The 57,671-nt window shown below is 36.0% G+C and carries 54 protein-coding genes and 3 pseudogenes (1 of these 57 running past the window's edge); 8 read left to right on the forward strand and 49 right to left on the reverse strand.

What is annotated here, in order from left to right; all coding sequences use genetic code 11:
* The 19 genes and pseudogenes from APF76_17800 to APF76_17890 all read right to left on the reverse strand — a co-directional run bounded on the left by APF76_17800 (position 1) and on the right by APF76_17890 (position 19,017).
* Positions 1 to 391, reverse strand: a pseudogene (locus tag APF76_17800).
* A gap of 88 nt (positions 392 to 479) precedes the next feature.
* Positions 480 to 761, reverse strand: a complete 282-nt coding sequence (locus APF76_17805) for a hypothetical protein (protein ID KUO48740.1) — start codon at positions 759 to 761, stop codon at positions 480 to 482.
* Between the two features lie 201 nt (positions 762 to 962).
* Positions 963 to 1,748, reverse strand: a complete 786-nt coding sequence (locus APF76_17810) for an IclR family transcriptional regulator (GenBank protein KUO48741.1) — start codon at positions 1,746 to 1,748, stop codon at positions 963 to 965.
* Between the two features lie 213 nt (positions 1,749 to 1,961).
* On the reverse strand, positions 1,962 to 2,747 hold the full coding sequence (locus APF76_17815) for a hypothetical protein (protein KUO48742.1): 786 nt from the start codon (positions 2,745 to 2,747) through the stop codon (positions 1,962 to 1,964).
* A 93-nt stretch (positions 2,748 to 2,840) separates the two neighbouring features.
* Positions 2,841 to 3,026: a hypothetical protein gene (locus APF76_17820; GenBank protein KUO48743.1), complete on the reverse strand. Its 186-nt coding sequence runs from the start codon at positions 3,024 to 3,026 to the stop codon at positions 2,841 to 2,843.
* Positions 3,027 to 3,130: 104 nt separating this feature from the next.
* Positions 3,131 to 4,846, reverse strand: coding sequence for a dihydroxy-acid dehydratase (locus tag APF76_17825; protein KUO48744.1), 1,716 nt, complete (start codon positions 4,844 to 4,846; stop codon positions 3,131 to 3,133).
* Positions 4,847 to 4,872: 26 nt separating this feature from the next.
* Positions 4,873 to 6,183 carry a hypothetical protein gene (locus APF76_17830; GenBank protein ID KUO48745.1) on the reverse strand — a complete coding sequence of 437 codons (1,311 nt, stop codon included), beginning with the start codon at positions 6,181 to 6,183 and terminating at the stop codon, positions 4,873 to 4,875.
* Positions 6,184 to 6,211: 28 nt separating this feature from the next.
* A complete protein-coding gene (locus APF76_17835; GenBank protein KUO48746.1) occupies positions 6,212 to 7,477 on the reverse strand; it encodes a hypothetical protein in 1,266 nt (421 codons plus the stop codon).
* 44 nt (positions 7,478 to 7,521) lie between these two features.
* Positions 7,522 to 8,517 (reverse strand): hypothetical protein, encoded by a 996-nt coding sequence (locus APF76_17840; GenBank protein KUO48747.1) that lies wholly within the window; start codon positions 8,515 to 8,517, stop codon positions 7,522 to 7,524.
* A 24-nt stretch (positions 8,518 to 8,541) separates the two neighbouring features.
* Positions 8,542 to 9,819, reverse strand: a complete 1,278-nt coding sequence (locus APF76_17845) for a hypothetical protein (GenBank protein KUO48748.1) — start codon at positions 9,817 to 9,819, stop codon at positions 8,542 to 8,544.
* Positions 9,810 to 10,340: a hypothetical protein gene (locus tag APF76_17850; protein ID KUO48749.1), complete on the reverse strand. Its 531-nt coding sequence runs from the start codon at positions 10,338 to 10,340 to the stop codon at positions 9,810 to 9,812. The genes APF76_17845 and APF76_17850 overlap by 10 nt, the downstream gene beginning before the upstream one ends.
* 43 nt (positions 10,341 to 10,383) lie before the next feature.
* The gene (locus tag APF76_17855; protein ID KUO48750.1) at positions 10,384 to 11,457 is read right to left on the reverse strand and encodes a hypothetical protein; all 1,074 of its coding nucleotides are present in this window, start codon (positions 11,455 to 11,457) and stop codon (positions 10,384 to 10,386) included.
* A gap of 296 nt (positions 11,458 to 11,753) precedes the next feature.
* The gene (locus APF76_17860) at positions 11,754 to 12,554 is read right to left on the reverse strand and encodes an IclR family transcriptional regulator (GenBank protein ID KUO48751.1); all 801 of its coding nucleotides are present in this window, start codon (positions 12,552 to 12,554) and stop codon (positions 11,754 to 11,756) included.
* A 135-nt stretch (positions 12,555 to 12,689) separates the two neighbouring features.
* Complete coding sequence (locus APF76_17865) at positions 12,690 to 13,628, reverse strand: hypothetical protein (protein ID KUO48752.1); 939 nt, start codon at positions 13,626 to 13,628, stop codon at positions 12,690 to 12,692.
* A 352-nt stretch (positions 13,629 to 13,980) separates the two neighbouring features.
* Positions 13,981 to 14,517, reverse strand: a complete 537-nt coding sequence (locus APF76_17870) for a MerR family transcriptional regulator (GenBank protein ID KUO48753.1) — start codon at positions 14,515 to 14,517, stop codon at positions 13,981 to 13,983.
* A gap of 119 nt (positions 14,518 to 14,636) precedes the next feature.
* Positions 14,637 to 15,464: a hypothetical protein gene (locus tag APF76_17875; GenBank protein ID KUO48754.1), complete on the reverse strand. Its 828-nt coding sequence runs from the start codon at positions 15,462 to 15,464 to the stop codon at positions 14,637 to 14,639.
* Between the two features lie 39 nt (positions 15,465 to 15,503).
* Entirely contained in the window at positions 15,504 to 16,262 is a 759-nt protein-coding gene (locus APF76_17880; GenBank protein KUO48755.1) for a hypothetical protein, read from the reverse strand.
* Between the two features lie 57 nt (positions 16,263 to 16,319).
* Positions 16,320 to 18,059 carry a hypothetical protein gene (locus APF76_17885; GenBank protein KUO48756.1) on the reverse strand — a complete coding sequence of 580 codons (1,740 nt, stop codon included), beginning with the start codon at positions 18,057 to 18,059 and terminating at the stop codon, positions 16,320 to 16,322.
* 322 nt (positions 18,060 to 18,381) lie between these two features.
* A complete protein-coding gene (locus APF76_17890; protein KUO48757.1) occupies positions 18,382 to 19,017 on the reverse strand; it encodes a hypothetical protein in 636 nt (211 codons plus the stop codon).
* 226 nt (positions 19,018 to 19,243) lie between these two features.
* Between APF76_17890 and APF76_17895 the strand changes: the two genes are divergently transcribed.
* On the forward strand, positions 19,244 to 19,429 hold the full coding sequence (locus APF76_17895; protein KUO48758.1) for a hypothetical protein: 186 nt from the start codon (positions 19,244 to 19,246) through the stop codon (positions 19,427 to 19,429).
* Positions 19,430 to 19,555: 126 nt separating this feature from the next.
* Complete coding sequence (locus APF76_17900) at positions 19,556 to 19,747, forward strand: ferredoxin (protein KUO48759.1); 192 nt, start codon at positions 19,556 to 19,558, stop codon at positions 19,745 to 19,747.
* A gap of 79 nt (positions 19,748 to 19,826) precedes the next feature.
* On the opposite strand, the gene APF76_17905 is transcribed toward APF76_17900, so the two are convergent.
* The 9 genes from APF76_17905 to APF76_17945 form a co-directional block, all read right to left on the reverse strand.
* Positions 19,827 to 20,156: a rubredoxin gene (locus APF76_17905; protein ID KUO48760.1), complete on the reverse strand. Its 330-nt coding sequence runs from the start codon at positions 20,154 to 20,156 to the stop codon at positions 19,827 to 19,829.
* Positions 20,157 to 20,818: 662 nt separating this feature from the next.
* Positions 20,819 to 21,316, reverse strand: a complete 498-nt coding sequence (locus APF76_17910; GenBank protein ID KUO48761.1) for an acetolactate synthase small subunit — start codon at positions 21,314 to 21,316, stop codon at positions 20,819 to 20,821.
* Positions 21,317 to 22,198: 882 nt separating this feature from the next.
* Positions 22,199 to 22,618, reverse strand: coding sequence for a hypothetical protein (locus tag APF76_17915; GenBank protein ID KUO48762.1), 420 nt, complete (start codon positions 22,616 to 22,618; stop codon positions 22,199 to 22,201).
* 274 nt (positions 22,619 to 22,892) lie between these two features.
* Positions 22,893 to 23,279, reverse strand: coding sequence for a hypothetical protein (locus APF76_17920; GenBank protein ID KUO48763.1), 387 nt, complete (start codon positions 23,277 to 23,279; stop codon positions 22,893 to 22,895).
* A 34-nt stretch (positions 23,280 to 23,313) separates the two neighbouring features.
* On the reverse strand, positions 23,314 to 24,477 hold the full coding sequence (locus APF76_17925; protein ID KUO48764.1) for a permease: 1,164 nt from the start codon (positions 24,475 to 24,477) through the stop codon (positions 23,314 to 23,316).
* A 72-nt stretch (positions 24,478 to 24,549) separates the two neighbouring features.
* Positions 24,550 to 24,795: a hypothetical protein gene (locus APF76_17930; GenBank protein ID KUO48765.1), complete on the reverse strand. Its 246-nt coding sequence runs from the start codon at positions 24,793 to 24,795 to the stop codon at positions 24,550 to 24,552.
* Between the two features lie 224 nt (positions 24,796 to 25,019).
* Positions 25,020 to 26,162, reverse strand: a complete 1,143-nt coding sequence (locus APF76_17935; protein ID KUO48766.1) for a hypothetical protein — start codon at positions 26,160 to 26,162, stop codon at positions 25,020 to 25,022.
* Between the two features lie 8 nt (positions 26,163 to 26,170).
* Positions 26,171 to 27,193, reverse strand: a complete 1,023-nt coding sequence (locus APF76_17940) for a molybdopterin-binding protein (protein KUO48767.1) — start codon at positions 27,191 to 27,193, stop codon at positions 26,171 to 26,173.
* An 11-nt stretch (positions 27,194 to 27,204) separates the two neighbouring features.
* Positions 27,205 to 28,359 (reverse strand): hypothetical protein, encoded by a 1,155-nt coding sequence (locus APF76_17945; protein ID KUO48768.1) that lies wholly within the window; start codon positions 28,357 to 28,359, stop codon positions 27,205 to 27,207.
* A gap of 193 nt (positions 28,360 to 28,552) precedes the next feature.
* Between APF76_17945 and APF76_17950 the strand changes: the two genes are divergently transcribed.
* Both APF76_17950 and APF76_17955 read left to right on the forward strand, forming a co-directional pair.
* Positions 28,553 to 29,473 carry a hypothetical protein gene (locus tag APF76_17950; protein ID KUO48769.1) on the forward strand — a complete coding sequence of 307 codons (921 nt, stop codon included), beginning with the start codon at positions 28,553 to 28,555 and terminating at the stop codon, positions 29,471 to 29,473.
* A 131-nt stretch (positions 29,474 to 29,604) separates the two neighbouring features.
* Positions 29,605 to 30,213: a hypothetical protein gene (locus tag APF76_17955; protein ID KUO48770.1), complete on the forward strand. Its 609-nt coding sequence runs from the start codon at positions 29,605 to 29,607 to the stop codon at positions 30,211 to 30,213.
* On the opposite strand, the gene APF76_17960 is transcribed toward APF76_17955, so the two are convergent.
* The 9 genes from APF76_17960 to APF76_18000 form a co-directional block, all read right to left on the reverse strand.
* The gene (locus APF76_17960; protein KUO48771.1) at positions 30,205 to 31,224 is read right to left on the reverse strand and encodes a hypothetical protein; all 1,020 of its coding nucleotides are present in this window, start codon (positions 31,222 to 31,224) and stop codon (positions 30,205 to 30,207) included. The two genes, APF76_17955 and APF76_17960, sit on opposite strands and share 9 nt — an antisense overlap.
* A 133-nt stretch (positions 31,225 to 31,357) precedes the next feature.
* Positions 31,358 to 31,555 (reverse strand): thiamine biosynthesis protein ThiS, encoded by a 198-nt coding sequence (locus APF76_17965; protein KUO48772.1) that lies wholly within the window; start codon positions 31,553 to 31,555, stop codon positions 31,358 to 31,360.
* A 72-nt stretch (positions 31,556 to 31,627) separates the two neighbouring features.
* The gene (locus tag APF76_17970) at positions 31,628 to 33,766 is read right to left on the reverse strand and encodes an aldehyde:ferredoxin oxidoreductase (protein ID KUO48843.1); all 2,139 of its coding nucleotides are present in this window, start codon (positions 33,764 to 33,766) and stop codon (positions 31,628 to 31,630) included.
* A gap of 43 nt (positions 33,767 to 33,809) precedes the next feature.
* Positions 33,810 to 34,193, reverse strand: a complete 384-nt coding sequence (locus APF76_17975; protein ID KUO48773.1) for an aldehyde:ferredoxin oxidoreductase — start codon at positions 34,191 to 34,193, stop codon at positions 33,810 to 33,812.
* Between the two features lie 182 nt (positions 34,194 to 34,375).
* Positions 34,376 to 36,799: a hypothetical protein gene (locus APF76_17980; protein ID KUO48774.1), complete on the reverse strand. Its 2,424-nt coding sequence runs from the start codon at positions 36,797 to 36,799 to the stop codon at positions 34,376 to 34,378.
* Between the two features lie 157 nt (positions 36,800 to 36,956).
* Entirely contained in the window at positions 36,957 to 37,643 is a 687-nt protein-coding gene (locus tag APF76_17985) for a hypothetical protein (protein KUO48775.1), read from the reverse strand.
* A gap of 190 nt (positions 37,644 to 37,833) precedes the next feature.
* The gene (locus APF76_17990; protein ID KUO48844.1) at positions 37,834 to 39,114 is read right to left on the reverse strand and encodes a hydroxylamine reductase; all 1,281 of its coding nucleotides are present in this window, start codon (positions 39,112 to 39,114) and stop codon (positions 37,834 to 37,836) included.
* A gap of 180 nt (positions 39,115 to 39,294) precedes the next feature.
* Positions 39,295 to 40,206 carry a radical SAM protein gene (locus tag APF76_17995; protein KUO48845.1) on the reverse strand — a complete coding sequence of 304 codons (912 nt, stop codon included), beginning with the start codon at positions 40,204 to 40,206 and terminating at the stop codon, positions 39,295 to 39,297.
* Between the two features lie 84 nt (positions 40,207 to 40,290).
* Positions 40,291 to 41,136 carry a pantoate--beta-alanine ligase gene (locus APF76_18000; GenBank protein ID KUO48776.1) on the reverse strand — a complete coding sequence of 282 codons (846 nt, stop codon included), beginning with the start codon at positions 41,134 to 41,136 and terminating at the stop codon, positions 40,291 to 40,293.
* Positions 41,137 to 41,477: 341 nt separating this feature from the next.
* Between APF76_18000 and APF76_18005 the strand changes: the two genes are divergently transcribed.
* Positions 41,478 to 42,179 (forward strand): hypothetical protein, encoded by a 702-nt coding sequence (locus tag APF76_18005; GenBank protein ID KUO48777.1) that lies wholly within the window; start codon positions 41,478 to 41,480, stop codon positions 42,177 to 42,179.
* A gap of 105 nt (positions 42,180 to 42,284) precedes the next feature.
* On the opposite strand, the gene APF76_18010 is transcribed toward APF76_18005, so the two are convergent.
* From APF76_18010 to APF76_18020, 3 genes are all read right to left on the reverse strand, one after another.
* Positions 42,285 to 43,388, reverse strand: coding sequence for a hypothetical protein (locus APF76_18010; protein ID KUO48778.1), 1,104 nt, complete (start codon positions 43,386 to 43,388; stop codon positions 42,285 to 42,287).
* Positions 43,389 to 43,628: 240 nt separating this feature from the next.
* Positions 43,629 to 44,321, reverse strand: coding sequence for a hypothetical protein (locus tag APF76_18015; protein KUO48779.1), 693 nt, complete (start codon positions 44,319 to 44,321; stop codon positions 43,629 to 43,631).
* Entirely contained in the window at positions 44,311 to 44,952 is a 642-nt protein-coding gene (locus APF76_18020) for a hypothetical protein (protein KUO48780.1), read from the reverse strand. The genes APF76_18015 and APF76_18020 overlap by 11 nt, the downstream gene beginning before the upstream one ends.
* 167 nt (positions 44,953 to 45,119) lie before the next feature.
* Here APF76_18020 and APF76_18025 point away from each other — a divergent pair, with 167 nt between their 5' ends.
* Entirely contained in the window at positions 45,120 to 46,484 is a 1,365-nt protein-coding gene (locus tag APF76_18025; protein ID KUO48781.1) for a hypothetical protein, read from the forward strand.
* A gap of 64 nt (positions 46,485 to 46,548) precedes the next feature.
* Here the strand turns inward: APF76_18025 and APF76_18030 are convergent, their stop codons facing one another.
* Complete coding sequence (locus tag APF76_18030; GenBank protein KUO48782.1) at positions 46,549 to 46,788, reverse strand: hypothetical protein; 240 nt, start codon at positions 46,786 to 46,788, stop codon at positions 46,549 to 46,551.
* 132 nt (positions 46,789 to 46,920) lie between these two features.
* Here APF76_18030 and APF76_18035 point away from each other — a divergent pair, with 132 nt between their 5' ends.
* Complete coding sequence (locus tag APF76_18035; protein ID KUO48783.1) at positions 46,921 to 48,108, forward strand: aspartate aminotransferase; 1,188 nt, start codon at positions 46,921 to 46,923, stop codon at positions 48,106 to 48,108.
* Positions 48,109 to 48,260: 152 nt separating this feature from the next.
* Here the strand turns inward: APF76_18035 and APF76_18040 are convergent.
* From APF76_18040 to APF76_18055, 4 genes and pseudogenes are all read right to left on the reverse strand, one after another.
* Positions 48,261 to 49,286, reverse strand: a pseudogene (locus APF76_18040).
* A gap of 149 nt (positions 49,287 to 49,435) precedes the next feature.
* A complete protein-coding gene (locus tag APF76_18045; protein KUO48784.1) occupies positions 49,436 to 49,762 on the reverse strand; it encodes a hypothetical protein in 327 nt (108 codons plus the stop codon).
* A 96-nt stretch (positions 49,763 to 49,858) separates the two neighbouring features.
* Complete coding sequence (locus APF76_18050; protein KUO48785.1) at positions 49,859 to 50,953, reverse strand: hypothetical protein; 1,095 nt, start codon at positions 50,951 to 50,953, stop codon at positions 49,859 to 49,861.
* Between the two features lie 180 nt (positions 50,954 to 51,133).
* Entirely contained in the window at positions 51,134 to 52,450 is a 1,317-nt protein-coding gene (locus APF76_18055) for a hypothetical protein (GenBank protein ID KUO48786.1), read from the reverse strand.
* A gap of 385 nt (positions 52,451 to 52,835) precedes the next feature.
* Here APF76_18055 and APF76_18060 point away from each other — a divergent pair, with 385 nt between their 5' ends.
* Positions 52,836 to 55,091: a hypothetical protein gene (locus tag APF76_18060; GenBank protein KUO48787.1), complete on the forward strand. Its 2,256-nt coding sequence runs from the start codon at positions 52,836 to 52,838 to the stop codon at positions 55,089 to 55,091.
* A 234-nt stretch (positions 55,092 to 55,325) separates the two neighbouring features.
* Here APF76_18060 and APF76_18065 read toward each other — a convergent pair whose 3' ends face one another.
* The 4 genes and pseudogenes from APF76_18065 to APF76_18080 form a co-directional block, all read right to left on the reverse strand.
* Positions 55,326 to 55,709: a hypothetical protein gene (locus APF76_18065; GenBank protein KUO48788.1), complete on the reverse strand. Its 384-nt coding sequence runs from the start codon at positions 55,707 to 55,709 to the stop codon at positions 55,326 to 55,328.
* Positions 55,710 to 55,890: 181 nt separating this feature from the next.
* Positions 55,891 to 56,427: a 2-oxoacid:ferredoxin oxidoreductase subunit gamma gene (locus APF76_18070; GenBank protein ID KUO48789.1), complete on the reverse strand. Its 537-nt coding sequence runs from the start codon at positions 56,425 to 56,427 to the stop codon at positions 55,891 to 55,893.
* On the reverse strand, positions 56,428 to 57,174 hold the full coding sequence (locus APF76_18075) for a 2-oxoglutarate oxidoreductase (protein KUO48790.1): 747 nt from the start codon (positions 57,172 to 57,174) through the stop codon (positions 56,428 to 56,430).
* A gap of 85 nt (positions 57,175 to 57,259) precedes the next feature.
* Positions 57,260 to 57,671, reverse strand: a pseudogene (locus tag APF76_18080); it runs 626 nt beyond the window's last position.

The following is a 57,671-nucleotide window of genomic DNA, read 5'->3' on the forward strand; positions in this document are numbered from 1 at the left end:
ATGGTAGGTCTGTTACTAGGAATGCATCTGAGAAACCAGCTAGTGGTGCTGTTGAAACTACAGCCATATCAATTGTTCCCATCTGAACGCCTTCAATGATTTCTCTTTCAGAACCTAATTGTGCACTAGGAAATATTTCTAAACTATATTTGCCATCAGTTCTTTCTTCAATCATCTTGCCATATTCAACAAGACCTAGATGATATGGGTGTGTCATATCAACACTATTTGCTGCTTTTAATACTATAGTTTCAACTTCCTCATTATTAGTACCATTTTCATTGTTACCATTTTCATTGTTACCATCAGTACCTCCACAACCAGCTACTAGTGCCATTGCAAATAAAGCTACAATTATTAGTATTAAAACCTTTGAATTTCTCTTCTTCACAAATACTCCTCCTTGTTTTTATAATCTGTAGTTTTGAGCAAACTTTCAAATACATTAGCTTACCCTACTTTTGCTTACTATCACCCCCTTAATTGCTTAAATCCCCTCTGCCTCTTTGGCTTAAAACATGTACATGCTCTCCTAAGGAAATGTTATTTGTGGTTAGTCCTATTTCCTCTCCATACTTATATACTGCACTACCACTTTGAATATCCATTATTGCAACCTTATGACCGAAACCAATGTCGCATTTTAATCTAATAAGTACAGAAGCATTACCAGCTTCAACTTTAATTTCTTGTCCTTTTTGTAAATCTGTTGTAGCAGTAGCTACATTGTCTTTTGGATTAATCACAATTAACTGTTGCATCTTTCTATCCCCCACTTTTATCCGATGACTATCACCGCTAAGACTCCCATCTTCTAGCCTTGTACTGGTATTTCTACGCATTGCAAAAATCACAATGCTAGAACTATGGCGTAAGTGGGAGATAAGCGGTGCTATGTCCCTGGATAACGGTTTCTAACCTTCAGACGGAGTAAAAACTCCACCTGAAGTCAAGAATCCTGTTTATATTAACCCTTTTTCTTTCAACAGTAACGTTTCTTTATAGCCTAGTTCTCTGGAAATAGTCATGGCAGTACCTGTTATTTCCTCAACTATCTCAGAATACTTTTCCCCCTTTATTTTACCCGATGGTCCTGAAACACTAATGGCTCCAATGACTTTACCATTATTATCATATATAGGTGCCGCTACGCAACTAACCCCACTTATTAATTCTTCATTATCTATAGCATATCCCTGTAATTTAATTACCTCTAAGTCTTCCATCAATCTATTTAGATCAGTTACTGTGTTCTTTGTAAAATGAGGCATACCTCTTTTTTCCACTATACCTTTAACTTCACTAGCTGGCATATATGCTAATAAAACTTTACCCACACCCGTACAATGAGCAGGCAATCTCATGCCAACCTGAGTTACTACCCGTAAAGATATATGATGCCATTCTCTTTTATCGACGTAAAGTACTTCATCATTATCCATCACAACAAGGTGTACAGTTTCACCTAGAAGCTCAAGTAATCTCTGAATGTGAGGAGAAGCTACAGTACGTATATCCCAATTATTAGATACGATTGTCCCAAGTTCAAAAAGACGTATCCCAAGCCTATATTTTCCGTTAAATCCAGACTGTTCTACAAGATTAAGTTTTCTTAACGTTGATAGCAAACCATGTACAGTACTCTTTGCCAATCCCAAGTGATTAGTTATTTCTACCAGAGCCATTTCCCTATTTGCAGTTGCTAATATATCCAGTATTTTTGCAGCTCTAGCTACTGATTGAATCATGAATTTAAACCAGTCCTCTCTTCTAATTAAATTGAGGAAATAACTCTTTTTATATATTCTAACTATTTTAACTCTTTATCATAGCAACTTTTTCATTCTGTCTTTTTTCCTACTTATAGACATATTTCGACAAATTATTACCTTTTCCTGCAGGATAAATTCGGCAATGTAGAATTCTGTTCGGTTATCCTGACAGAGATTTAGCTAGTTTCTTCATCTATCTGCAATCCATCCTAAACTTGAAGATATTCCATTGCCAGTTTCCTGAACGTTTTTAACTAGTTCCTGAATGTTTTCTACCGGGAACTGAGATGCAGATCCAGAAGCACTAACTGCAGCTATAATATTTCCAAAGTGATTATAGATAGGAACCGCAATACAATTAAGCCCTAACTCTAATTCTTCGAGATCAAGTGCATAACCAACCTCTTTAGCATTTTGCACTTGTTTTAATAATTCATATAAATTATCTATCGTGTTCGGTGTTAATTTCATGAATTCAATTTTTGATAGTGCTTTGATAATATCTTCCTCGGGTAACCCCCCTAAAAGTACTTTGCCTACGGCCGTGCAATATAAGGGAACTCTCTTACCAATACGTGAATATCTTATCATGCTTTTTGTAGGTTCTACTTTGTCAATATAAATTGCCTCCCAGCCATCTCTAATGACAAGGTGAACAGCTATCCCACAATTATCTGCAAGTTTTTCTAGGTATGTTCTAGCCCTATGTCTAATATCCATATTCGCCGCAACCATATTTCCTAATTCAAATAGCTTTAACCCTAATCTATATTTACCATTGGTTTCATTTCTCTCTATAAAACCTTCCTTTTCCAAAGTAAAAACTGATCTGTGTACAGTAGTCCTATGAATGCTTGTAATTTTACTGATTTCTTGTACTGATAACTCTTTCTTACCATAATCAAAAGCTGATAATACTTTTACACCCTTCGCAAGTGAGTGCACAAGGTAACCATCTGTATTTTTTGTGTTCAATGTAAAAAAACCTCCCCTGGTGCCAAGTTTCAAACTTTTTCATACATTTGCGAACATTAGGTTTAAAGTATCTTTACTATTCTATTTATTTCTCTAATCTCCTTTTTTTTGCCTCGAAAATAACAAATCTAGAAGCATATTAATATTGAATATCCAGGGGTATGTTTGGCTTAAACTTACTATTCTGATTATTTCTAAACAATTTATTGTAGTTACAAAAAAGTATAACATGTAACATGTTGCCAAGCAACCAATAAATATAAAAGATTCAGCAGGCATTTGTACCTGCTGAATCTATATGAGGAGGGAAGTTACTCTCTTAGTGAGTTTGCTAAGATTTCAATTGGGTGCATAAGTCTTGGTCTCTCTTAGTTGATATCTTCCTAATACATGGATGCACCTTTTGCAGTGGCACCAGCATTTTTAACGTATAATCCCAAAACCCCATTTTTCTTACGTTCGGGTTTGAACCATTTTTCGAAGCGTTCCTTAAGCATTATATCAACTTCTTCAGGAGATTTTTGCCCGTCAATGCATCCAATAATATCCAAAGACCTCTTTGGTATATCTATTCTGATAATGTCACCTTCTTTTATCAAAGCAATAGGTCCTCCATCAATGGCCTCTGGAGAAACATGTCCTATAGCTGGGCCCCTTGTAGCCCCAGAAAATCTACCATCAGTAATTAATGCAGTAGATGCTAAAAGCTCTGGACGATTGTAGATTGCCTCCGTAGTTTTTAACATTTCAGGCATCCCTGCACCTTTTGGCCCTTCATATCTAATTACAAGAATATCACCAGGCTTTATATCTTCATTATCTATTGCTTTGATTGCTTCTTCTTCGCAATCAAAGACGCGTGCAGGTCCAGTATGTTGATGCATGTCTAGATCGATAGCTGCTTGTTTTACTACTGCTCCATCTGGTGCTAGATTCCCTTTTAAAACAGCTATTCCTCCTACTGGCTTGTAAGGTGAACTTAAAGGTCTAATAACATCTTTTGGCTTTATACCAAAGCTTTCTAAATATAAATGATTATTATGAAAAAATCCCTCTTCACGCAAGTTTTCTAGATTTTCCCCAACTGTTTTGCCTGTTATGGTTAACGCGTCCAAATGAAGATGGTCCTTTAGCGCCATCATTATGCCTGGGACACCCCCAGCATACCAAAGTATTTGAGTCGGCCACGGTCCAGATGTTTTTAAGCCTGCTAGGACAGGAATATGCTTGTTAATGTAGTCAAAATCTTCAAGTTTAATTGATAGATTAGCTTCTTTAGCTATTGCTGGTAAATGGAGCAATATATTAGTTGAACCAGAAACTGCTGAATGAACCATCATTGCATTTTCAAATGCCTTTTGTGTTAGTATATATGAAGGAGTTAAATCACTTTTTACTAATTCCATTACTTGTTGCCCAGCTTTATTTGCTAAATGTTTAATTAGATTAGACCACGCAGGCATTAAAGCATTTCCTGGTAAAGACAGGCCTAAAGCTTCAGCCATAACTTGCATTGTACTAGCAGTTCCCATATATTGGCATGCGCCACAAGTAGGACAAGCATTTACTTGGAAATAAAGTTGCTTCTTTAATGTCATTTCACCTTTCTTTACTAATTCATTTGTCTCATAACACTTTTCAGCCGAAATAAAATTAGGGCCTGGCATCATAGATCCACCACAAAAATGTAAGCCAGGTATGTTGAGTCGTGTTAATGCCATTAAGTGAGCTGGAGTAGATTTATCACACGATGAAAAAGTTAATAAAGCATCAAAAGGCATCGCTTTAGCGTGTATTTCGACCATGGCTGCAATAATATCTCTAGACACCAAAGAATAATTCATGCCATCATGCCCAGTAGCTATTCCATCACATATATCAGTTACTGTATATACAGCAGGTTTTCCATTTGCTTTGTAAACTCCTATCTTAGCCTCTTCCACCAACTGATTGAGGTGTTTACTACCAGGATGACTATCTCCATATGTGCTTTCTAGTAATATTTGAGGTTTGTTTAAATCCTCAGGAAGCCATCCGCTTCCTAACAAAAGAGGGTCAACTTCTGGACCTATCTTCCTCAATTCTTGACTTCTAAGCATTGTCTCACCTCCATGTATATGGTTTTTTACTTTATTTCAAACTGCGAAGGTCTAACTAGTAGAGTACCTTCATTAGAAAATTCCATTGGTAAAGGATTCCCCCTAACCTCAATATTATTGTTTTCTACCAAATCTTTAGCCAAAGATTCGGTTACAAGTATGTGGTCCAATTCCGCAGTATTTTTAATAAACACTATTTTTGGTGCATTTAGATCAACTCTTTGAGATGTGATGATCGCTGCCATTATTGCGTGTTTTTCCATCTCCATGACTATGGGTATTTTAGCTGATTCAAGAATTGATGCTGTTAAAGAATTGGTATATAAATAATTAAAATTAATTTTATTAACTAACAATCTTGTAGTTATATCAGCTAATCCTATTCCACACGCATTCCCCTCGGTAGTATCTGTTAAATCAAAAACAACCAATCTTTGATAATTTAGATCTTCAAAACCAGGGAAATTTGATGCTGAACGACTTATAACATTTGTATCCATACCCGTACCACTTATATCTTTACCTATTTCCTCTACAAGCAATATATCAAACTCCTTAGGAATAATTCTTCCCATAATGGATTTTGCCCAACTTAACAACTGAGGTTCCCTTTGAAAAAAATTATCGGCTATAACTGTTTCTACATGAGCAATCTCTTTGTAAGCATTTTCTAAAATAGCTAGACCGAATAATATCTTAGTCTTCTTGATAATTTCCATACCAATTGTGGGAATTAAATCAACAAATTGGTCAACACCCCTAGCATGTGCCCAAGCTGCACCCTTATGTTTACCTAAACCTATTACAAGCATTTTCATTAATCCACTTTCAAATGGTCCTTTAAAGTCTGTATGTGCTTTTACTCTATTTATAAGTATAACACCATCGGCATTATACGCGTGTTTATCAAAATTTATACTTTCTCCAAACTTAGATTTTGGCAATTCAACGGTTTCCATGGAAGAAACAACGGGGGCTCCTACTAAACTCTCAGTAATACCATAGGATTTCAAAACTTTAGCCTGTCCTTTACTCGTTGCACCGCCGTGACTACCCATTGCAGGTACTATAAAGGGTCTTCCACCTAATTTCTTTATGTTTGCAATGGTAAGTGCTACTATCTCTTGCAAATGCACAATACCTCTGCTACCCACAGCTACAGCAATCCTCTGACCTGGTTTAATAGCATTCTTAATTTCTTCTTTTGCAAACTCTTGGCAAATTATTTGTTTTAAATCTTTTACCCTTTGCTCATCAAACTTTTGTTTTATGGGCACTAAATTAGGGAAACCCCATTTAAACCACTTTTCAAGCTCCATTTTATTGGTTTCAAACATTTTTCTCCCTCCACGAGCCCTAATAAAACTAGTGCTTTTCATATTCATTCCAATCTAAGATAATCTCTGCTAAGACTTTTGTATAATCCATAAGCACATCTATCTCTAGATACTCATCTGGACAATGTGCAACAGAACCAGGACCAAAAACAATTGTAGGCGTATTAGAAAACTCAGTTAATGACCTAGCATCTGTGCCAAATGGCGTACCTCCAAGTTCAGCATCTTTATTGAAATGTCTTTTATATGCTTTTTGGGCTGTTTTTACTATTTCATGATCATTTTCAATACAAGCAGAACCTAAAAAATTTTTTAACCACTGAACTTCTGGCCTATTATTTTTCAACCAAGAATCTTTATCTGCTGCTTCTGAAATCCAATTTTCAAGCATTTTTTTGCCGTTATCTAGTTTTTCTCCGGGAGCAACACCCATTCTCCCCTCAATAGCAACTAAATCAGGAACAGTTGACGGCCAAACTCCTCCATTTATAGTACCCACGTTTATTGTGAACGGAATTGGAACATCTTTATACAAAGGACTAGCGTATATTTCGCATCTATGCTTCTCCAAACTCTCAATTGCTAATAAAACTTTATAGGCTTTCTCAATGGCACTTACTCCCAAATATCTTTTACCACCATGAAATGATTGTCCGGGTATATTAATCTTAAAGTATAGGACACCCTGTTGAGCTGGGCATATTTTAAAACCAACAGGTTCAGGTATTATTGCAGCATCTGCTTTATATCCTCTAAGTGCACAAGCTAAGCTTCCAGCCCCGCCAGTTTCCTCTTCTATTACAGATTGAAATATCAAGTCACCCTTTAATTTTACACCTAATTTTTTGAATGCTTTTAATACACCAAATATTGCTGAATTAACTCCCTTCATATCAGAAACACCGCGGCCAATAATTTTATTATTAACAACGGTCCCTTCAAATGGAGAATATGACCATTCATTTAAATCACCTTCAGAGACTATATCAATATGACTATTTAGAATTAAAGATTTTCCATTTCCCGTACCCTTGAGAACCCCTACAACATTAGGGCTATTTATAAAACTATCACGAGAAGATACAAAGGCCTCATGTTTCTTCAATTCATTTATATCAGGTTCCCACATATCAATATAATCAAAATCTAAATCCTCCAAAACCTCTTTAACATATCGCTGTGCAAGAATTTCATTACCAGACTTCGTAGGAAATTTTATTAATTTTTTCGCATAGTCAATAATTTCTGTTTGTAAGGCATCTATTTCCTTTTTTACATCTTCATATATAGACACAGTATCGCCTCCAGTTTTAATCAATACTTACTAGCTCTTACTAACTATTGATCAATGTCCAATGGATATTTGCCATACTTCTTTACTGCTTCCGCCATTGCTAAAAGATTTTCTACTTTTACATAATTGGGAATACTATTGGCGCTAGATAAAATGTATCCGCCTCCAGTCCCAGCCTGATTAATTCGTAGTTTTACTTCCTCATCTACTTCATCAGGGGTACCCTGGGTCAACGTATAATGCAAATCTATGTTTCCCATTAGACAAATCTTATTGCCATAGGTTTTTTTTACTTGTTCGATATCCATTGCTCCTGGTTCAATTGGATGGAGGCAGCTCATTTTTAGCGATAGTAGGTCTTCAATTAATGGCATTAAATTACCATCACTATGAAAAATCCATGGTAGTTTTATGGCATCAGCTGCTCTTTTCATATAGGGCAAAAACACATCTCTAAATACCTGCGGTGAAAACATTGGTCCAGTTTTATATGCTAGATCATCACAGGACCAATAGAAGTCAATCCCAATTTCATTAAGATTTTCAATCACCCTTTTGCTCCAATTACTATATTTATCTAAAATTTCATGAACTAAATCAGGATTATCATATAGAGCATATGAAAAACCATCCAAGCCCATACTTAATAATGTAGGACTGGCACCTAACCTTATACGAGCATATATAGCGTATCCACTTTTCCCGTATTTATCTATAAAGCTTTCTGCTTCCGAATATAACTCTTTATTATCTGGATCAGGCAACTTCATCAAATGTAAATCCTCAGCCTTTTTAATTAATCCATCGACAACATGGTCAATTCCATCTATCTCTTTTCTCACACAAAACAGCGGTGGGAAAAAATCAAATCCAATCGCATCCATCCCTAACTTTTGAGCAAGATCAACACAAGTAAAATCCTTTTTACCCATAACTTGCATTTGTATGCTTTTATCAATAGCATCAAAAAAAGGTACCCGATCCGGTTGTCCCAGTCTCATTGCAGTTAATAATCTTTCTCGTGAATTCATTATAGTCATTTACTTTCCTCTCCTTGTTAGAAATTAATTTAGTAATAGATTTGGCAAAAATAGTGAAATTTGAGGTATAAACGTTATTAGTAATAGTGCTACAAGTAAGGCTATTAAAAATGGCCACAAATCCTTCATAAGTTCAACTATAGAGATTTTTGCAATGCTTGAAATGATATAACTAACTACACCCAATGGTGGTGTTAATGTACCAATCATTAAGTTTAACACAACCATAACACCAAAATGAACCAAATTTATATCCAAATTCATAGCCAGAGGTTTTAATATTGGAATCATAATAGTCAATACAGCAATACCTTCTAAAAACATACCTACAATTAATAAGGCTCCGTTTAATACTAATAAGATAACCCACTTAGCATCAGAAATAGAGGTAAGCCAGTGTGCCAAGGACTGAGGCACACCTTCCATTGTTAGTACATATCCGAGAGAAGATGCCGCACCAATGATTAACATTATACCCGCGTTGGATACAACAAGCTGACTAAAAATTAATGGAATATCCTTGAACTTTAATTCCTTATAAATAAAAGTTGAGACTATAAAGGAATATACTGCACAGATAGCCCCTGCTTCCGTAGGTGTAAAGTTTCCACTAAAAATTCCTCCAACTAGGATAACTGGAGCCAACAAAGCCCAAATTGCATCCTTAAAACTAGCTGTTAATTCCTTTAAAGATGCCCTTTTACCTACGGGATAATTACGTTTTTTGCTAATCATATAAACTACCATCATCATTAATGCTCCCATTAATAGACCTGGAATTATACCTGCCAAGAGTAAAGCCCCTATAGATACACCACCCATAGAACCATACACTACCATAGATATGCTAGGAGGAATAATAGGACCTATGGTTGATGATGCTGCTGTAACGGCTGCACTAAAACCAACATCATACCCTTCTTCTTTCATTCCTTCAATTTCAATTTGACCTAACCCTGCTGCATCTGCTTGGGCTGCACCTGACATACCAGAAAATATAATGCTGGCAACAATATTTACATGTCCTAATCCACCCCTAATATGACCTACCAATGCTTTCGCAAAACGAAATATTCTATGAGTAATACCTCCAGTATTCATAAGCAAACCTGTTAACAAAAAGAATGGAACTGTCAATAGAACGAAACTATTTGTTCCAGCAATTACTCTTTGAGACAAAATACTGGGATCATAACCACCGCCAAACAATATTGCACAGACAGCTGTAAACAATATTGCAAAAGCAACAGGGATATTAAAGGCGAATAAAATCATCATAAAGATTAAAAGTGTTATAACCATTTATTCGCCCTCCATATTAATTTGTAATTTCTTTTAAAAAATACTGGATAATATTTCTGAATTAACCTTAATATCATTACCACACAACCCACTGGTACACTGGCATAGAGATAGCCACGAGGAAGTCCACTCATTGCCATTAAATCACTCATATATTTCAACATTAAATTGTACCCAGTATATCCTAGTACAAACAGACCAATTGAAATACTTATAAATATAATAATGTCTAAAACTATTTTAAACCGATCTGGAATTTTTTGATATACAACATCAATACTGACTAACTGATTAGTTTTAATACCAGCACCTGCGCCTATCAAAATTGCCCATACAAATAAAACTCTAGAAACTTCTTCAACCCAAATGATAGATCTACCTAATAAGCTTCTTGATAGTATTTCACTACAAACCATAGTTAGAACCAAAATTAGCAAGATGCCTCCAATTATTTCCTCAAAGTTGTCAAAAAAGAATTTTAATTTTTTAGAGTACATTTTAAATTGGAGTGCTGAATACATAAGTATTCAGCACTCCTCCCTCCCTTTTACGAAAGTATCTTGCTTAGTAGTTTCTCCATTCCTCAGGGGTAAGAACATTGTAGTCCCTATCAATTACTCGCTGATGTGCTCCTTCTCCCCACTGACTTTCCCATTTACTCCACATGCTCTCTGTAGCCTCTCTGAATGCATCTAAATCCACATCTTCAATGATAACCATTCCATTAGCCTCTAGAACAGCTTTAGCAGCCTCATTTGCTTCAATGTACATATTTGTTACATCATCCGCTAAAATACTAACTTCTTCTAGTAAAATTTCCTTAATATCTTCAGGTAATGATTGGTAAAATTCCTCATTTATAATTACCATTTCATTTTGAATGAAATGATTAGTAAGCATAACATATTTCTGAACTTCCCAATACTTGTTATCCATCTGCCAGGATAGTGGACTTTCTTGCCCGTCAGCCAACCCAGTCTGCATTGAAAGATACATTTCAGCAGTCGGAGTAACTACAGGTGAAGCCCCCCAAGCCTCAATCATGTCAACCCTAGTTTGAGCTTCATGGACACGAATTTTTAAACCCTTCAAGTCTGCAGGCGTTTTTACAGGAGTATTCTTGGTACTTAAATGTCTAGGACCAAAAATCGGGGATGGATCTAGTATCCTAACACCTTTTTCATCAAGAAATTCTTTAGCCATTTCTTGAACCATATCAGAACGTGCAAATTCTCTTGCATGATCGATATCATCGAATACAAATGGAGCATCAACTACTGACCATTCCGGTTGGAAAGCAGCAAACGGAGAAGGAGTACTATACATCATTTGCAAACTACCACCCATCACTTGTTCTAGCTGTTCAGGAATAGAACCTAACTGACTAGCCGGAAAAGTATCTATTTGCACTCTTCCATCAGTACGGTCAGAAATTCTTTTAACCATTTTTTGTAAAGCTAATTCAAGTGGCTGATCAGGTGGTGCAAAGTGTCCCCATTTTATAACTATTTTTTCTTTTGAATCATCCTTCTCAACATTACCACTAGAGTCTGAATCATTACTAGAACCACAACCAGAAATAAGAACCACAGCAAACAGTAAAATCATAAATACTATTAACTTTTTATTAATTTTCACATTTAATTCCTCCTTTTTTAGTATTCAAAAATAATTTCTTTTCTTTAACCTTTTACTGTTTATCACCCCTTTCAATTAACGTTTGCTCAAAAGCCTAAATCTCATCTTAGATAATTCTATACTCTCTCTTTCTTGAGTTAAGTCATTTTTTCAAACACTTTGCCATGCATCTTGTCTCAACTGACGTATATATTCCCACTACTATTGGCAAACATTTCGGGATTGATGAGCTTTTTTGGACACTCCAAATTCGTAAAACTCTATGAAAATATTACAATTGCATAGTTGAAACGAATTCAACTGCGAGACTCTGCACCCATATAATCAGACAGCTCTCTGCTCACCTGCTGCAGTTTGATTTTTATATTTGTTAGTTTATTAAAATTCATCCTGAAAGATGGCCCACTTACACTTAACGCTGCAACAATTTTGTTATCGTAGTCTCTTATCGGCATAGCAATGCATACTAAACCCTGAAATAACTCCTCATTGTCAATTGCAAAGCCTTGTACCCGTACTTTTTCTATTTCAACTTTAAGATCATCTAAGGTTGTTATTGTTCCTGGAGTAAAAGCTTCAAGCGGAGTAGAACCTAATAGCTTATTTAGTTCTTCATCAGGTAACTCAGAAATCAAAACCTTCCCTATTGAAGTTGCGTGTAATGGCTCACGAGTACCTATTTGCCTGTTAACTTTTAGCCTTGTTTCAGGATCAACTTTAGAAACTATAACCACATCTTTCTCATCCCGAACACCAAAATTCACCGCTTCAGAAAACTCATCACAAAGGTCTTGTAAAATCTCATAGTCAAAACTATACAGGTCGTGTTGAAGAGGTACCTTGTTGCCAATTTCGAACAATCTCCAACCAAGCCGATAACCATGAGTGCGAGGGCACCTTTCAATATACTTAGCAGCAACCAAGGTATCTAGAATTCGGTGTACTGTACTTTTTCCTAATCCTAGTTTGCGACTAATATCGCTGATGCCTAATGAATTCCTTGCACCAGTCTTGGATAGAAGATCGATGATGTCTAATGCTTTTTCAAGTGTTTGAACCGGATACTTTGGGATATGAGTTGGATTATTCAATTTAATAGCCTCCTAATCTAAAACCAATAATTTTTTCTAGTACAATAGTTCAAAGATAGACTAAACTTGCAAGATTCAGAATATTTATTATTCTTAGTTGGCGCAGGTAGCTTTTACCATGAACCAGCTAAGAATTGCTATTTATGGTCTTGGAATAGATAAGTCATCTTTATAGTCGTTGAATACGAGGTTATAATTGCTTCTATCGCACCATTCTTTTGCAATTACCGCATATTGCATTTTTAATTTAACTAATTCATTGAGATGAGCTGGTGAAGACCATGGATTATAAATATCAGCTTCATTTTTTCCAGGTTCAAATTTAAAGTAAACTGGTGCACATATTCTTGCTATTTCGTCAGCCTCCAGGTTTCTCTGGAAACCTCCCATGGAGTCTACCACGCTCATATACACATCCATAGGTATTCTTGTTACACTTCTTACAGAAGCAAGCATCGCCCAAGTTAAATCTCCTAGTGGGTTAAAGCTGTCTGCACCTAAGTCTTGAAGTAGCTTACCTCCTACTGCATTACCATGCCCTGCAAATACAGAAACTTTGAACTTAACATCTTTAGGAATAACTCCTTCTTTTTTCATATCATTAAGTAAACTCAGTAAGCCTTCATCACAAATTAAAAACCCTCTTATTCCTGCTTCTAAACATCTGTCAAATTCTTTGAGCCACAAATATAGATTGTCTTGTCCTCTTATCCTCATTCCCGATACATATCCTTCAGAAGTTGTATATTGTCTACCATGATCCCAAGATCTACTAGGAACAGGGTTTACAAGCACTTCAATTTTATTATCTGCTGCAATTTGAGCATAATATTTTAACTCTTGAAAATCTAATTTAGCTGAACCTCCGACCGTACCAATTACCCTATGAATAGGAATTTTACGCTTATCAATTTCTTTGCTCAAATATTCAAAGTTTTCAGCGCACTCTATGCCCGTTATCTCCATTCTGTAATGTGCCCCGCCTTCAAAGGTTAATGGGGATGACGGTAAATCATGTCTATCCTTTAGTGGAAAATCTGTTTTTTCTTCAATAAATTTAGCAATGTCTGCAAATGCCATTTTAAAAACCTCCATTCAATTTTGTTTAATCAGAATATTTTATCTTAATAAAGCAACTTTAAATTTAATCATTGACTTATTAAGCATCTACCTCCTTACAATCTATACAAACAAACCCTTGCGTTTTGTTCTGTTATACAGAACATCATTCTCATTATGCTTGTTTTTGAAGTATTCGTCATTAAGATCTTATTTCCTGCTAAAAATATATATTTTTTTCTACAGCCAGTATATGCCGTTCTACTATGCAGAATAGTATGGGCATCCCAGCGGACTTCATTGTACATTTATGCAAAAAAATAAGAAGTCTGCCCAAAATAGTTTTGAGCAAACTTCTTCAGAGAGATATATATTAAAACATAGCTGGTGTCATTGCCGACAAGAATACCAATTCATTCTCCCCTATGCTTTTTAAAATGTGGGGAACTGCACTATGGTAGTAAATGGAGTCCCCTTCTTCAAGTATATATGTGCTGCTACCGACAGTTATCTCCATTTTTCCTTCAAGGACAACTAGACATTCTTCACCGGAATGGGATAATGGTATCTCGCAGCTTTCTGCACCTGGCTTTAACCTGGCTATCATGATTTCCATACTTTTTTCGAAGTCTGGAGATAGGAGTTCATAAATTAGATTTGACTGTGGAAGTTGTAATACCTTCCTCTGATTTTTTCTAATTACAGGATTAGTTTCATCATCTTCCACCAGAAAGAAAAATATTGGTACATCCAACGCAGCAGAAATTTTTCTCAAAGAAGTTATTGATGGCTCTGTTAAATCTCTCTCCATTTGACTTAAGAAGCTTGGTGTTAAACCAGTTCCTTCTGCTAAGTCTCTCAAACTCATGTTTTTTTCAGAACGAATTTTTCTAATTTTCTCACCCAACATATAAAGTTCCCCCTGTAGCTATAGACATAGAATATCCAAATACAGGAGCCAGTAGCCAGCATAAGACCACAAATCTAAATTCGAGAAAAGCTCTTCTTCTGAATTCTGTATTCTGTATTCTAAAATTGCTCTAATTGTAGTGTCTTTTCATCACAAAATGATAGTATTGCCTCTAACACACCGCCAGCTATTGCTCTTGCCTTATCAGATATGGTAAAACAGTATTCTTTAGTAGCCCTTGGGTCCACATCCCCAATTTTCATGCCTTTATAAACTGTTATCCCAGATTTGATTAAACCTCTAAGAATACCCGCGATTTCTGTTTGCACCTGAGTATTACCAACTCTTCCAATCACAGTTCCTTCTTGTACATGATCACCAATTTCATGACTGGCAATGAAGATACCTTCAGCAGGAGCTTTAAGCAATCTCTTTATACTATGACCACCTATTTCTCCCGGAACTCCAGTATTTGGTTGAGCAAAGCCCTTACAAATCACTCTTCCAAGGTTATGACCTCTCATCGTTTCAATGACAAGATCCACGTCAGCGCCTGCATTAAAACCTGGACCAAGTCCAATGGTTAAGGGTGCTTGATCCTTATAAGTTCCTGTATTCTTCTTGGCAATAATCCCGTCCACTATCACATGAGGATGAAGGATATCAATACAGGATGCATCGGGATCCACTAGAACAGGAATCTCCTTTTTTGCCCACATCAATTCAAAATCACAACCTAAATCAACACTTTTTGCAGTTATTCCATCTATGGACATACTCCCTTGATATATAGCTTCTCCATAGGAAACAGTTCTGCGAACCATTGTAGGATCAGATATTTCCGTCATAACCACTTTAAAACCACTTTTTACCAATCGATGGGCAACTCCTGAAGCAAGGTCACCTGCTCCTTTTATGAGGACAATCATTAAACCTCCCCCATTCATATATGAATTTCATATTAGCCAAATTTTACTAGTTATTTGTTATCTGTCGACAATTTTTATCATATACGGTCTTTTTATAAACGATGTAATCATAATTTTCTTAATAGGCAAAATAGCAAAAATCTGTTCAGCAATTGTAAGTCCATCATTAATATTCTTTAGATCATCAGCTTGGTTTAATACTGGAACGTATTTATACTCTTTTTTATAATAGCCCTCTGAACTACACAGTACCTTAGTAATAGCTTCTTGGGTAATGATTTGTCCAACACGTAAACCAGTTATTGATGATACTCTTTCTGGCCTGTGAACAAATTCTCCTGTTAGTGGTTTTCCAATAACCTTTAGGCCAACAACAGGACAGAGAAGATCTGTCTCTGTAGGAATTATAGGTTCATGCTCTCCGGGTGCTTTAAAGCTTTTTCTTAAAGATCCATCCCCTTCTACTAAAATAAATGGGAAAAGACCCTTTAATAGATCCACCTGATACGATTCGAGGCCAATCATCTTTCCTTCTTTATTTATTTCCTTTCCAAGATATATAAATCCATTTTGGACTGGTTTTTCTAATAATCTTTCCTTAAAATATTCTCTAGAAAATTTCTGACTAATTAGAAGTATCTCTTCATGTTTTTCGGGAGAGAACATTTTAGTTGTAGTTGTTAAGATAACTGGTGCTGTTTGTCCAATTAACTCTTTTGCTAGCACCTTTAAAAAAGTTGTTTTGCCCCCTGCTCCAACAGCAGTTATCATATTTCCTAATTTGATATCCAAAGCGTCTCTGATTGTTTTTGACATATCTAACATTCCTTAATAAAAATATAATAACACTTTTAAGATCATCTAAGTGTATAGTTACGGCTGGATGTTTAAAACTTTTATTTTATAATAGAGAGTACTTCTAGGAATACCTAATGTTTTTGCCGTTTTAGATTTGTTTCCTTCACAATCCTCTAAGGTTTTAAGTATCATTTGTCTTTCAGTTCGTTCCGTCTCTTCAATTAGATTTGAGCCAAGTTCACTTTGCTGTACCATTCTATATCCTTTAATTTCTTCAGGTAAATGCTCCTTTTTAACAACTCCATCTTCAGCTAGTATTACCAGCCTTTCCACAACATTTCGTACTTCCCTTACATTTCCAGGCCACGAGTAATTCAATAAAATCGTCATAATATCTGGAGATATCTTTAATAATTCCTTTGAATATAGGGAGCAAAACTCTTTAACAAAAATAAATATGGTGTCAGAAATATCCTCTCTTCTTTCCCGTAAATGTGGAATATCTAGCGAGACAACATTTAATCGATAATACAAATCCTTACGAAAAAGACCCTGTAAAATCATATCTTCTAAATTTCTATTGGTAGCAGCTACTACTCTTACATCGGCATGTACAGGCTCCCTACCGCCTACCCGATAAAACACTTTGTTTTGTAAAACCCTTAAAAGCTTAACTTGCATATCAAGCTGCATTTCACCAATTTCATCAAGAAAAATTGTTCCACTATGTGCTATCTCAAATTTACCTGGTTTACCTTTTTTATCTGCACCAGTAAAAGCTCCACCACTATAACCAAAAAGTTCACTTTCAAATAGCGTAGCTGGAATAGCACCACAGTTTATAACAACAAATGGTTTATCCTTCCGATTACTTTCCTGATGAATAGCTTCGGCAAAAAGTTCTTTTCCCGTTCCACTTTCCCCTCTAATTAATACGGAAGCATTTGTTACAGCGACCCTTTTTGCCATTTTTATTGCATCCTGCAATTTTTTACTCTTGCCAATTATTTTTGTAAATGGATCCTTCTGTTCCCCAATTTTGCTAATTGCCTTTTCTAGTTTTCTAACTTGTGAACTAGCTTTTGTCAACTCCCTATGCAGGTATACAGTTTCAGTAATATCTCTTTCGCTAGAGACACTTCCAACTACCTCTTCGCCAACTTTGATAGGTGTAGCATTAATTAGTACATGAGTGTCATGGCACGGTTTATGATATGTGTCTTTATATTCTTTCATTGATTTTCTAGCCTCAGTAACCACTAGGTTTGTAAAAAACGAACTAATTGTTTTGCCGAGTATTTCCTCACTTTTGATATTGTATAATGATTGGGCTTTATAATTCCAGCCCACAACTTTGTCATTGTTATCTATAATTGTTATTGCTTCACTAACAGAATCCAATACGGATTTAAGCCTTCCTTCTGTCACTTTTACTTTATCCCATAGTAAAGACATCAAATCTTTTAGTATAATAATTCCTTCTGGGCCTTTATCCTCTTCCACCATCACTATACCTTCTTCGCCTAAAACGTTTATAAGGGAAATTATATCTTCCAATGCTGCAGTTGACTGAACAGGTAATATGTTTTTTGTCATTATCTCAGTTATAGGAACTTCCTGATGCTTTTCTGACAGCTCAATGACACGTTCACGCAGAACCAAACCCATTTCTTCACCTTTTATCAATACTGCAACTGCCAAGCTTTTCTGAAGCTTTTGTTGCAATTCTTGTAATGATATATTTGTATCTTGGGTAATTACTGGCCCTCTCATAATGTCACTTGCCGATAGATCTTGGACACCAACTAGTGCCATTAGACACACCACCTGTCAATAATAGTTTCTATAGTGTCTAATATTCGACACATTTTAAAAAATATCCTTTAAATATCTATTGCCATATCTGTCACACTACCCTAAAATTAAGATAATTAATACTCCTACGAAGGGAGGAAGGATTAATGGCAACGAAAGAAGTAAATGACATTTCATTGCAAGATTACTATCTCCCTGAAAATAATCAAGATGCGAATTCAGCCACTTGTAGTGCTTTTATTATGTTTTCTGTATTTGCCTTAATATGTATAACACTTGTATCCTATTTCATGTGAAAGGAGTACCCACGGGCACTCCTTTCTTATTTCCTCACGAAATCAAGATATTTGTTCTCTTTTTCAGTCACACAAGCCTGCCCACTAGTAAGGTTAATGAACATTCTTTTTATGTTTTCAATTTCGATGGCTTTTGCAAACACATTAATCGTCACTACATCTGTATAGTCTATACCCTCCAAAGGTAATTCTAACTCTTCAATCTTTCGTTGTAATACACCAAAATGGGGGTAATCAACAGTTATTGACAGTTTTTTATGAAGAATTTTTTCCACCTCTATGGCTGCTTCAATACCTTGAACTGCAGACTGACTATATGCCCTTATTAACCCACCAGCCCCAAGAAGCTTACCTCCAAAATATCTTGTAACAACAACTACCACATTCTGAAGTTTCTTATTCTTTATTACTTCTAAAACGGGCTTTCCCGCTGTACCGCTGGGCTCACCATCATCACTTGCTTTTTGAATAAGCCCCTGATGTCCTATAAGATAAGCATAGACATTGTGTGTAGCCTCTCTATGTTTTTCTTTAATCGAAAGAATAAAGTCTTCAGCTTGGTCTGCTGCACCCACAGGAGCAACATGGGAAATAAACCGAGACTTTTTTATACTCAGTTCGCTCTCAACCTTGTTTTTAACAGTATAATAATTGAGCAACATATTACCATTCCTTATGTATTCTTCTATTCTAACAACTATGCCTAATATAGCTTCTAAGGTAGTCCCATGTCAAGGACAATGGATACTATATTACTTCCTCCTGATAATCTATTAATTGTACAATAATTTCCTAAAATTACACTATTTAATTAAAAATTTAATAACTTAAATTTCATTTAAAAGCCAAACTAAATATAGACAGTTAAAATATCAAGGAGGAAAAATTATGGCTAAAAATAAAAGTACAACCACTAGTTGGGTAGTGACAGGTTTAGGTGCTGCCGTTACTGGTGTGGGGGCAACTGTTCTTGGCGGTACAGCATTAGGCGCTGGAGTAATTGGCTTCGGTTTAGCTCATGTAACTCTTGGGGTACTAGATATGTATAGACCAACCATTAGAAAAAACAGTTAAGTTTTAGTTGCTTATTTTACTGTTGTGAACAGAATTATTTTATGTTAAGTTTTTCATATATAAGGGTATTAATTCCATCTTTTAGGCGAAAGCTATAGTGGCTATAGTAGGAGGTGACATTGAATTATGAAAGTAAAAGTCGATGATGATCTTTGTATTGCTTGTGGAGAATGCATTGATATCTGTCCTGAAGTTTTTGATTGGAATGAAGATGGTAGCTTGGCAGTTTCCAAAGTTGATGAAGTCCCCGCTGACGAAGAAGAAAGTGCTAAAGAGGCTGTCGAATCTTGTCCTACTGATGCAATAAAAGAACTCTAATATAAGCCATTCTTCTACTTCAGGTTAGTTAGCTCTAGAATCAAACCCGGCACACCATTATAATGTGCCGGGTTTGATTCTAACTCCATTTATCCTTCTTAACGTGAGTTTCTATTTCTGCTAAAGAATTCTGTTTGAGTGATTTAGCTTGCTCTTTAAGTTTTGTGAAATATCTTTGACAACCAGGATCAAGATTAATTTCTACGCCACGTTCACCTATAGCTTCCAATTCCTCTAATAGCTCTATAGAAACCATTAAAAGCTGATTTGTCTCTCTAGATCCGGAAATTTTTTGTTCTGCGGCATCTTCTAACTTAATATATTTCTCCTTTGGAGATCCACACTTGGGACATCTTTCAGGAGCATCTCCACCTTCGTAGATATAATTACAAACCGAACATTTCCACATAAGTTTCCCCTCACCTTCTACTAATTGGCACATCCCCTAAATTCTCTGTTGAATTCATCCTTAAGTACCACAACTCGGACAGACAGTAAAAGGTTCTCCTTCAAAACCACAACTTTCACATTTTGTTCTTTTTTCTTTCTGTTCTTGTTGGCAATTACAATTTTCGCACATTTGAATTCCTCCTTTCAACTAGATTTATCCGATGGCTAACTACCACTAGCCTTGCATGGGTTAAGACCCCCACTTCTCTTGTTCACTCTTGCTTACCAAGTATTCATATAGTATTATGCTTAAATTTAAAAACTCCTACCAATCAAGTAAAATCTTCACATAAAATTAACATAAAAAGAAATGCTACTTGCTTCATGGAGGAAGTAGCATTTCACTAAAGATGGTTGATGCGTGATTATACTTATCTTCCACCAAGTCTAAATCTATTTAAGAACCGACCAATGAGAATACCTTTAAAAAATATTATAGGATATGCCAGAATTGCTAGCCACCTCATGTTTGATTTATTATTTGACTTTGATTTAAATAACATAAAATAAATACCTCCTTTTTAATTTATTTTTTCGTAAAAGGTATCTATTTATGATGTCTAATAGTGGTATTTTTATCAAAAATTAACTAAATTAACTGTATCGTTGAAAATACTCTGATTATACTTGAGCCTTAACAGATTTTGGTCCCCTTGTTACTGATATATTTCCTGTTCTAACCACTTCAATAATTCCATGGTCTTTCAGTACTTCGCATAATGCATCAATTTTATCACTTTCTCCTGTTAATTCCACCACCATAGCTTCTCTGGTTACATCCACTATGTGAGCTCTAAATATATTAACTATATCAACAATATCACTTCTTTTTTCTGGTAGAGCATTGACTTTGACTAGTGCAAGTTCCCTTGCTAATGATGGTGCTGCAGTAAGGTCTTGTACTTTTATTACATCTACTAATTTTTCCATTTGTGTTATTACCTGTTCAATTTCATTTTCCTCACATTCAACTACTAATGTTATTCGGGTGACTTTTTCCTTTTCAGTTGGCCCTGCAGCAATACTTACAATATTAAATGCCCTACGACTCACCAAGCCAGAAATATGTGATAAAACTGTAGGTCTGTCAACTACTAAAAGTGCAAGAATATGTCTCATAGCTAATCCCCTTCTTTTTTCTGATAAGTATAAAGGTAGTATAGCTTTTTTGCAATAAAAAAATGCCGGTTACTGTAAAGAATACAGAACCGGCCAAACTTTGAAGAGCTATCTAGTCATAGACTAGAGATTTAGAAATAAAAAACTCCTTAACCATAAGCCAAGGAGAATTATTAACTATCACAAGAAACTCCTATCAACCGTAGGTTTCATAACCATTAACTGGCAGGTATCCTGACTTAGGTTCTTCATTTTCTTACACCACCCAATCTACTAGTGGCCTAATCTAAGAAAACTCCCCAATACAGTGGCGGGACCGCACCGGACTCACACCGGTTTCCCCTTTTAAACTTCTTGTACCAGATATCACAATATTAAATTTTATCTTCTTGATATTATTATTCTACATTTTTTCCTATAATCCTCTTTTTAATAAATAATTTTTTCTAGTAACTTTACCATATATATATCCCAAATGGCTTTATTTTTGGATACAGGTTTATTTTTTACAGTTACAGGTAATTACTAAGATATATACTTTAATGGCAGGTGATTTTTTTGAGCTTAACAAGAAATAAGTTGGAGCAATTCGTAAAGCAAGGAAAAGCTTTTGAGAAGCTATTGCAATCTACTGGTAATAATAATAAAAATCCAATTATGTCAAAACAGCTAAAGCAAACAAAAAAACTTCTAAGTAAAATTAATACTTAAAATAAGGTTGGGGATAATCACATTCCCAACCCTATTTTTATCCAAAGTATTCTATATGGGTTAAGACCCCCACCCGATGTTCAGCTTTAGCTGAACTAGTTCACTTAGCAACAAACACAACTATATGTTTTTTTAAGATCTAATAACCTTAAAATATGTTTTTTCTCTTCTTTAATAAAGGTTATTAATTACCCCCATATTACCTGGTGAAACAAGCTCTTTTAATTCATGAAAGAACAGTATTGACTCTTGCTCAAACTTTATAGCCATATTTATTCCATCAATAGGCTCCTTAATAGATCCTATAGCCTCATCAATCCCCTTTGTAAACACGTGATTTTCAGCAAGGCCTTTCACATATTCCTGATACTCACCAGGAAAACTTTCATTTAATGGAGCATCCTTTAAACTACCAAGAAGCTTTTGGAAATCAACTATATGTTTACTCTCTTGATCAGCCAAGTCAGCAAAAACTAAACTTAACTCTTTATTTTCCAATTTTTCTGCAAGGGTTTGGTAAAACAATTGGCCATTCTTCTCAATTTCTACTGCGAAATCAATAACCTCTTCAGCTTTAAATACTTTCCACATAGCTTAGTCCTCCTTTTCAGTCAAACCACAGTCGGGAGTATAACAATTGTCATCTATAAAGGTACACTTTTGTTGACAACTTGGACATTGCTCCGGTGGTTCTTGAGCTTCAAACCTATAACCACAGTTACTGCATTTCCATTTATTCATTTACACCCTCCCCTGTAATAAAGCATTTACTTCTTTAGCTTATATATTTTTTAATTCTCCTAAAGTAAATCTATTCCTTCAAAACAAATATTAATTTTTTAAGAAGATCTTCTGAACATTAAAATTATATACTAATAATCTTATTTTTTTTGGCTCTTTCTTTAATACTTCTAACTCTTTCATTGCTATCTATATCCTTTAGCCTAATATATGCCTCTTCATATCCTTGTAATATCTCTAAATCAACATTTAAAAATTCTAAAAACCTATCCCATAATACTACTATGTTTTCTTGATTTAACGAATAAAAGGTGAAATATCCTTCCTTATTCTCTACAACTAAATCAGCTTCCTTTAGAATTCTCAAGTGTTGGGAGACTCTCGGCTGGAGCATATCAAGAACTTCACTTAATTCACAAACGCACATGCTTTGTACAGACAATATCTTTAAAATTTTTAGTCTTGTTGGTTCCCCTAATGCCTTAAAACCCTTAGAAAGAGCTTTGTCCACAAATATCACCCCTTAAAACTTTATATTTAATATTCTATCCCAAAAACGAGCCATAAATCATACCAGATAAGGTTGCCATAACCACTACAAGAATAATGTAGACAGCTGTTTTTTTTGTTCCCATAATACTTCTAATCACTAACATGTTGGGGAGACTAAGTGCAGGGCCAGCTAGCAACAATGCCAAGGCAGGCCCTTTACCCATGCCAGCACCCAGTAGGCCTTGCAAAATAGGCACTTCAGTCAAAGTAGCAAAATACATTAAAGCTCCTAAAATGGAAGCTACAAAGTTAGCACTTAAAGAATTTCCTCCTACAAATCCAGATATCCATTCTGATGGAATAATGCCGCCATTTGTCCCAGGCCTTCCCATTAAAAACCCAGCAGCAAGAACACCAATTAAAAGCAACGGTAAAATCTTCTGAGCAAAATCCCAAGAGGAATCAACCCACTCTTTTATTTCCTCCAAATTAAACCATTTCACCAGCATAAATGCCAATGTCCCCAGTAAAACTATAGTTATAGGCCATTTGACTTGAAAAACGGCAAACCAAAAACCTGAGGTTTCTTCGGGTCTTGCCCAGGCAGCGAAAATCAGTATGAAGATAAGCACAGCAAAATATAAAATATTTTGTAGTCCACTTCTAGCCTCTTCAATTTCTCCCTCACCAAAGTCTGCCCTTTCCTCATCCTCTTTTCCAAAGATTAATGACATTATCAGTCCTATGGCAATAGCAAATATTATTGCTCCAACTGCCCGAGCTAGACCGAACTCCCATCCAAGCACCCTGCCAGTTAATATTATTGCTAGAACATTAATGGCAGGTGCTGAGTATAGAAAAGCAACTGCAGGTCCTATTCCGGCTCCTCTTGTGTATAATCCTGCGAAGAGAGGAAGAACTGTGCAGGAGCATACTGCCAGTACAGTTCCTGAAACTGCAGCTACAGAATAGGAAATCCACTTCTTAGCCCTGCACCCAAAATACTTTAAGACTGCATTTTGTGATATAAATATTGCAATAGCTCCCGCTATGAAAAAAGCAGGGATTAAACAGAATAGAACGTGTTCCCTAGCATATTCGCCTACCATTTTAAATGACTCTAGAATTGCACCTTCCACATTTGGACTGCTAAAAGGTATTAGATATAATGCTAAAAACACACTTATATATATGGAAAGCTTTTGCCATTGTTTCATAATAACTCCCCCAAAATCTATTTACTAAATTCTTAAATTAAAAACACCCTGCCAGGGTGTTTTGGAATTTAATTACTTAGCCAAGACACTTGTAATCATCTGAGTAACTTCTGCTTTTGAAGGAAGTTTCCCACTAGCTTTAACTTCATTATCAATTACAAGACCGGGTGTCATTAGTATCCCTGTTTTAGCAATTTCTTTAATATCTGTTATTTTCTCGATTTTTGCATCTACTCCCATTTCCCCAACAACCTCTTTAACAAGCTCCTCAAGCTTATTACATTTCATACACCCCGAACCCAATACTTTTATATTCAAATTGAACCCCTCCTTTAATTTACGGGGACACACCTCTATTGTAGTCTAGCTTTAGAGCCGAGGAATGTCCCCAACTGGTAAATCCATATTCTTTTTTGCTTATATGCTTATATTATAACATGAGTGAATTAATTTCAAGGATAATTTAGGATTTTTTATTACAAAATGCTATTTGGCCATACAATAAGCGTCCATAGCCTTTTTTGAATGGACGCTTACAAATTTCACTTGGAAAACTTCCTGATTAACCTTTGAACAAACCCATTTTCAGTATTAGCAGCTTCGCCTTTTATCAATTGTTGTAAAGCTTCATTGATTCTGATTAGGTGCTGGTTTATTTGCTCCATTTCATAGCAAATATTTGAAATTTCCATAAGAGATAGTGATTTATTCTTGTTTTCATCTTTAAGATGCCACTCATTTATCTGCTTTCTTAAGTCTCTAACTAGGCTAGAGCTTTGCATTCCACAGTTATTCAGATATAGACATAAGTCTACATTCTTACTAGTTAAGTAACATATTATATTTTCCTGCATGCTGACTGTAGTAGTTAAAAGCTTTTGAAGGGTTTCTAAAATATCCATGTATTCTTTAGAGAAACTTTCAACATCTATATTTCTTTGAGATCTATTTAATTCTGTATAATATATACCTAAAATTCTTTCAAATATCAGATTAAAGCTTGTTACTACTGTTTCATATTTTTTAACCTGTTGGCTTTTCATAAGTTTCCTATAGCCGATTTCATCCTTAAACTCAAACATTCTTCTCCTGATATCTTCTAATTTACCTCTAATATGTTCGATTTCTGTTTCAAGTTTTCTCTGATCATATCCTTTATTCGTTATGAAGCCATTTAATACAGCCACATATAGATTTTTTAAACTATGATTGACATTCATCAATTCTTGAATAAGGTATTTTTCTGTATTAGGAGGTGAAAATGCCAAGTTTACACCTACCCCCACCCCAATTCCTATCAAGGTTTCTAGGAGACGATACAATGCAAAGTATTTTGCATCTCCAGTAACATCAACCATAACAGCAGCTACAGTAATCGCAGTTATCACAATTCCATCCTGTAAGTTAAGTCTAATTGAAATAGCAATGGCAAGGATAACGGCTAGGCCTACTGTAATAGGATGGGATCCAAAGAAACTTACAATAACAAATCCTATACTTCCCCCTATTATAGTAGCAACCACCCTATTACCACCTTGAACAATGGATTTGGTGATGGATGGTTGAATAGTAATAATAGCAGCTACTACAGCCAAAAGTGGCGAGGTCAAGTTAAAGGATTTTACTAAAAAAATACATAATGCTACTGCTATCCCCGTTTTCCAGATTCTTGGCCCGATTACCATTTATCATCTTACCCCTTTCCAAAAGCACATGCAGGAAAGGTGCATGTTGGGCAAGTGGTACACAAACCTCCATGCCCCAAACTAGATAAATCACTTTTGCTTAAGATTTCACCAGCTAATACTCTGGGGAGGATAAGATCAAATACTGTTGTTTTGGCGTACATAACACAGCCTGGCAATCCCATAATAGGAGTTTTCCCGTCAAGATATGCTAATAAAAACATTGCCCCCGGAAGAACTGGCGCACCGTAGGAGACAATATGGGCACCTGTACTACGAATTGCAAAAGGCGTGAGGTCATCAGGGTCAACTGACATACCTCCTGTTATTACTACCATATCTGCTTCGGCTTTAAGAAAATCTTTTATTGCCCCTAAGATCATTTCAACCTTGTCATCCACTATGGTCTGACCTAGCACCTGGCAATTGAATCTTTCAAGTTTATTCTTAACAACTGGACCAAACTTATCTTTAATTCTTCCATGATATATCTCACTACCTGTTGATACTATACCCACCTTTTGTGGCTTAATGGGTCTAATGTTTATAATAGGGTTTGAATTACATATGGCTTCAACAAACCGTATCCGTTCCTCTTCTACCACCAAGGGTATTACCCTTGTTCCGGCAATTAATTGATCTTCACTTACAACCTGGTTTTCATGAATTGTTGCACACATTACCTGTTCAATTGAATTAATTCTATTGAGTCTCTCCACATCAATTTTTAATAAACCCTTTTCTTGAGCGAAAAGATTTATTTTGCCTTCCGAGGGCTCTGACAAATGCATACCATTACCTGCTACAGCTCTGGCTATTCTCAGAGCTGCTTCATCCTCGTGGAGCATTCCTTCTTTTTTTTCCCAGACAAAGATGTTATCTTTCCCGATCTTTAATAGCTCTGGTATGTCACCTTCTGTAATAACGTGACCCTTCTTAAATGCACAGCCTTTAAATTCTCCTGGAATAATTTTTGTCATATCATGACACAAAACCATACCCACAGCATCTTGGACTCTAACCTTTTTCAAAAAACCATCCCCTATTCTCTATGGTATACCTGTAGCCTTTTGTCCTCAAGAACTTCTGGGCTTAGTATATCATTCATATCTGATGGTACCGTTATCTTTTCTGGATCACCATCACTAACATATCGCAAATGAGGATTCTCTATGAAATAATCAAGCCATTTTGTAAAGTTCTCCTCATCTCCTCTAATTCTTGGAATCTTCAATGGGTTGTATTTTTCAGCAATAGGTGATAGTGCTGGATTAGCACCCACCAATAATACGCCTTTATTTTCATATTTTACACCATCATATTCCCCCGACAAGGTCTCAGGAGATGACGGAGCTACACCAAAGGGTAATGCTAAAGAGTCTATTTGATAATTAGGAAGAACTTCTTGAAAATCTTTTACAAGGCCCCCTAACTCCTCAATAACCTTATTAGGCCCATGCTCATTCATATTTATGTGGGTTCTGGTATGATTGCCAATATCCATTCCCAACTCACCTACCAAGTACTCCGCAGCAATCCTCCAATTGCCACCATTAAAGGGCTGTGAATTCACATAGAATATACCTTCGAGCCCAAAGTCAGGATGCTCCTGATAAAACTCAAACATAATCCCAGCTGCCGTCTGGGGCTTCAAAACCCATTCATCTTCAATTTTTTCAACACTAAATTGGTTGGAATAGCCATCATCAAAGGTTAAGATAACAGGAGAATACCCTGCCGGTATGTCTATTGTATTATTCAAATAATCTTTAATACTGATTAGCCTATACCCTTCCTCATATAGCCTTTCAATGTCAACCCGGAAATTGCCCCATGTTCTCTGCCAGGTGCTTTCTGTATCACCAAAACGATGATACATGAGAACCATCACCTGACCAGCTTCATTTGCAGGTAGTGGACCTTCTTGCAATTCCTCTATATTATTGCCTGAATTTTCTTGGGATTTCTCCTCATTTTCTTTCTCATCTTGATTAATTATTTCTTCACTTGTGTTATCTTGTACCTTCTGGTCAGCATCACTTACACCGCATCCAAAAGTAAATAAAAATAGTAAAGTTACAATAACTATCATGCTGTACCTTGCTGTCAAAATTCTAACCCCCAATAATCTTTTTCTAACAAGAAATTCACCTATTAATCTATAATTCCTTCTCTTGCCCCCTGGAAAATTATTCATTTACTCTTTATCTTTATAAATACAGGCAAATAGTCCCATTAATATAACACTCCTGCCCCATGGTGGATAATAACAGACTAGTTTAATGTTAGTGTTAGAATAATATCTTTAGAACTATCCATCTAAATTATATCATCTCATGGTACATATTCTCAATTTCTTTTGTGATAAAGTGAAACTTAGGGGGGATTTCATGTTTAGAACACTACTTAAATCAGAAAGAGGTGCAGTTATTCTATTAACTGCCCTAGCCATGGTGGTTCTCTGTGGACTTGTTGGATTAGCAGTAGATGGAGGGTCTCTATACATAACTAAGGCAAAGTTGCAAAATGCAGTAGATGCTGCAGCTTTAGCTGGTTCACAGGCATTGTATGAAAATGCTGGGCTAGCAAAAAATATTGCAGAAGAGTATATAGAAAAAAACGGTTTTAGTAAGGATAGCCTTACTATAGATATATCTGAGATGGCTAAATCAATTCGAGTAGAAGGTGAAGTGGATATTACATATACCTTTATGAAAATTCTTGGTTTTACTCAGGGAGTGGTTAAAGCATCCGCTACTGCTATATCAGGGCCATTAACTTCTATTGATAATGGATTAAGACCTTTAGCTATCTATGATGAAAATTTAGAATATGGCAAACATTATATATTAAAATATGGTGCAGATGATGGGGAAACAGGCAATTATGGGTTTATCAGACTGGGAGACTCTGGTGCTACGCAAGTTGCGGAAAACTTAAAGAACGGCTATAATGGAAAAATTAAGAAGGGTGATAGCATTCAGTCAGAGACAGGAAATTTATCATCAAATGCTATCAGAAAGGCTATAAACGATTTAATAGATGATTGCACACATGGATGCACCTATGATAATTACCAGGAGGGATGTTCCAGGCTCATAGCTGTTCCAATATTTGACCCACCAGCACCTGCTGGAGCAGGGTATAAGGAAGTTAAAGGATTTGCTATGTTCATGTTAGATCCTATTAACATCACATCCCCTTACGGTCATGCAGAGATAACAGGTTATTTTATTGAATATACCACTAGTGGAGATATTGATAGTTCACAAACAGATAGTGGCCTTAGGGGTGTAAAATTAACTGAATGAAAAGTAATAACCTATCATTTAGATTGACTTAGCTTTTAAAAATGTATTAAAATAAATTGGGTTGTTAACTTGGCTTACGTAAAGGTGTCCTGCTTACGTAAGCCTTAGTTTTAGTAAATCGGGGTGTTAAAGTGAAAGCTTTTGGTCAGAAAAATCAAAAAGGTAAATTAAAGGATAAAGAAAGAGCTATTATAAAAGCTGCTAAGGAAGTATTTGCAGAAAAAGGCTTCCAAAAAGCGTCCATAAAGGATATTGCTAAGGCTGCGGGGATTGCTACTGGTACCTTTTATTTGTATTTTAAGAATAAAGAAGGTTTTTTTGAAGCACTTGTGGAGGAAATGTATCAAGAACTATTAGCCCATATTAAAGGGGAAAGAACAAAGGTGCCTGATACATTAGGAAAGCTGCAAGCATCGATGAATGCTTGCGTGCGGCTATTCATCAAAGAAAGAAGTCTTGCAAGGCTCATGCTTATCCAAGCACCACATGCTAGTCCTCTTATCAACACGCATCTATCAGTTTTACAGGATGGACTAGTACAGCTTGCTCTTGATGATTTGAACGAGGCCTTAGAGTTAGGTTTAATCCCAAAACAGAATACCCAGGTTGCTGCTTTAGCACTAGTAGGGGGTTTTTATGCACTCTTATTAAGCTGGTTAAAAAACGATAGCCCATTTGACCTAAATGCTGCAACCATGGACCTTTTTCATTACAATATGTATGGGTTGAAATCAAAATAAGTTTTTTATTTCTGTAATACTCATCTGGTTATTAAGTGCAAGCATAAGTTTAATCCTTGCCTTTTGCCCAGGCAAATCATTGCCTAAAATTACACCAAGTCTCTCAAGCTGGGCTGCCGAACCTTTATAGTCATAAACCCCTCTTACAGTTCCTTCATAACACCGAGATGTTAAAACAACTGGTATGCCATGATTAACAGCTTCTTTTACCTGCCCTACTGCTTCTGGAGGTATCTGTCCCCTGCCAAAGCCTTCTAAAACCAAACCATCTGCTCCCGACTTTAATGCCATATCAATAAGACACCCATCCATCCCGAGTGCAAACTTTATTATATAAACCTTACTTTCCTTGTCCATGTTTCCTAATGCAAGCTTCACATGGTTATTTACTACTCTTTTATAGACTACCTCTTTTTCATCCAAATACCCTATTGGCCCCCAACCAGGAGCTCCAAAAGCATCTAAATTACTTGTATGTATCTTAATTACTTCAGCCGCTGCATATATCTTGCCGTTAAATACAACCACAACCCCTTTATCTTTACTTTCCTCACTAATGGCAACCTGCAGAGAATCCTGTAAATTTCTAAGGGCATCGGATGCTATTTCTTCAGGCGGCAGCTGAGAACCAGTTAACACCACAGGTCCATTGTTCTGTAAGATTAGATCTAGAAAATAAGCTGTTTCTTCAAGGGTATCTGTGCCATGGGTTAATACAACGCCAGTACATTTTTCCTCTTTAAAAGCCTGGTCAATAATCTGGCTAACCTTTCTTAAATTAGACATGGTCAGGTGACCACTTGGTAATTGAAATAGATCATGTACTTCACAAGAAAAATCCTTCCAGCTTGGTATCAAGCTGGCCAGGCTAAAACCACTAATAACTCCTGAATGAATCTGACCCGTTTGCCTGTCTTTTTTGCTAGCAATCGTACCCCCTGTAGTAATTAAAAGTATCTTCTTTTGTATGTTTTTCAATGTAACACCACCTATTCTATTTAAAGTCTCCATTACCAGATTATCTCTCTTAGAAGTCAATATTACTAATATCATATAGATTAATCTAAAGAACTATCCAAAAGGAAAAAGGGCAAGTAATTGTATGTTCCAACCAGCCTGCCCCTTTAAATCCTTATGTTTTTAATTATCCTCCAGCCACCATATGGATCACCTTAACATCGTCTCCGTCATTGATGACTGTGGTAGAGTATTTGTCCTTATGAATTACCGTACCATTTACACTTACCACAATTGACGGGTAGGTGTAATTGCATTTCTCTAAAACAGTCTCTATTGTCATTCCTTCATTCCAGTCCACATTTTTTCCATTAACCTTTATCATAAAACTCCACTCCTATTTCCCGGTGTACGTCTCACGTCTCACTTCTCACTTCTCACTTCTCACTTCTCAAAGCTACAGGTGTTTTTTAACAACATCCACAACCTCTGTGAAATCAATGCCCCACTGCTTTAGAGTTTCTAACGTAGGAACTGCATTTTTCGTCCAGCCTCTCCTAGCGTATACACTATCACACAGCTGATTGTATTGATCTCTTCTAAACTTTCTCATTGCCTGAAACTTATCCTCAGCCTTCATTTCTGTTGGATCAATTCCAACAATTTCTTTTAACTGTTTATCATACCTTTCTTCTCGTGATAGATACTCTTCAAGTGTAGCAGGCCCTATGGAACGTGTTGGAGCACTATCATTTTCTCTGCTTCCATAACCCATCCTAAAGTTAAATACTCTCTGGAAGTGATATACAGGAGCTGACTGATTAATTAAATCAGCGTTTTCCATTTTTCGTCCTGTAATTGCTGTAAACATCTGCACATAATTTTCCTGATGCTCAGGAACATTTTGTGCATTTTCCCTTGTATGGTTATCTGCAGGAACTACATCATTCCAAGGAAGCTTACAAAGTCCCACTAAACCAAACCATGTCCTGAAAATCGGGAAATAGAAGAGAGCTTCCGCTTTATCTTCAAAGGTTGGGATTTGGTTGTTGACCATGTCCATGAAAATTAACCATGCTTCATCATGCTGTGGTCCCTTATTTGTTAATGCATATCCACCCTGCTGTGCCAAGGATTCCTTGGGCATATACATTGAATACTCTAGACCTTTGTTCTCCATTCCAATGTCATCTAAGAATTCTGCATCAGCACCATATTCCTTAACAAACAATGCTTTAAGCTTACGTACCCCTAACCCTGCAATTTTACCAAAGCCTTCTCCTCTAGCCATTTGATGCAAAAGCTCTAAGGCAGCATCTTTATTGCCAAAGGTAAGCTCCAGACCACCAGTTTTTTCTTTATCAAGTATTCCCTCTTCATAGCAATCCATACAAAAACCAGTAATATTGCCCACCGAGATAGTATCTACTCCATAGGTATCGCAATAGAAGTTTGATTCTAGAACGTACTGACTATCGAAGATGCCACAATTTGAACCTACTGCAGCAACAGTTTCGTATTCAGGACCATCCACAACTACCTTTTGTCCCTTGTATGGGCCAGTAAGCACTTCAAAATCTGGAACAACCTTACAGCAAGCTAATGTACATCCGAACCAGCAACCGTCACTCCCACTTAACTGAAACCACTTACTAAACTCCTTGGAAGAAATCTTATGGGCATCTGGATGGGAACCAAATTTAAAGTTATTAGTTGGCAACAAATCATAGTCATTCATAATCTCTGTTAAATAAGCTGTACCAGTCTTTCTCATTCTATTTTGCTTATCATCTAGATCGTGGATTTCTTTATGGAGCTTAATACCTAATTCAACTACTTTGTTCCTATCAGCAGGTTTATTAGAATCTCCCTTAGTATTGGAGTATTTAACAACTATTGCCTTAACCTTCTTATCTCTAAAAACTGTTCCTATACCCCCGCGCCCAGCCTGCTTAATTCTAAGTGCTTTTCTCTTAAGATCCCAAAACGAAAAGTTTAAGAGACCGACATGAGAATTTTCAGCCCCTTTACCAGCTGAAACTACAGATATATTTCTCTTTCCATAGTCACTATCTGAATACATTTCTGTAAGATGCTCTGCAATAAGATGAGAATCTGTCTCTTCTAATGGCGCTTCTTCAATGGAAATACGACCATTGTCACCATCAATATAGATTATCACATCTTTTTCAGCTTTTCCTTGAAGCTCTAGTGCATCCCACCCTGAAAACTTTAAATATGGACCAAAGTAACCACCAACATTACTGTCAATTGGTACTCCTGTTAAGGGCGATAAACTTACAACTAGTGATTTGCCAGTACCTGGGTATTGGGTGATTCCCCCGATAGGCCCAGATGATATGATTACTTCATTTTCAGGATCATTCCATTTAGTATTCTCGTTAACTGCATTCCATAGATAATATAATCCGAAGCCTCTGCCGCCTATAAATTTCTCCTTAACTTCCTCTGTAACTGGTTTGCTTTCAATTTTATTTTCAGATAGGTTTATATATAGGGTACGATTAGTATAACCCTTATCTACAGAACCAACATCATACTTCATTTCAGTTAAAAGCTTATGGGCATTTTTCATTTCTTCTATATTATAAGCCATGTTTATCCATCTCTCCTTTCCTTTATAATTTTTCTATATAAAGTGCTTCAGTAGGGCACTCCTTGGCACATTTACCGCATGCAATACACTTAAATGGCTCTAAATAATCCTTATGCATTCTCATTGATAATGTTGGGCAAAATCCTATACATGCAAAGCAACCCACACATTTATCTTTATCTATCATAATTACACCCAACTTACTTTTATGCAGTGCCATTGTAGGGCACACTTCCACGCACTCACCACATTGATTACATACATTTATGTCGTAACCTTCTGTTTTTTCACTTATCCTAATAGCAGACTTCTCCCTATCTTCCTTCTTAAAATTAACCTTGGAACATACTAACTCACAAATACCACAACCATCACACAATTCAGCCTTTACTCTTAAAGTTTTCAAGTAGACTCCCCCCTATCTATTATTTAAAGATTATTGCTTTTCATTTTAGTAAAAAGAAAAAAATTATTATTTGCCGTATTATTACTTCCACAAAAAAAAGCTGTTTCCTTTAGAAAACAGCTTTTTTTCCCTTACCATAATGTACAAATTATGGACACTAAAATAATAGATAATCAAGGGGCTCATTTCTTTTCATCATTATACTCAATATCTGCATCTGGGTGGTGATGTTTACACCATTCCTCAGAAACCTTTCCATCTACTAAAACTCTCCATGTTCCAGGATTTGCAGCACTACCCAGATACGCATGGACGATAACTGCAGATATAAGAAGAATAGAACTTAGTCCATGGATTGTGGCCGCAAAAATAAGCCAACTTCCACGAAGATTACCTCTTAATATTAGCGTTACCCCAGTCACAGCAAGTAGCACACTCAAGATACCTGAGATCCAGTAAAAAATCTTTTGTCCCGCATTAAAATGTCCAGCTGGAACATGACATTCTTGCTTTGTAAAGTACCCACCAAATTTCTTAAACCATTCAATGTCATAGGACTTAATTAGAGCATTCTTATACCAGACAGCACTCGCTGATAAAGAACTGATTATAAAGAGAACACCAAGCAAAATGTGAATAGTTCTAGCGGAATAGTAGCCTCCTCCTAGATTTAAAATGCCCATTGCGTTTAAAGCAAAACCAATACCCGTAATAATTAGTAAGGTGGTACTGCCCATTCTGATGAAATGGGAAACTCTTTCAAGAGGAGAATAGCGCGTCATATTTCTTGGTAACTTAGCTAGATGCTTTCCTTTGGGGCCTATCACAAGATAGTGTACTACTGTAAATATAAAAGCACCCAAAATTCCAAGGAAAAGTATTGTTCTAAAGAAGTTTTGATATATGTAATAGTAGCTCATTATTGTCCTATTTAAACCTAATACATTGCCCTGAGTAGTATAAACCGGGACTCCATCTGGTCCCCAAGGATCCTTCAGGACTTGCCCCGCTATCCAATGAGAATTAGGGTTATGACAATCGGAACACCCTCCTGCCCCGTAAGCTTCTTCTGCAGAAAGGACATTGTGAGCTATCAGAAATGTTTCTTGCTCAATTCCATTACTTTCGAGTACTAAGAGATCTTCGCTTTCATCAATTTCGTATGTTTGACCACCTTTGACATAGACAGGCTGAATTATATCTAATCTTTCATTTTCAGCAAGAACATTAGAAAGTGAGTTAAGCATTGCAATAATTTCTTCCTGAGAATTTACTTCTCGATGTCCATTTTTTGTATCATTACTAATCTTATTTATTATTGCATTAAAAGCTGCCTCTATCTCTGTTAGATATAATGGAACTATCGTACCATCTGTATTTCTATTACCCCACCATACCCCATTGACCAAATTTACGGGATATATGTAATCATCTAGCCTTTGTAAATGAGGTGGCAAACTGCCCTCTGTACTCTGCACATTCTCCATATCCCTGGTAAAATCAATAATTTCACCTGTGGTTACATCTACAACACTAGTGGCTTCCATGGTTTGATTTGGTACATGACATCCTTGACAGGATATGTACTCTAGGTGGGAAATCTTAATTGTATTATGTCTTGGCCTAGGTGCGCCCAATTCTCCTCTGTCATGGCACTCGCCACAGCTTAACATGGTTCCAGCAAACTCTGCAGCTGCACCTACTTCAGCCTTGCCTGTAGCTATCTGATGATTAATAGCAGGAGTATCATCTGTGTCTATAATAAAATGGCAGTCTAAACAATTCATTTCACCCTGGTTATGAATATCAGGGTTGTTTTCCTTATTCCAAACAAATCCTGCTTGTCTTAAACCCATAGAACCGTGGCAAGAAAGACAATTTTCATCACTAGCGGATACAATCTCTAAATCCACCGTGCCCCTTGTAGTAAAACTATCCAAATCATAAGTTACTTGTGGTTCCTCTCCTTCTAAAACACTTCCATCTACAGATCCTAGTCCAGCTCCCGCAGTTGCAGCCCATCTGAGGTTACCTTTTTCCATTTGTTCTACCCTAGCCTGATAATCATATCCAGGCAGATGACATAAAAGACAGTCAATTTCCACAACCCCACTCTCAACCCACTGGCTATTATAATAGTCTCCATCGAAGCTTTCAGCTAAAGACGAATTCTCCCGCAAGGCATCATCATACCTTCTTAGCTGTCTATCAAATTCCAGCATCCCTCCGCCTGGATGAAATGCTCCAAAAGCTAAGTTATCTTCATTAAGTCTAATCTTAGTAGCAAAATCAAAAGCAGTCATATCTATTTCATCTGGACATTCATTTTCCTTTTCCGCTAACTGTCTATAACTTAAAACAGACCATCTTTCCCATTCACTAGTAAAGTGATAGCCATTGAGAATTGAATTATAATCATGGCAGGTACCACAAGTTTCTTTTGGACTATAGGGTTGGTCTAAGTTTTCCTCTTTTCTTGAATTTATGGCCTCTCCATCTTCTGTATATAAAGTAACAGGCAAGTGGGCCAAAACTACATTAGAACCATTTATAATAAAAAACAGAAGCATACTAATTATTACTGCTTTCAAAATTCGTAAATACATCAAAAAACTTCCTCCCACCCAACTTACTAAGATTATTACTATTTTTTAAATATAAGCTTTACTGATTATCTATTTTCTTATTCTGATATATCAATGGACTTTTTATTCTATTAACAGGAATAAAAAAAGAACTCCTAAGAGCTCCTCTTGAAACAAACTATATATAATACCCCTCTAGCGCATCAACATCCTTAATAACAATTGTTCTTCCATTTATATCTATAAGACCTTCCTTACTAAATTTTGAAAGTATTCGACTCATTGTTTCCCTTGTGGTACCCACTAAGCTTGCCATATCCTGACGGGTAATATTTTTACAAAGTGCTATTCCATCCTGCGTTCTGCTACCATGATTCTTTGACAAGGTAATTAAGATACGAATAGTCTTTTCAATGGCATCATTACTTCCAAGCTCTCTAACTCTTTGCTGTACTTCCCTAAGCTTATTTGTCATTGCTCGTAAAAGTTCCATGGCCAACTGAGGATTATCAGAAATCAATCTTTCCAAATCCCTATTTCTAATAAAACCTATTTCTCCATCTTCTATTACCTCAACTGAGGCAGGGTAATTTACATTTCTTTGAAAAAGGGTTACTTCAGCAAAAATATCACCAGAGCTCAGTATATTTATAATCAGCTCCTTGCCAGCCTCTGAAGTTTTAAAAATCTTTACCTTCCCAGACTTTACAAAGTGGATAGCCTCCCCAGGGTCACCTTCAAAAAAAACCATTTCATTTTTTGAATATTTTTTTATAAAAGTTAACTCTGCAATATTATCAATTAGATCATCATCCAATTCAGAGAAAACAGGAATTTTTCTTAGTAAATTAATATCCGGTTTCAATTTATTACCCCCCAAAAATAATCATTACTTGATATTATATCATCTAATTGAGGTAGCTAGCAATTTTGAAAACAAATCGCTTAAACGCCGTGCATCATTTGCAATATGAATAAATAAATATCCCCCATTTCCACATGATATCGAAATGGGGGATAATCTTCTTTTCTATATATCGAAGGCAAAATGCTTTTTATCCAAGCATAGCTGCTAGATCTTCTTTTGCGTTTCCTGTTAATTTAATATCGAAGTTATCCTGAAGTACTTTTACAACATTTTCAGTTAAGAATTCTGGTGGATTTGGTCCTAGATAAATATTCTTCACACCGAGGCTTAGTAAACCTAACAAGATTGCAACGGCTTTTTGCTCAAACCATGACAATGCTATAGTTAGTGGTAAATCATTTACAGAGCAATCAAAGGCTTCAGCTAACGCAACAGCGATTTTAACTGCTGATCCAGAGTTATTGCACTGGCCAAGGTCAATGTATCTTGGAATTCCATCAATTGTTCCAAAATCATGATCATTGAAACGGAATTTACCACAAGAGGTTGTTATGATTACACAGTCCTCTGGTACCGATAATGCAAGCTCTCTATAGTAATCTCCACCTTTACCTGGCTTATCACAACCAGCTATTACAAAGAAGCGTTTTATCTTTCCTGCTTTTACTGCATCAATAATTTGTGGTGCAATTGAAAGTACTGTTGCATGGTGGAAACCTGTTGATAGCACCTTATCTGACTGCATATTTGCTTCTGGCAATGAAAGTGCCTTTTCAATTACTGCAGTAAAATCATCATTATTAATCTTTTGAACTCCTTCAAGCCCTGTAACACCATAAGAGAAGAAACGGTCTGCATAGCTACCTTTAATTGGCATTACACAGTTTGTGGTTGCAAGAATAGCTCCAGGAAATTGTTCAAAAAGCTTTCTTTGATCAAACCAGGCCTTGCCAATGTTGCCTTTTAAATGCTTATATTTTTTTAACTGTGGATAACCATGTGCTGGTAACATTTCAGAGTGAGTATAAATATTTACTCCTTTACCTTCTGATTGCTTAAGAAGATTTTCTAAGGCAAATAAGTTATGTCCAGTTACGATGATTGCTTTACCCTCTACCTTGTCATTTGTTACTGTTGCCGGTTCTGGAACTCCTAGTTTTTCTACATGAGCTCTATCAAGTAAGTCCATAACTTTTACTGTTGCAGTCCCTACTTTTAAGACCATTTCTATATGTTCTTGAAGATTAAAGTTAGAATTTGTAAGAGTAGTATATAAAGCCTCTTGGGTAATTGCATCTACTTCTGGGTCAGTATAACCCATCTCTCTGGCATGTGTTGCATAGGCTGCTACTCCTTTTAAACCAAAAATAATTGTATCCTGTAGGCTAGCAATATCCTTATCCTTGCCACAAACACCAATTTTTGTACAACCACCCTTTGGAGTTTGTGAACATTGATAACAAAACATATTAAGATTTTCCTTCTTTACTTCCTGAGTATCTTCCTTTTCATTTTTAAATAAACCAAACATTTAATGTGCCCCCTTAAAATTTTGTTCTAGCTTTAAACACATTGTATCCTTAATAATCCTATGCATCTGTGATATATGTCACCTAATAAAAAAAACACCCATCTTTTTGATAAGTGTTTAGAATTTCCTTAGTGCCTTTCCGTTTAAATAGTCACATTTCTTACCTTGATAGGTATCAAGCTCTTCTAGTCTAGTCTCGATCAGCTCTTTTATCTTCCACCAACTGGTATCCCAATTACTAAAAAGAAGTTTTCCTTTTGGCCCCTTACCTACTAACCGCTGGACTACAGCTGCTGGATACAAATACTCTAAAAAAGTCACTACCCTAGCTACATATTCATCTAAGGAGACAACGGTAAACTCTTTATTTAGGTATTGCTTCCCTAATAATGTGTTTTCTACTATATATAAAGAGTGTAACTTTACATAGTCTATTCCTAAAGAAGATATTATTTTAGCATTTTCTATAATATCTAGATCTGTATCCCCTGGTAAATTTAAAATTACATGTGAACAAATTTTCAAATCTCGTTTCTTTATCCTAATTACTGCATCTAAAAACTCTGCCAAAGTATGTCCCCTATTTATTCTTGTCAGGGTATGATAATTAACAGTCTGTAAGCCAAGCTCAATATCAACCTCAAGACTATTTTTTACTTTTAATTCATATAGAAAATCGAGATACTTGTCATTAATACAGTCTGGTCTCGTAGACAAAGAGATACCTATGACATCTTCTTCCTTAACTGCTACCTCTATCTCCTCTACAAATTGCTGATATGGTTTATAGGTATTTGTAAATGCTTGAAAGTACACTATGAACTTACTGGCACCAAATCTCTTTCTAAAAAACTCTTGATTTTTACAAATTTGTTCTTGAATAGATAAAGTGTTTGAAAGGCATTCAAAGCCTGAACCTTGTTCATCACAAAAAGTACAGCCACCGAGGCTTATGGTGCCATCTCTATTAGGACAGGTCCCGGGTAAATTTACAGGTACCTTATATACTTTTTCTCCAAATATTTCCATCAAGTACTTAGAATAAATCTGATAACGGTCCACTATTAGTCCCCTTTTTTGATATGTAAGTTGACTTGTTATTATTCAAATTATTTATACCCTTAATACTATATTGTCAATAAGGCGAGCAGGCCCTACTTTGACAGCCATGGCTATCATAAATTCGCCTCTAAGCTCTTCCATAAGGGAAAGGTCATCAGTACTTCTAATGTCTATATATTGTAGCTCAGCTAAAGGTTCTTTTGAAAGATTATCCTTTCCTTCCTTTAAAAGAACTGAAGTTTTTCTTTCTCCATTGAGAATCTTTTCCTCAAGGATTTTTAATGTTCTATATAGTAAAGGTGCCACTTCTCTCTCTTTTGGACTCAAGTATGCATTTCTCGAACTCATAGCAAGGCCATCCTTTTCCCTTACAGTTGGTATTACATCAATCTGAATATCAAGATTTAAATCTCTTAACATTTTCTTTATCACAATTACTTGTTGCCCATCCTTTTGCCCAAAGAAAGCTTGATTGGGTTGCACTATATTAAATAGCTTTAAAACGACTGTAGTAACACCTCTAAAGTGTCCTGGCCTGTTTTCCCCACATAGTACATTAGATAGACCCTCAACCTCTACATATGTCTTATAGCCATCCGGGTACATTTCCTTAGTAGTTGGCAAAAAAATTGCTTTCACACCTATGTCTTTTGCCAAATCGAAATCTCTTTGTAAATCTGTTGGATAACTATCAAAATCTTCTGTTGGTCCGAATTGAGTAGGGTTTACAAATAGACTTACTATAGTGTCGTGTCCCTTTAGTATTGATTGTCTCATCAGCTCAAGATGACCCTGGTGAAAATATCCCATGGTAGGAACAAACCCAATGCTACTACCTTTCTTTTTTAATTCATTGATATAATCCTTAGTTTCTCTTATATTTTTTAATATTTCCATTGTATTTATATCACCTCTAATTAAAAATACTTCAGGAAAAACCTGAAGCTACCTTCATGGGAATTTCCGTCTCTTGCCATTAGGCTTAAAGCGGCTTTTTGTTTATCTTCTTTACGGTAATTTAAGATCTTAAGCTTAGTATGCTAAGTTACGAAACTATTTAGTATGGTTCATGTAGATACCATCTAAAGGTATTTTATCATAAATGCCACATCTAACCAATAACCTCAGTTATTTATAAGGTAAATATTAAGAAAAAGTGATTTTTTATGAATATAAGGTGTAATTACTTTAAAAACATGGTAGGATAATAATCAGGGTTATAAAAGGGGTGAATAAACATGGATATGATCACACACTCCCTGGCAGGATTGGCTTTAGGGACATTATCTGGTGATCCTTTATCGTTAACTAATCCAATTTATCTAAGTTCAATGTTAGGCTCAATAGCCCCGGATTTTGATGTGCTCTGGGGATATAAAAAAATGAAACGGAGAAGGGACTTGCCCAGCTGGTTACAGCATCGTGCAATTACCCATTCTCTAGTTGGAATGCCCATTATTGCAGCTACCATTGCCTTTGGTCTGCATTTAATATTTGCTCAAACAAATTTCTGGCTTCTTTTTTTATTTTCGCTCATTGGAATATCGTCGCATAGTCTATTAGACTTAATGAATTGCTATGGAGTAAACATATTGTGGCCCTTAAAGAAAAAAGCCTACTCACTAAATATAGTGCCACTAATTGATCCTATATTGATATCATTTTTCTTAATAATGATAGGCTCTGTCAATTATATTAAAACTCTTCCACCTGCACTTTTCTTAACAATGGTATCTTATCTAATGTTAAGATGGATATTTTTTTCACGTACAAGAAATGCTATGTCTTTATATTACGCAGTAACACCAAATGCTATCCAAATGATACCACCACCTGTTAGCTTACGAAAATGGGATTTCTCTATAAATGAGGTTGATGATATATCAGGTCAAGTTGTATGTTTTCCAAGGTTTAGTGTTATGGAAGAAGAAAATAAATAGAAACGAAATAACCAATTGAAACGTAAAGAGTCAGCCTCCCAAGCTGACTCTTTTTTACACTATTATTTAAACTATCAAAAAGTATGTTAAGCCAAGTTTTCTTTACTAGCTTCTAAATATATTGTTTGCTAGCTTTTGATAACCTCTTACATTGGCGTGTTGCGACCCTTCAACCAGCTTCATATTTGGAAAATTCTTTAGGATAAAGCTACTCAAAGCTTGGCCTCCACCACCTGTCATGAATATAACATCAAAATCACGGTAATTCCATAATGAATTTATATCAAGGACAATCTTGTTAGCTATTTTTTCATATACCTCATTTTTAATATAAGTGATATCCTGATTTTTACCTGCTAATTTTAACCAACCACTTTCAAGGATTTCATCTAATTCAAAAACCTCTTTGTCGATTCCATATTCCTTTCTAAAGTAATTGGCAATCATTCTATACGCACTTGATAATGCAGTAGTATTAGAGAAACTCAAATGTTCAACAAGTTCCACCTGGTTAATAGCTGCAAATCCAGTAGTTTTGTAGCCTACATCTATAACACCTATCATCATATCTGCTAAATCCTTATTGATGACTCCACCTGAGTTATTGAGCATCTGATCATATAAAGTTCCAAAGGGTTGGGGTATTATATGTACCTTTTTAATACTAAAGTTTTTTACCTTTTCAGTCCTATCGCCTACAAAAGTCACTTCATGGTGTCCGACAAGCTTATCAGCCCAATCTCGTTGTTCAGAAAACTGATTAATAGGCAGTCCAGTAACAATATTGAATGATTCATTGTCCCATTTGTTCAACATACCGACACTAGTGAGCATTAAAATCTTTGAATTATTATCATTAACTTTTTGCAAATTCAGGGAACGAGATGCTATATCACTTTGTCTAAGGGCCAGTTCCCCTACAAAGTAAGACTCTTTATCTACTTTAACAGCTATGTTCTTTGTTTCCACATTTTCTTTGGCAAATTTAAGTGAAGAACTATACTGAAGCTCTCTACCTATACCTACAATACTAGGAAATTTGATTTCACCAACGGAATCGATTAGTTTGACATAACCATACCCCAAATCAATCCCTATATTCTTTTGAGATGCTTCAAAGTTTTTCTCCGACCTCTGGGCGTGCTGCATTTCATTAGAATTTTCAACAATATCTTCTGTTATTTCCGATTTATTTGCAAAATTAAACATTATATCCCCCCAAACCTTTTGGGTAAAACGTATCATATTATTATAAATTTATACATAGGACTATAGTCCTATTTGTCCCAAATTTTAGAAAAAATTAAAGGAACCCGTGTGGTTCCTTTAATCATTGTCCAATATTTATCCAAAGTATTCTATATGGTTAAGACCCCTACTTCTCAATTCCTCGTTGTTCAGCTTTTAGCTGAACGAGTTCACTAAATTTAGTAATCGACAATCTGATAATTAAGAAGTATAAAACAACCTTGCTAACTTTGGAATAGGTGAAACATGTAAGCCTAGCCCCAAACATACATAGCCAACCAGCATATTCATTAGCATTGAACTTGGATTATTTAATGCAATAACAAGGCATGCCCCAATAAACGCAATTATAAATTTTGCTTGAAATGGGGTAGCTTTTTTAAAATTAGGATATTTTATTGTACTAATCATAAGGTATCCTACCAACAGTACTATAGGAATAAAAACCACACTAGGAAGACTTGCTCCAGCCAGAACAAAGGATATCAAAATCCCTCCGCCTGCAGTAATTGGAAGCCCTTTAAAATAATTAGAAGAGTCAGTACTATCTACTGCATTAAAACGGGCTAGTCGTACTGCCCCACATACTGGGAATATGACTGCTACAACCACACCTAGAATACTATATTCTGTCAAGTACATCTGATAAATCAGCAATGAAGGTGTCACTCCAAAGGAAATTAAATCAGCAAGAGAATCTAATTCTTTACCTATTGGATTATCTACTGCAATTTTCCTGGCTAGCCTTCCATCAATACCATCTAATATCATTCCTACAAATATTAAAAATGCTGCAATTACAAATTGCTCCCTAATAATCAAAATGATTGCATAAAAACCTAAAATAAGATTCAATAGTGTTACCGAATTTGGTAACCATGCTCTATTTTTCATCTTTCCACCTCCCCATGATGGTTTCTCCACCCTTAACCCTATCTCCCTTTTTGACCAAAAGTTCTGCTCCAAGTGGTATATATAATTCTGTACATGAACCAAATCTAATTAAGCCTAACTTTTGCCCTTTTTCTAAATTCATGCCTGGTTGTACCCTGCATACAATTCTGCGAGCCACAAAACCAGCTATCTGCACAACTATGGCATTAAATTTTTCACCTTTAATAAATATCTTATTTTTTTCGTTTAGTGTACCTGCTTCTGCTTTGTAAGCTGGTAAAAATTTTCCAGCTGAATAGTGAACTTCACTAACCTCACCTGCAATAGGTGATCTATTAATGTGCACATCGAAAACAGATAGGAATATAGTGATCTTTTTAACCTTGGAGTTAAAAAACTCCCTTTCTTCTACTATATCCACTCCCATTACTTTCCCATCTGCAGGAGAAACTATAGTACTTTTATCCACCAATATGTCCCTATGGGGATCTCTGAAAAACAACACGACTCCCGCAGTCAAAATTCCTAGGAGAATTGCCAAAACAGGTTCCCAAAAAAATACTATAATTGTTGCTACAAAAAAAAATAAAGTAGGGACTATAAACTCTTTATCAAAAGCTATTCTTTTCATCATTTTTCCCCTTGGGTTGATTATTAAAGTTCAAATATATTTGTGATCAATATCTATTATAGAAGAAATATGCTTATAAAGCCAGTAATACTGCCTAAATAATTTCTCTAGATTTTATCCTTAAAAAGTGTAACAATAAGATGTAAGTACTTTTTTAGGAGAAAACCATGAAAAAGCTCAGTATTATAATCTTGTTTTTAGTCATACTTTCCTTAGGCTTTTCTTATTTAATACCCTTGCCCCAAAAGGGTAATGATGGTACTTTTAGCTTTGAAGCCATTTCAAAAAATGACATGGCCTCAAGGCCTACACGTAGTTCTTTCCCAATATATTATATGGAAATTGAAGATGCCAATACACATTTAGCGGCTGAACTAGATATCTTCTTTATAAACTCATGGGGTGAGCCTCTTGATGATATTCAAATTAATCTGCCTGCTAACATGGTAGGCGTAAATAATATAGAGGTATTCTCTTTAAAAATTAATAACAAAAGTGTTAACTTTAAAAGTTATACAGATAAAATTATCATTTATCTACCACATACTATGATGCCAGAAGACACAGTTATTATATCTCTCAGTTTTGAGACTCACTTTAAAAGCAATTTTACTAGGTTTGGCAAATATGATGAGATTTATCTCTTATCTTTATGGTATCCAGTCATAGCACCTAGAATAAAAGACAACTGGGTTAGCTTCCAATGGATTCCACATGCTGATCCCTATTTTTTTGAGACTGCCATATTTGAAATTAACTTATATACTGATAAAGATATTATGTCTCCACATCCATATACCCATACAGGCAACCACTACCGCTTTAAGACTTTACCCATAAGAGATTTTTCTCTGGTAATGGGAACCCTAGCAGGAATAAATCGCAAGATCTATAATGGACCAGAAATTTCCTATTATTCTAGGGACCATAGGATTGATTTAGTTACAAATACACAAGACGTTTTTAACTTCTATAGTGAAAAATTTGGACCATACCCATATTCTTCTCTGGTATTTGTAGATGTTCCAATGGATTATTTTAAGGGTATGGAGTTTTCTGGAATGATATTTCTAAATGAAGATCAGATCATAGATCTATTCACAGTAGCCCATGAAATTGCTCATCAGTGGTGGTATTCTTTAGTTGGTAATGATCAACTAAATGAAAGCTGGATTGATGAAGGTTTGGCAAACTATGCAGCTTACAAATACTGTCAAGAAAAAGGATTGCCGGTAGCAGATATTTTTAAAATCTACTTTTCTTTAGCAGAAAATACTTATAGAGGCTTTCCCATTGTTAGAAAGCTTCAGGATTTTCCTTCTGCCGCCAATTATAGACAAGCAGTCTATTTAAAAGGTGCAAACTTCTGGATACAAGTTGAAGAAATGATAGGTGAAGAGGAAACCTTCAATTATTTAAGAAAAATACAAAATCAATATCAGTATGAAATTATTGATACTGAGATCTTAATACAGGGTTTAGTAGAAGATTATGATCTTAGAGCATCGGATTTGCACAAATTATTAAAGTAGTGAACAATCAACTAACTATTTACTACTTTTCTTGTGAAAAAACTTTCCAAGGATCCAGCTAAAGCTAACTGCCCAGCATATTCCAGAGAGACACCCTTACAATCCACATGGTGCATTGATATATTGCCATGGCTGCTAGCCCAGCTCCTGAAGCCCTAAATACCCTTCTTAGCACTATAATAACTGCCATGAAAGAAAAGGGATTACAACATCCTTGGATCGTCAGAGGATTAACGAGAATTTCAACTATTGTAAATATTTTCAAACAGATTATTTCTGCCTTTTTTAAAATTACCATTGACAAAAGAAGTATCTGTCTCTAAAATAGGTGTAATTAGAATTGATGTCCTCCAGTGGAGGACAATAGCATTTCTTGAGAGAACAGTCTTCTTCTTGTTAGTCAAAATAATTACTACCGAAGGTGGTGTCACATAAAATGAAAAGATTTTTAGCCGATAGAATATCTGGATTAGGCACTGAATCTGCCTTTGAAGTGTTGGCAAGAGCTAGAAAAATAGAAAGCCAAGGAGTAAAGGTTATACATATGGAAATAGGTGAACCAGACTTTTCATCTCCAGCACGTGTGATTGGCTCTGCCGCTAAAGCATTGCATCAGGGCCAAACAAAGTACTGTGCTGCCGGAGGTCTAGCTGCAGTACAGGAAGTAATAGCAGACTATAGTGGAAAGCTTAGAAATATAAAGTTTGAGCCTAGCGAAGTAGTTATAGTTCCAGGTGCAAAACCTATTTTATCCTATACTATGATGGCTTGTGTCAATCCAGGTGATGAGGTTATTTATCCTAATCCTGGGTTCCCAATATATGAATCTCTTATACGTTTTTGCGGTGGAATTCCTGTTCCACTTCCCATAGAGGAAATCGGCGATAATTTTAGTATAGATGTTGATAAACTTGCTAAATTAATCACTCCTAAAACTAAAATGTTAATACTTAACTCTCCCCATAATCCTACAGGGGGCATTTTGACTAATAAGGAGTTATCGGAAATAGCTAAGCTATGTATTAAAAATGACTTGCTGGTATTATCTGATGAAGTCTATAGTAAAATATATTATGATGAGGCACCAACTTCTATAGGATCTTTTCCCGGAATGAAGGAAAGGACCGTCATTGTTGATGGTTTTTCAAAAACATTTTCTATGACAGGTTGGAGGCTTGGTTATGGTCTAATGCCTCAAGAATTAGCACAACATATTAGTCGTTTAATTATTAATTCAAACAGCTGTACAGCTCCCTTTGTGCAAATAGCTGGTGCAGAAGCTATCCTAAACTGCCAGGACGAAACAACTAAAATGGTACAAGAATTTGCAAAAAGACGTGAAATCCTTATAAATGGACTTAACACAATACCAGGCTTATACTGCCATAAACCTAAAGGAGCTTTTTATGCTTTCCCCAATATTACCGGAACAGGAAATACAAGCACAAAATTGGCTCATGATTTGTTAGAAAAAGCTGGAGTGGCAGTTTTGGATGGAGCATCCTTTGGAGAGTATGGGAAAAATTACTTGCGTCTTTCATATGCAACTTCTGTAGACAATATATATGCAGCTCTTAATAGAATTGACTTATTTCTAAATAATAGAAAATTATCTATGATGTAAAACAAAACTTGGCTATCTGATTATTTTTTATGATCTTGCTTGTATACTGATTTTTTGGGTTCTTCTAGCTTATTTGTTTTTTTCTTATATGCTGGTTGTGAAGCAACTCTCTTGAAGAGCATATAAATACTCATTTCCTTGAGATAAACCCAGGATAACCCTCCAAGCATAAGAATTCCCATAGCTCCAACAGCGGGAAATAGATACCTTACAAGGTTAGTAAAACCTAATTGACTGAATCCATAAGCCACAATACTCGTACCAACTATGTATTTCCAGCTAGCTGGGTGATTAGGTGGAATTATCCTGGCTGCAAAGCCATATAAGCTACCTACAGCTGTGGTATAGACCTCCGCAAAGATCACCACAGCAAAAGCCAACTGTATTAATGGAGATATCTGAGAAACAACAAATATCATAGGTATTGAAAACTCTCCCGCTTGGGGCATATTAACTAAAACCGCTAGATAAATTGCGCCTGCTCCTATAGCAAGACCAAACCCACCAATCACAGCTCCCTTTTTCAAAGTTTTTTGGTCATCTGTCTCTTTTCCAAGGGGTGCTAAAATAGCTACAGCCATAACCAGATTATAGGAGACATACAAGATTGCTGCTATTGACCAAAATGGGACTGGGGGGATACCCAAATTGGTAGTAGTTAGGTTATTAAAATCAAAGCCTGTGCTATAAATCGTTAAAAAAGCTATAACAAATACTGCAATAAGCAAAAAAGGAGTAACAATACTAATAGCATTAATAACACCAGATATGCCAAGCAATACTGTTAACAAAGCAACAATCATCAAAAAGCCACTTCCCAATAATTCTGGTAATCCAAGTTGCTCTTGAAGCAGAGCCCCTGCGCCTGCGGCCATTACTGTAACCGCACCAAAAAGAAAAAAGGTTATTACATAATCAATAATGGTCCCCAGAAACTTGCCCCCTATGTACCTAATCACAGGTAAATGAGATTCTGCTCTCAGCTTTCTGCCCAACTTCAATATTAAATACCCATAAAATGAAAATAACAATCCTGAAACAATTATACCTATAATTCCAAAGGCTCCAAAAAAGCCAAAGAACTGTAATATCTCTTGGCCTGAAGCAAAACCTGCCCCAACTACAGTTCCAATGTAAGCTGCTGCAACTTTTAATGTACTGATCTTTGGTTTAGACATACTTCACTCCTCAATACATAGCTGTCTAAACCTATCTTTTTCTTTAATAAAATATTATATAACAAGATTTCTTTTCCAATTGATTTTTCCTTAGGAAGTACTTATCAAGCACTAAAAAAGAAACAGATCAACGTCTGTTTCTTTTTTATCTACTTATATAATTCTTGGCTAATTTTTTCACTTACAGATTGCATCAAATTATTAAATGTCTCTTGACTTTTAAAAAGCCTACTAAGGGTTTCATTTTGACCTGCAGCCACATGGAGTGCTTTCATTTCTTCCACCTTGGCATTATCAACAGGCTGCCCCTCCGCCTGCGCTTTCTGAATACCGTCCTGAAGTTCCTGAACCTTTGTTATGAGATCTTGTGCAGCCACATCGAGCTTTAACCTAGCATGGGCTGAGTTAAGGTCCTTATACTCATCTGTTTCTTTTACTGCTTCAGCTAATTCTTTAGATTTTACATCGATACTCATGCTTATTCACCTCCTGGTCTAATACTAATACTTCCTTCTATATAGTGTCATGAATTCCTTTAAATAATTTAAACTTATTAGCCCTTTAGCATACTCTTAAGATGTACTATTCCTTAGAATACTATACAAATCAGCAAGCGACGGCTTTCTTAAAGTGTTCAAAGTCGCCTTTGTGTTTTCTGCTTTTTTGACATAGAGAAGTATTTCATCATTTGATAATTCTACTTTTTTAATAAGCTGATTGATTACTGTAGAAAACTTATAGAGTGTATCAAAACCCATTGCATTTAATGCCAATTTAACCATGTCTGGATATGAAGAATTGAGATATTCCAAGTATTGAACCATCAACAGACCATTTGCTCTTCCATGATGAATACCCTTATAATATGTAAGAGAGTAGCCAAGCGAATGAACTAAAGTCGTTCCAGTCTGGGCTATAGCAATGCCCGCAATCATAGATGCATATAGAAGTTTCTCTCTGATTTCCAAATTAAAATTTCCTTTTATTAAGGCATCCCAGCACTTTGCAAAAGCCTCTAAACCCTGTACTACCATAAATTGACTCATAGGGCTAGCTTTTATAGTAAAAAACGACTCTAGTAAGTGGGATAAAGCATCAATAGCCGTATTAATAGTTAAATCATTAGACATGGTTTCTGTATACTTAGGATCAAGAAGCGCAACTTTTGGAAACAAATCATCTGAAGCGAAACTCATTTTTGTTTCTTGATCTGTAACTGTTAGAACGGAATATGGTGTAACTTCGCTTCCTGTACCAGCAGTTGTAGGAATAGCAATTATTGGAAGGGGCTTTTTGGTGTAAGTTTTAGGGTCATAAAGCTCTTTTGGAGTAATCCTATTCACACCTAAAACTGCAACTGCTTTTGCAGCGTCTAAAGGTGATCCACCACCTATTGCAATTACATAATCCACGTTGCCGTCCCTAGCCATCTTTCCACCCTGTTCAACATTTTTAAGGGTGGGATTCTCTTCAACCTCATCCCAAATTATTGGGTTTTTATTTTGTAAGGCGCTTATAACATCCCTTTGTGAACCATTAGCTTTAGCTGAATTGTTCCCAGTAACCAAAATTGGATTTGAACCAAATTCTTTAAATAAATCCTTATTATTACTAACAACATCCTTGCCAAATATTATTTTGGTTGGCATTCTATACTCAAAGTTCATAGTGAGACCTCCCTGTTTTAGAATTCAAACTACACTCTCTTCCTTTCAGATTATCAAATATTGGCCACGATAAAAATTATACTGTAACTAGCAGGAGGTTGCAACTTGGGAGGACCCAACATTAAAAGCCCTCCTACAACCGAAGGGCTTTTAGATAGAACCATTAATTATATTTTAACCTTAGAATGGTAGTGCAAAGAAGTTGCCACTAAAGAAGACATAAGCTGCAATCAATGTTAGAACAAGGTTAAATGTTTGACCAACAATGTATAGGTTTAATGGCTTACCACCCTTAACAAGCTTAGCCATATCACCAAAGTTAGATTCAAGTCCAATACTCACAAAGGCTAATGTAAAGAAAAACTTTCTATATCCATTAACCACACCTAGAGTATCCTTTACAAGTGCGTCTGGTAAGAAGAAGGAGAAAATTATTGAAGCACCAATGAAACCAAGTATGAACTTAGGCATACGGAACCAGATTTCAGATGCCCCAACATTAGCTTCAGATACCGATTTTCCTTCATATCTAACTACCCAGAATACTGCTATAACGAAAGCAGAAAGTCCAATCATTATGTTCTGAATCATTTTAATAACAGAGGCAATTTCCATTGCTTCTTCACCTAGCATAGTTCCAGCTGCAACAACCGCACCAGTTGCGTCAATTGTACCACCCATCCAAGCTGCTCCTACATATGGATCCATACCAATTGCCACTACTAAAGCAGGCATAGCAACCATCATAATAACTGTGAATATCAAGGAAATACCAATTGCTAATGATATTTCTTCTTTTTTAGCTTTTGCTGCAGTACCAGCAGCAATTGCCGCGGATACACCACAGACGGAAGTTGCGGCTGCAATAGTAATCGCTAAACCTCTATTCTCCTGCATTTTAAGATAGCTTTGAGAATACCAATACATGAAAATAATTACAACAGGAGTTACCAGCCAAGCAACACCTAAACCGAGAACACCTAATGTCAACATACGATCAAACAGAATAGAAGCTCCTAATAAAACTAAACCAGTTTTAATATACAATTCTGTTTTAACCCCAGGCTTCAATAGATCGGGGGTTTTAATGGTATTACTAATTAATAAACCTAAAACTAATGCCCAAACAACACTATTCAATCCATAATGGCTCAATGGTGCAAATTTTCCCATGATTTCTGCAAGAATCGCAATTATAAAAATTATAGGAAATGCTACTGCAAATTTTCCAACCATTGCTTTGTTAGTAAAGAACATAGAAAATGCAAAAAGTATTAAACATAATATGCCAGTTACAATAATTCCTGTCAGAGAAGCGCCTGGAATAGAAGCAAAAAATCCAAGTCCATCTACTCCCCATTTTGCTGGCATGACAACTTTTGGCCATGCACCTGCAGCTGCTAAAACTATAACAATAACGCCTAACCAAACCGTAAACCAATCTTCTTTAGAAAATATTCCCTCAAAAATTGGCTTCTTTTGAGTGTTCTGACTCATAGGTCTCAACCTCCTAAATTAATTTATTTCTCTCTAAGTCCACCTTTATAAATCTAAATCTTTTCGAAAACTTTCACAAACTCAGATATTCGCCTCCTTTCAATCCTTTTTCGCTATAAATGCTAGGAATCCGGCGTCAAAGCATGCTACGATTTTGCACGTATGAAGTGCTTCATAAAAAAATATTATAGCTATATTAAATATCGTTATTAACTTCTACTTAGTTATCTAAAGTCCTCCTTGTTTTTTTATATTTTTTTGACTTTTTTTAAAAATTAATCGAATTAAATCGAAACGCTATTCAAACTATACAGCAGTAATATTAAAGAATATATTGAAGGATACCTATCAAATAAGTTAATATAAGAACAGGAGGCGAAATAATATGGCAAAAGACTTGAAATATGTAGGCAAGCCCTTTCCATTAAAGGAAGCATCTCAAAAAGTTACAGGTCAGCTTCTATATAATAGTGATAAAAAAGCATACAACCTTTTACACGCAAAGATGCTACTCAGTCCTATACCTCACGGTATTATTAAGAAAATTAATACAGCTCAAGCAGAAAAACTTCCTGGAGTAAAAGGTATTTTTAGTTATTTAAACAGTCCCAAAACTTTGTACAATAGCTCCGTTATCGAGTATGATGATGACTATTCACCTAAAAATGAGCTCATTTTTTCAAAGATTGTCAGACATGTGGGAGATCGAGTTGCAGTTGTTGTTGCAATGGACTTAGAAACAGCTCAAGCAGCAGTAGATTTGATAGAAGTAGAATATGAGGAACTACCAGTTATACTCGATTTAGAAGATGCGTTGCATAATACGAACGTCCAAATTCAGCCTCCTATTCCTGAATACAATTATGTTATAGGCAACCCTGCAAGTGGCTTTGAAGATGCAGATTATATTTTTTCACATGCCTTTGCTTCTCCTAAAGGACACCACTGCACTATGGAAACAAGCTGTGTAATTGCAAGTTGCGACTCCTTAGGCAAAGTCACAATCCAAACAAATACACAAAACTGCTGGATGGTTCGTTATACTGTAGCTAGTGCACTAGACATTCCACTTAATGATATAAGAGTCATAAAGGTAGACGGAGGAGGCTCCTTTGGACTTCATTTAGAAGCCACTCTTGAGCCTTTAGTAGCCTTTCTCGCAAAACAGACTAAGGGTACTGTTAAACTTCACTTAAATAGAAATGAAACCATGTTAAGTACTAGATGTAGAACAAGTGTAAAAACCAAAATAAAGACTGGAGTAAAAAAGGATGGTACCATTACTGCTATGGATATTCAGGTAATAGCTGATGCAGGTGCTTATACAAGCATTTCTGCCTGGATGCCCAAGTCAATAGGAAATAAAGTTAAGAGGCTTTATAAAATACCAAATCTTAGCTATAAAGGCAACCTGGTTCATACTAATACTGCAGTTTCTGGAAGTTTCAGAGGTTTTGGAACTGCAGAAATATTTGCAGCATTAGATACCCATATGGGGAATCTTGCAAGAGAGTTAAATCTTGATCAGGTTGAATTTAGGCTTAAGCATGTAATGAATCCTTATGACAATGACCCCCTTACAGGCCATACATTTGGCAATAGCGGGATTAAAGAATGTTTAACTGAAGGTGCGAAGGCCTTTGGTTGGGATGGAAAGAAGAATATCACAAGCAAAAATAACTCACGTTATAAATATGGCATTGGAGTTGGCTGTTGTGCTCATACAAATGGATGTTTTGGATATCATCAGGATTTTGCAGCAATGACTTTACGCATTAATGAAGAAGGAGCAGCCCTTTTAAATACAGGACTACATGACCTTGGCGGCGTAGGAACCAAGACTATGCTTGCTCAAATAGTATCGGAAGTGTTAGATATTGAAATGTCCAAGGTTACACCTTTAGAATGCGATACTGAAAGAAGTTCTTATGATGTAGGGACACAAGCAACTCGTACCGCTTATGTTGGTGGGAATGCTGCCAAAGCTGTATCAGAAAAAGTAATGCTGATGCTCTTAGAAGAGGCCGCTAAGATGTTGTCTGTACCAAGAACTGAATTAATAGTAGAAAAAGGTCATATAAAAGCTATTAACAATCCAGAAAAAGCAGCCAGCTATGGTGAAATAGTAATGTATTCGCTTAAAAACAATAAAGAGATTTTCGCATACGATAGCTACGCAGCACAGGCAAACCCAACCTCTTATGCTGTCAACTTTGCAGAAGTTAGGGTAGATACGAAAACCGGCCATGTGGACGTACTAAAAATAGTCTCAGCTCATGACATAGGCAAGGCTATAAATCCTATGTTGGTAGAAGGGCAGATCCAAGGAGGAATTGCTATGGGACTAGGTTTTGCTCTAAGTGAGGAGTTAGAGTATACTCCCGAAGGCAAATGTAAGAACCCTAATTTCAGCAACTATTTTCCATTTAGAGCCTCCGAAATGCCGGAAATAACAAAAGTATTAATTGAAAAGGGCGAAGTTCACGGGCCCTGGGGAGCTAAGGGGATAGCAGAAATTACTGCTGGAGCAGTAGCTCCAGCTATTGTAAATGCCGTTAATAACGCACTAAATACAAATATGACCATTCTTCCATTAAATACTGAAAGGTTACTGAAAGAAATATCCACTAAGGTTAACTAATTGCATTTAAAGAACTTACTATAGTATTGAAAAGGAGCCAACTCAGGGCAAACGCCCTTTAATTGGACTCCTTTTTCTTATACTATCAAAAAGTATAAGTTCAAACAAGGTAGATAGTATTCACAAAGACTAAGGCTTCCGCCAGTAGTTCTAGCATTGCGTATTTTGCAATGCGTAGAAATACCAGTGCAAAGCCACCCGCGTCTAAGGACTTGGCGAAAGCCAAGTTTTGTTTTATATTGCAATATTCTTTCTATGATTAGTAAGCTTTTTTATTACCTCTAACACTTCCAGTAGTTCAAAAGGTTTAGTAATATAGGCATTATATGCATCCTTTGGGGGGAAATCTTTTGAATTAGAAAATGAGCCTGAAATTATAACTATAGGAATTCTTTTCAATCTCTCATTTGCTTTAATAGTTTCTGCTACAACTCTGCCTTTCATTCCTGGCATTTTGAGATCTAGTAAAATAACATCTGGCAAAAGCTGAGTCTGCAAAAGACTTAGTCCTTTTGTGCCATTTTCTGCTACGACTACCTCATAGCCTTCCTCATTCAAGAAGGTTTTTAGAACAAAAGAAATATTAATCTCATCTTCAATTACCAAGATCTTTGTCACCTTCACACCCCCTTAGAAGTAACATGTTAGCTCCCAAATAGATTATAATATATTTGATTTAAAATAATTGTCGTTTTTAGTCAAAAGAACAACATTTTTTTCTTTTTATGATTCAACTGTGTGCAGATTAGGGAATGAGGTAGAAATAGCACTCCACCTGAAGTCAAGAATCCTGTTTATACTATTTTAGTTCAGAAGCTCCTAATTCTAAGGCTTGGCGGTTTAGTGGAATTAGATTATGACGTCTCTGAGGCAAAACTTTTTTTAAAGATTCAATTACAGAATCTACCGAAACAACATTAGTTGCCTTCAGATAGGCCCCAAGCATTACCATATTGGCTACTTTGGTGTTGCCTAGCCTATCTGCAATTTCTACAGCTGGAATTTCATATCCACTTACATCTTTTCTTGTATATTTTTGACCTGCTACCAGCGTATTTAACAGCAACAACCCACCTGGCACAAGGGTAGGTTCAAATTTTATTAGTGAAGGTAGATTTAACACAATAACTGAGTTTGGTTCACTTACAATGGGAGAACCAATTTCCATATCTGAAATAGTAACAGCACAGTTTGCTGTTCCGCCTCGCATTTCAGGACCATATGAAGGTATCCAGGATACATGCTTTCCCTCCAACATTCCTGCATAAGCAAGTAGCTGCCCCATGGACATAACACCTTGACCGCCGAAACCGGCAATAATTATTTCCTGAAGCATTTAAATCACCTCCGCAGGGGTCTTAAACTCTCCCAATGGATAATAAGGAATCATATTGTCATTTACCCATTTCAATGAATCTACAGGTGTCATTCCCCAATTAGTTGGACATGTTGAAAGTATTTCTACTAATGAAAAGCCTTCTCCTCGCATTTGGGTTTCAAATGCTTTTTTTATGGCCTTCTTTGCTTTGTTTACATGAGCAGGAGTGTGGACAGATACTCTAGAAATATAAGCTGCACCTTCAATAGTGCTTAATAGTTCGGACATTTTTACTGGGTATCCGTAATCTTTGACTTCTCTGCCACTTGGAGCTGTAGTAGCCTTTTGACCGATTAATGTAGTAGGAGCCATTTGCCCACCTGTCATTCCATATGTGGTATTATTTACAAATATAGTAGTCAGTTTTTCACCCCTAATAGCTGCATGCACTATCTCTGACATACCAATTGCAGCCAAATCACCATCACCTTGGTAGGTAAATACCACATTATTTGGATGCACCCTTTTTACACCTGTTCCTACTGCTGGAGCCCTTCCGTGGGCAGCTTGAACCACATCAACATTAAAATAATCATAGGCTGTAACAGAGCATCCAACTGAAGCTATTCCTACAGTCCTATCTATAACATCTAGTTCCTCTATTACCTCAGCTACCAATCGATGGATAACTCCATGGCTGCACCCTGGACAATAATGAAACTTTTTATCAGTTAATGCTTTAGATTTTTTAAACTCATTAGCCATTTATACGAATGCCTCCTTCAAAAAAGTACCTTATTCCCTTTTCAATTTTATCCGGCACTTCACTTGACTGACCAGTAATACGACAGATTTCATGATAGACAGCTTTGACACTAGGAACAACACCGCCTACTCGCCCATAAAAATGAACTGGTACCTTTCCATCTACTGCTAATCGTACATCCTCTATCAATTGTCCCGTGCTCATTTCAACTGTTAGTACAGCCTTTGTCCTTGTTGTAACAGCATCCCTCATATAGTTATCTGGAAAGGGCCATAATGTGACTGGTCTTACCATGCCAGCTTTTATGCCCTTTTCTCTAGCTAGATGAACTGCTGCTTTTACTATCCTAGCAGTAGTTCCATAAGCTACAAGAACTATCTCGGCATCTGAAGTCATATAGCTTTCTGCTGCTTTTTCACATTGGGAAATAGCCTCATATTTATCTAGAAGGTCAAAATTATGTTGCTCTAAAACTTCCGCATCTAAATAAAGTGAG

The organism is Desulfitibacter sp. BRH_c19, from assembly GCA_001515945.1.
In the GTDB taxonomy this organism is placed as follows: domain Bacteria; phylum Bacillota; class DSM-16504; order Desulfitibacterales; family Desulfitibacteraceae; genus Desulfitibacter.

What these genes read in the sequence shown, in the direction of transcription:
- APF76_18015 (KUO48779.1), bottom strand. Translation starts at nt 44,321, where the DNA reads ATGAAAAATAGAGCATGGTTACCAAATTCGGTAACACTATTGAATCTT.
- APF76_17995 (KUO48845.1), bottom strand. Translation starts at nt 40,206, where the DNA reads ATGGAAATATTTGGAGAAAAAGTATATAAGGTACCTGTAAATTTACCC.
- APF76_18060 (KUO48787.1), top strand. Translation starts at nt 52,836, where the DNA reads ATGGCAAAAGACTTGAAATATGTAGGCAAGCCCTTTCCATTAAAGGAA.
- APF76_18045 (KUO48784.1), bottom strand. Translation starts at nt 49,762, where the DNA reads ATGAGTATCGATGTAAAATCTAAAGAATTAGCTGAAGCAGTAAAAGAA.
- APF76_17965 (KUO48772.1), bottom strand. Translation starts at nt 31,555, where the DNA reads ATGATAAAGGTTAATGGAAAAAATGTGGACTGGAATGAAGGAATGACA.
- APF76_17830 (KUO48745.1), bottom strand. Translation starts at nt 6,183, where the DNA reads ATGTTTGAAACCAATAAAATGGAGCTTGAAAAGTGGTTTAAATGGGGT.
- APF76_17885 (KUO48756.1), bottom strand. Translation starts at nt 18,059, where the DNA reads ATGGCACTAGTTGGTGTCCAAGATCTATCGGCAAGTGACATTATGAGA.
- APF76_17820 (KUO48743.1), bottom strand. Translation starts at nt 3,026, where the DNA reads ATGCCTGCTGAATCTTTTATATTTATTGGTTGCTTGGCAACATGTTAC.
- APF76_17905 (KUO48760.1), bottom strand. Translation starts at nt 20,156, where the DNA reads ATGTGGAAATGTTCGGTTTGTAATTATATCTACGAAGGTGGAGATGCT.
- APF76_18075 (KUO48790.1), bottom strand. Translation starts at nt 57,174, where the DNA reads ATGGCTAATGAGTTTAAAAAATCTAAAGCATTAACTGATAAAAAGTTT.
- APF76_17980 (KUO48774.1), bottom strand. Translation starts at nt 36,799, where the DNA reads ATGTATTTACGAATTTTGAAAGCAGTAATAATTAGTATGCTTCTGTTT.
- APF76_18070 (KUO48789.1), bottom strand. Translation starts at nt 56,427, where the DNA reads ATGCTTCAGGAAATAATTATTGCCGGTTTCGGCGGTCAAGGTGTTATG.
- APF76_18035 (KUO48783.1), top strand. Translation starts at nt 46,921, where the DNA reads ATGAAAAGATTTTTAGCCGATAGAATATCTGGATTAGGCACTGAATCT.
- APF76_18055 (KUO48786.1), bottom strand. Translation starts at nt 52,450, where the DNA reads ATGAGTCAGAACACTCAAAAGAAGCCAATTTTTGAGGGAATATTTTCT.
- APF76_18025 (KUO48781.1), top strand. Translation starts at nt 45,120, where the DNA reads ATGAAAAAGCTCAGTATTATAATCTTGTTTTTAGTCATACTTTCCTTA.
- APF76_17895 (KUO48758.1), top strand. Translation starts at nt 19,244, where the DNA reads ATGGCTAAAAATAAAAGTACAACCACTAGTTGGGTAGTGACAGGTTTA.
- APF76_17970 (KUO48843.1), bottom strand. Translation starts at nt 33,766, where the DNA reads ATGAAAAATGCCCATAAGCTTTTAACTGAAATGAAGTATGATGTTGGT.
- APF76_17910 (KUO48761.1), bottom strand. Translation starts at nt 21,316, where the DNA reads ATGAGACATATTCTTGCACTTTTAGTAGTTGACAGACCTACAGTTTTA.
- APF76_17900 (KUO48759.1), top strand. Translation starts at nt 19,556, where the DNA reads ATGAAAGTAAAAGTCGATGATGATCTTTGTATTGCTTGTGGAGAATGC.
- APF76_17880 (KUO48755.1), bottom strand. Translation starts at nt 16,262, where the DNA reads ATGTCAAAAACAATCAGAGACGCTTTGGATATCAAATTAGGAAATATG.
- APF76_17875 (KUO48754.1), bottom strand. Translation starts at nt 15,464, where the DNA reads ATGAATGGGGGAGGTTTAATGATTGTCCTCATAAAAGGAGCAGGTGAC.
- APF76_17915 (KUO48762.1), bottom strand. Translation starts at nt 22,618, where the DNA reads ATGTGGAAAGTATTTAAAGCTGAAGAGGTTATTGATTTCGCAGTAGAA.
- APF76_17825 (KUO48744.1), bottom strand. Translation starts at nt 4,846, where the DNA reads ATGCTTAGAAGTCAAGAATTGAGGAAGATAGGTCCAGAAGTTGACCCT.
- APF76_17840 (KUO48747.1), bottom strand. Translation starts at nt 8,517, where the DNA reads ATGACTATAATGAATTCACGAGAAAGATTATTAACTGCAATGAGACTG.
- APF76_17850 (KUO48749.1), bottom strand. Translation starts at nt 10,340, where the DNA reads ATGTATTCAGCACTCCAATTTAAAATGTACTCTAAAAAATTAAAATTC.
- APF76_17945 (KUO48768.1), bottom strand. Translation starts at nt 28,359, where the DNA reads ATGAATAATTTTCCAGGGGGCAAGAGAAGGAATTATAGATTAATAGGT.
- APF76_17805 (KUO48740.1), bottom strand. Translation starts at nt 761, where the DNA reads ATGCAACAGTTAATTGTGATTAATCCAAAAGACAATGTAGCTACTGCT.
- APF76_17960 (KUO48771.1), bottom strand. Translation starts at nt 31,224, where the DNA reads ATGGAGACTTTAAATAGAATAGGTGGTGTTACATTGAAAAACATACAA.
- APF76_17935 (KUO48766.1), bottom strand. Translation starts at nt 26,162, where the DNA reads ATGGTAATCGGGCCAAGAATCTGGAAAACGGGGATAGCAGTAGCATTA.
- APF76_17810 (KUO48741.1), bottom strand. Translation starts at nt 1,748, where the DNA reads ATGATTCAATCAGTAGCTAGAGCTGCAAAAATACTGGATATATTAGCA.
- APF76_18050 (KUO48785.1), bottom strand. Translation starts at nt 50,953, where the DNA reads ATGAACTTTGAGTATAGAATGCCAACCAAAATAATATTTGGCAAGGAT.
- APF76_18005 (KUO48777.1), top strand. Translation starts at nt 41,478, where the DNA reads ATGGATATGATCACACACTCCCTGGCAGGATTGGCTTTAGGGACATTA.
- APF76_17890 (KUO48757.1), bottom strand. Translation starts at nt 19,017, where the DNA reads ATGTTGCTCAATTATTATACTGTTAAAAACAAGGTTGAGAGCGAACTG.
- APF76_17870 (KUO48753.1), bottom strand. Translation starts at nt 14,517, where the DNA reads ATGTTGGGTGAGAAAATTAGAAAAATTCGTTCTGAAAAAAACATGAGT.
- APF76_17865 (KUO48752.1), bottom strand. Translation starts at nt 13,628, where the DNA reads ATGGCATTTGCAGACATTGCTAAATTTATTGAAGAAAAAACAGATTTT.
- APF76_18010 (KUO48778.1), bottom strand. Translation starts at nt 43,388, where the DNA reads ATGTTTAATTTTGCAAATAAATCGGAAATAACAGAAGATATTGTTGAA.
- APF76_18020 (KUO48780.1), bottom strand. Translation starts at nt 44,952, where the DNA reads ATGAAAAGAATAGCTTTTGATAAAGAGTTTATAGTCCCTACTTTATTT.
- APF76_17990 (KUO48844.1), bottom strand. Translation starts at nt 39,114, where the DNA reads ATGTTTTGTTATCAATGTTCACAAACTCCAAAGGGTGGTTGTACAAAA.
- APF76_17950 (KUO48769.1), top strand. Translation starts at nt 28,553, where the DNA reads ATGTTTAGAACACTACTTAAATCAGAAAGAGGTGCAGTTATTCTATTA.
- APF76_17845 (KUO48748.1), bottom strand. Translation starts at nt 9,819, where the DNA reads ATGGTTATAACACTTTTAATCTTTATGATGATTTTATTCGCCTTTAAT.
- APF76_18000 (KUO48776.1), bottom strand. Translation starts at nt 41,136, where the DNA reads ATGGAAATATTAAAAAATATAAGAGAAACTAAGGATTATATCAATGAA.
- APF76_17925 (KUO48764.1), bottom strand. Translation starts at nt 24,477, where the DNA reads ATGAAACAATGGCAAAAGCTTTCCATATATATAAGTGTGTTTTTAGCA.